The organism is Pseudoalteromonas gelatinilytica, from assembly GCF_001641615.1.
GTDB lineage: Bacteria > Pseudomonadota > Gammaproteobacteria > Enterobacterales > Alteromonadaceae > Pseudoalteromonas > Pseudoalteromonas gelatinilytica.
On the sequence record NZ_LRRU01000011.1, the window covers coordinates 1 to 57671 of the forward strand.

The 57671-nt window shown below is 38.8% G+C and carries 49 protein-coding genes (1 of these 49 running past the window's edge); 5 read left to right on the forward strand and 44 right to left on the reverse strand.

Annotated features, from left to right (window positions below; genetic code table 11):
• The first annotated feature begins 45 nt into the window (after positions 1-45).
• Positions 46-1217, forward strand: a protein-coding gene (locus tag NH153_RS05020) for an IS3 family transposase (RefSeq protein WP_105180735.1) whose coding sequence is annotated in 2 segments (ribosomal slippage) — positions 46-319 and positions 319-1217 — 1173 coding nt in all. Because the reading frame shifts where the segments join, the coding sequence is not laid out codon by codon here.
• Between the two features lie 271 nt (positions 1218-1488).
• Here NH153_RS05020 and mutT read toward each other — a convergent pair.
• The 3 genes from mutT to NH153_RS05040 all read right to left on the reverse strand — a co-directional run bounded on the left by mutT (position 1489) and on the right by NH153_RS05040 (position 6022).
• Positions 1489-1890: an 8-oxo-dGTP diphosphatase MutT gene (gene mutT, locus NH153_RS05025; RefSeq protein ID WP_063701650.1), complete on the reverse strand. Its 402-nt coding sequence runs from the start codon at positions 1888-1890 to the stop codon at positions 1489-1491.
• A 62-nt stretch (positions 1891-1952) separates the two neighbouring features.
• Positions 1953-4661, reverse strand: coding sequence for a preprotein translocase subunit SecA (gene secA, locus NH153_RS05030; protein WP_063701652.1), 2709 nt, complete (start codon positions 4659-4661; stop codon positions 1953-1955).
• A gap of 887 nt (positions 4662-5548) precedes the next feature.
• Entirely contained in the window at positions 5549-6022 is a 474-nt protein-coding gene (locus NH153_RS05040; protein ID WP_063701656.1) for a DUF721 domain-containing protein, read from the reverse strand.
• 320 nt (positions 6023-6342) lie between these two features.
• Between NH153_RS05040 and NH153_RS05045 the strand changes: the two genes are divergently transcribed.
• The 4 genes from NH153_RS05045 (at position 6343) to NH153_RS05060 (ending at position 10650) form a co-directional block, all read left to right on the forward strand.
• Positions 6343-7230, forward strand: coding sequence for an NTP transferase domain-containing protein (locus NH153_RS05045; RefSeq protein WP_063701658.1), 888 nt, complete (start codon positions 6343-6345; stop codon positions 7228-7230).
• Positions 7231-7271: 41 nt separating this feature from the next.
• On the forward strand, positions 7272-8351 hold the full coding sequence (locus NH153_RS05050; protein ID WP_063701660.1) for a phosphotransferase enzyme family protein: 1080 nt from the start codon (positions 7272-7274) through the stop codon (positions 8349-8351).
• Between the two features lie 458 nt (positions 8352-8809).
• On the forward strand, positions 8810-10213 hold the full coding sequence (locus NH153_RS05055) for an MBL fold metallo-hydrolase RNA specificity domain-containing protein (protein ID WP_063701662.1): 1404 nt from the start codon (positions 8810-8812) through the stop codon (positions 10211-10213).
• 89 nt (positions 10214-10302) lie between these two features.
• Positions 10303-10650 carry a four helix bundle protein gene (locus NH153_RS05060; protein ID WP_063701664.1) on the forward strand — a complete coding sequence of 116 codons (348 nt, stop codon included), beginning with the start codon at positions 10303-10305 and terminating at the stop codon, positions 10648-10650.
• A gap of 83 nt (positions 10651-10733) precedes the next feature.
• Here NH153_RS05060 and NH153_RS05065 read toward each other — a convergent pair whose 3' ends face one another.
• The 41 genes from NH153_RS05065 to NH153_RS05265 all read right to left on the reverse strand — a co-directional run.
• Entirely contained in the window at positions 10734-12890 is a 2157-nt protein-coding gene (locus tag NH153_RS05065; RefSeq protein ID WP_063701666.1) for a YjbH domain-containing protein, read from the reverse strand.
• Between the two features lie 244 nt (positions 12891-13134).
• Complete coding sequence (galU, locus tag NH153_RS05070; protein ID WP_063530175.1) at positions 13135-14043, reverse strand: UTP--glucose-1-phosphate uridylyltransferase GalU; 909 nt, start codon at positions 14041-14043, stop codon at positions 13135-13137.
• Between the two features lie 283 nt (positions 14044-14326).
• Positions 14327-15283 carry a DHHA1 domain-containing protein gene (locus NH153_RS05075; protein ID WP_063701669.1) on the reverse strand — a complete coding sequence of 319 codons (957 nt, stop codon included), beginning with the start codon at positions 15281-15283 and terminating at the stop codon, positions 14327-14329.
• Positions 15284-15438: 155 nt separating this feature from the next.
• Positions 15439-16038, reverse strand: a complete 600-nt coding sequence (gene cysC / locus NH153_RS05080) for an adenylyl-sulfate kinase (protein ID WP_063701671.1) — start codon at positions 16036-16038, stop codon at positions 15439-15441.
• A 34-nt stretch (positions 16039-16072) separates the two neighbouring features.
• Complete coding sequence (locus tag NH153_RS05085) at positions 16073-16420, reverse strand: four helix bundle protein (protein WP_054563586.1); 348 nt, start codon at positions 16418-16420, stop codon at positions 16073-16075.
• A 666-nt stretch (positions 16421-17086) separates the two neighbouring features.
• Positions 17087-18814, reverse strand: coding sequence for an SLC13 family permease (locus NH153_RS05090; protein ID WP_063701673.1), 1728 nt, complete (start codon positions 18812-18814; stop codon positions 17087-17089).
• A gap of 81 nt (positions 18815-18895) precedes the next feature.
• Entirely contained in the window at positions 18896-20194 is a 1299-nt protein-coding gene (locus tag NH153_RS05095) for an oligosaccharide flippase family protein (RefSeq protein WP_063701675.1), read from the reverse strand.
• Positions 20195-20245: 51 nt separating this feature from the next.
• Positions 20246-21640, reverse strand: coding sequence for an undecaprenyl-phosphate glucose phosphotransferase (locus tag NH153_RS05100; protein WP_063701677.1), 1395 nt, complete (start codon positions 21638-21640; stop codon positions 20246-20248).
• 14 nt (positions 21641-21654) lie between these two features.
• Positions 21655-22581, reverse strand: a complete 927-nt coding sequence (locus tag NH153_RS05105; protein ID WP_063701679.1) for a KpsF/GutQ family sugar-phosphate isomerase — start codon at positions 22579-22581, stop codon at positions 21655-21657.
• Positions 22578-23333, reverse strand: coding sequence for a 3-deoxy-manno-octulosonate cytidylyltransferase (gene kdsB, locus NH153_RS05110; RefSeq protein ID WP_063701681.1), 756 nt, complete (start codon positions 23331-23333; stop codon positions 22578-22580). The genes NH153_RS05105 and kdsB overlap by 4 nt, the downstream gene beginning before the upstream one ends.
• 20 nt (positions 23334-23353) lie before the next feature.
• Complete coding sequence (gene kdsA, locus NH153_RS05115) at positions 23354-24151, reverse strand: 3-deoxy-8-phosphooctulonate synthase (protein ID WP_063701684.1); 798 nt, start codon at positions 24149-24151, stop codon at positions 23354-23356.
• A 37-nt stretch (positions 24152-24188) separates the two neighbouring features.
• Positions 24189-24731: a KdsC family phosphatase gene (locus NH153_RS05120; RefSeq protein WP_063701687.1), complete on the reverse strand. Its 543-nt coding sequence runs from the start codon at positions 24729-24731 to the stop codon at positions 24189-24191.
• Positions 24732-24761: 30 nt separating this feature from the next.
• Positions 24762-25799, reverse strand: coding sequence for a glycosyltransferase (locus tag NH153_RS05125; protein ID WP_063701689.1), 1038 nt, complete (start codon positions 25797-25799; stop codon positions 24762-24764).
• Positions 25786-26505 carry a sulfotransferase family 2 domain-containing protein gene (locus tag NH153_RS05130; protein WP_063701691.1) on the reverse strand — a complete coding sequence of 240 codons (720 nt, stop codon included), beginning with the start codon at positions 26503-26505 and terminating at the stop codon, positions 25786-25788. The genes NH153_RS05125 and NH153_RS05130 overlap by 14 nt, the downstream gene beginning before the upstream one ends.
• A gap of 1 nt (position 26506) precedes the next feature.
• Complete coding sequence (locus tag NH153_RS05135; protein WP_063701694.1) at positions 26507-27526, reverse strand: acyltransferase family protein; 1020 nt, start codon at positions 27524-27526, stop codon at positions 26507-26509.
• On the reverse strand, positions 27520-28527 hold the full coding sequence (locus NH153_RS05140) for a hypothetical protein (protein ID WP_063701696.1): 1008 nt from the start codon (positions 28525-28527) through the stop codon (positions 27520-27522). Before NH153_RS05140 ends, NH153_RS05135 begins: the two co-directional genes overlap by 7 nt.
• The gene (locus NH153_RS05145) at positions 28524-29723 is read right to left on the reverse strand and encodes a capsular polysaccharide export protein, LipB/KpsS family (RefSeq protein ID WP_063701699.1); all 1200 of its coding nucleotides are present in this window, start codon (positions 29721-29723) and stop codon (positions 28524-28526) included. Before NH153_RS05145 ends, NH153_RS05140 begins: the two co-directional genes overlap by 4 nt.
• A 2-nt stretch (positions 29724-29725) precedes the next feature.
• Positions 29726-31156 carry a sulfate adenylyltransferase subunit CysN gene (gene cysN / locus NH153_RS05150; protein WP_063701700.1) on the reverse strand — a complete coding sequence of 477 codons (1431 nt, stop codon included), beginning with the start codon at positions 31154-31156 and terminating at the stop codon, positions 29726-29728.
• 47 nt (positions 31157-31203) lie between these two features.
• Positions 31204-31548, reverse strand: a complete 345-nt coding sequence (locus tag NH153_RS05155; protein WP_063701704.1) for a four helix bundle protein — start codon at positions 31546-31548, stop codon at positions 31204-31206.
• A gap of 74 nt (positions 31549-31622) precedes the next feature.
• Positions 31623-32537: a sulfate adenylyltransferase subunit CysD gene (gene cysD, locus NH153_RS05160; RefSeq protein ID WP_058583902.1), complete on the reverse strand. Its 915-nt coding sequence runs from the start codon at positions 32535-32537 to the stop codon at positions 31623-31625.
• A 340-nt stretch (positions 32538-32877) separates the two neighbouring features.
• Positions 32878-35118 (reverse strand): polysaccharide biosynthesis tyrosine autokinase, encoded by a 2241-nt coding sequence (locus NH153_RS05165; RefSeq protein WP_063701707.1) that lies wholly within the window; start codon positions 35116-35118, stop codon positions 32878-32880.
• Between the two features lie 14 nt (positions 35119-35132).
• Positions 35133-35567: a low molecular weight protein-tyrosine-phosphatase gene (locus tag NH153_RS05170; RefSeq protein WP_063701710.1), complete on the reverse strand. Its 435-nt coding sequence runs from the start codon at positions 35565-35567 to the stop codon at positions 35133-35135.
• A gap of 12 nt (positions 35568-35579) precedes the next feature.
• Positions 35580-36698, reverse strand: coding sequence for a polysaccharide export protein (locus NH153_RS05175; RefSeq protein ID WP_063701712.1), 1119 nt, complete (start codon positions 36696-36698; stop codon positions 35580-35582).
• A gap of 1478 nt (positions 36699-38176) precedes the next feature.
• Entirely contained in the window at positions 38177-38662 is a 486-nt protein-coding gene (gene rfaH, locus NH153_RS05180) for a transcription/translation regulatory transformer protein RfaH (RefSeq protein ID WP_063701714.1), read from the reverse strand.
• Between the two features lie 125 nt (positions 38663-38787).
• A complete protein-coding gene (locus tag NH153_RS05185) occupies positions 38788-39954 on the reverse strand; it encodes a nucleotide sugar dehydrogenase (protein WP_063701717.1) in 1167 nt (388 codons plus the stop codon).
• Between the two features lie 27 nt (positions 39955-39981).
• Positions 39982-41910 (reverse strand): polysaccharide biosynthesis protein, encoded by a 1929-nt coding sequence (locus NH153_RS05190; RefSeq protein WP_063701719.1) that lies wholly within the window; start codon positions 41908-41910, stop codon positions 39982-39984.
• Between the two features lie 148 nt (positions 41911-42058).
• Positions 42059-42607 (reverse strand): sugar transferase, encoded by a 549-nt coding sequence (locus NH153_RS05195; protein ID WP_063701721.1) that lies wholly within the window; start codon positions 42605-42607, stop codon positions 42059-42061.
• Entirely contained in the window at positions 42607-43494 is an 888-nt protein-coding gene (locus NH153_RS05200; RefSeq protein ID WP_063701724.1) for an NAD-dependent epimerase/dehydratase family protein, read from the reverse strand. Before NH153_RS05200 ends, NH153_RS05195 begins: the two co-directional genes overlap by 1 nt.
• 8 nt (positions 43495-43502) lie before the next feature.
• Positions 43503-44507, reverse strand: coding sequence for an acyltransferase family protein (locus tag NH153_RS05205; protein WP_063701726.1), 1005 nt, complete (start codon positions 44505-44507; stop codon positions 43503-43505).
• 7 nt (positions 44508-44514) lie between these two features.
• A complete protein-coding gene (locus tag NH153_RS05210) occupies positions 44515-45621 on the reverse strand; it encodes a glycosyltransferase (protein WP_063701728.1) in 1107 nt (368 codons plus the stop codon).
• Positions 45608-46948: an oligosaccharide repeat unit polymerase gene (locus tag NH153_RS05215; RefSeq protein WP_063701730.1), complete on the reverse strand. Its 1341-nt coding sequence runs from the start codon at positions 46946-46948 to the stop codon at positions 45608-45610. The genes NH153_RS05210 and NH153_RS05215 overlap by 14 nt, the downstream gene beginning before the upstream one ends.
• Positions 46941-47528 (reverse strand): acyltransferase, encoded by a 588-nt coding sequence (locus NH153_RS05220; RefSeq protein WP_063701732.1) that lies wholly within the window; start codon positions 47526-47528, stop codon positions 46941-46943. The genes NH153_RS05215 and NH153_RS05220 overlap by 8 nt, the downstream gene beginning before the upstream one ends.
• Positions 47521-48765 (reverse strand): MATE family efflux transporter, encoded by a 1245-nt coding sequence (locus NH153_RS05225; protein WP_063701734.1) that lies wholly within the window; start codon positions 48763-48765, stop codon positions 47521-47523. Before NH153_RS05225 ends, NH153_RS05220 begins: the two co-directional genes overlap by 8 nt.
• Entirely contained in the window at positions 48759-49736 is a 978-nt protein-coding gene (locus NH153_RS05230; protein ID WP_063701736.1) for a WaaS/CpsH family glycosyltransferase, read from the reverse strand. Before NH153_RS05230 ends, NH153_RS05225 begins: the two co-directional genes overlap by 7 nt.
• Positions 49717-50550: an NAD-dependent epimerase/dehydratase family protein gene (locus NH153_RS05235; protein ID WP_063701738.1), complete on the reverse strand. Its 834-nt coding sequence runs from the start codon at positions 50548-50550 to the stop codon at positions 49717-49719. The genes NH153_RS05230 and NH153_RS05235 overlap by 20 nt, the downstream gene beginning before the upstream one ends.
• Positions 50547-51611 carry a dTDP-glucose 4,6-dehydratase gene (gene rfbB, locus NH153_RS05240; protein ID WP_063701740.1) on the reverse strand — a complete coding sequence of 355 codons (1065 nt, stop codon included), beginning with the start codon at positions 51609-51611 and terminating at the stop codon, positions 50547-50549. The genes NH153_RS05235 and rfbB overlap by 4 nt, the downstream gene beginning before the upstream one ends.
• An 11-nt stretch (positions 51612-51622) precedes the next feature.
• Positions 51623-52168, reverse strand: coding sequence for a dTDP-4-dehydrorhamnose 3,5-epimerase (gene rfbC / locus NH153_RS05245; RefSeq protein ID WP_063701743.1), 546 nt, complete (start codon positions 52166-52168; stop codon positions 51623-51625).
• Entirely contained in the window at positions 52165-53046 is an 882-nt protein-coding gene (gene rfbA / locus NH153_RS05250) for a glucose-1-phosphate thymidylyltransferase RfbA (protein WP_063701745.1), read from the reverse strand. Before rfbA ends, rfbC begins: the two co-directional genes overlap by 4 nt.
• Positions 53047-53130: 84 nt before the next feature.
• Positions 53131-54093 (reverse strand): Wzz/FepE/Etk N-terminal domain-containing protein, encoded by a 963-nt coding sequence (locus tag NH153_RS05255; protein ID WP_063701748.1) that lies wholly within the window; start codon positions 54091-54093, stop codon positions 53131-53133.
• 58 nt (positions 54094-54151) lie between these two features.
• Complete coding sequence (locus NH153_RS05260) at positions 54152-56821, reverse strand: SLBB domain-containing protein (RefSeq protein ID WP_156503618.1); 2670 nt, start codon at positions 56819-56821, stop codon at positions 54152-54154.
• 126 nt (positions 56822-56947) lie between these two features.
• Positions 56948-57671: the 3' portion of a DUF481 domain-containing protein gene (locus NH153_RS05265; protein ID WP_063701752.1), read on the reverse strand. The gene runs 56 nt beyond the window's last position; only the last 724 of its 780 coding nucleotides appear in the window; its start codon lies beyond the right edge, outside the window; it ends in the stop codon at positions 56948-56950.

The window sequence follows — 57671 nt, forward strand, 5'->3', positions numbered from 1 at the left end:
TGATCTGACTCCATAAAAGTAGACACCTTTTTGGAGCCAGTAACCATGAAAGTAAAACCATATCGCAAACATTCGCTCGAATTTAAAATAAAAGTCGTTCAAGAGTCGTTAGACACCACAGATACAGTTAAGATGGTCGCGAATAAATACGGAATTCATCCTGACATGCTATCAAGTTGGAGAAGTCATATGACCTCGAAGAAGAAAACAGCAAAGCCATTAAAGAACCAAGGCCCAGACAAGTCATACACAGATTTAGAACGCCAAATTCGCAAGCTTGAGAAGCAACTCGAAGATGCTCAGTTGGAGAATGACGTTTTAAAAAAGGCGAAGGTCTACTTCGACAGCCTAAAAGAATAAGGTTCGAATATATCCACAAGGTCACAGATGCCAAACGCACAGTGAAGAAGTTGTGCAGTTGGTTATCTGTGTCGCCAGCTGGGTATTATAAATGGTTAAAGCAATTACCTAGCACACGCCATAAAGAGAACAGTTCGTTACTTAAGTTTCTAAAGCATATTAGCGACCAGGAGCACTGTATCCCTGGCTATAGAAAACTATGGGAGGCAGCGGTAGCACATGGTTTTGATTGCAGTAAAGGGCGTGTGCAGAGACTATTACAAAGCGTTGGCTATCGTTCAAAATCAGGTAAGAGACGCTATACAAGCCGCGCGAAGAAAGAAGGTACAATCAAAGCGAGTAACTTACTACGACGTCAGTTTAATGTGAAGACAGCAAATACTGTGTGGGTATCAGACATCACACAAGTACGCTGTAAAGATGGTTGGCAGTATTTATGCGTCATCCTTGATTTGTATTCTCGTAAGGTTGTTGGCTGGGTAACAAGCCGGATAAACAACGCCGAGTTAGTTATTAAAACACTGAAAAAGGCATGGTCAGCACGCAAACCTGATGGTTCGAACTTGCTCTTTCATTCAGATCAAGGAGCTCAGTATGTCGCAAAGGAAACAGTGAAGTGGTTAACTAATAGAGGTGTCACAGTGAGTATGTCTAGAAAAGGGAACTGCTGGGATAACGCATGCTCAGAAAGCTTCTTCGCGCAGTATAAAAAGGAGTGGATAAAGAACTTAAATGAACTGAGTCGTAGTGAAATGACAACACAAACGTATTTTTATATTGAAAAATACTACAACTCAGTAAGAAGGCATGGCACCCTAGGGTATAAAAGTCCCATGCAGTACGAACAATTTAATTAAACCCCGTGTCTACTTTATCGGGGTCAGATCAGACTTCTGAAATCTAACTACTAAAAACTAACCTCTATTATATAACCACCGCGCGAAATAAATTTCACGCCTACATCAAACGTAGGCGTCACGCTTGCTTGGCGCGTCTTACATTCATCACCAAGTCTGCAAATTAATAAAGAACCCGCAAACAATGCCGCTCGGCTAGAAACTGACAGCTGAAAGCTGATGGCTTAATAAACTTCACACCTACAAGCTTCCCCTCGCTAACTTTGGTTATTTACCCTTGATACTTTTTCTTTATCTTTTCGATAATCTCAACATTGGCGGCTGGGAAGCTGTAATCATCAAGCTCGCTAAGTGCAACCCATTTACCTTGTTGGCCTTCTGCACCATGAGCCGTGCCAGTGAAATCATCAACAATGTGCACATCTAAGCGTACGTATTTATCGCCGTAGTCATGTTCAATAACCATCAGCTCTTCACTACCATTTACGGTTAGGTTTACTTCTTCTAATAGCTCACGCTGTAACGCTGCAAACACGCTTTCGCCCTGTTCTACTTTACCACCTGGGAATTCCCATAAGCCGCCTTGATGTTTGTCGTCTGGGCGCTTACAAATAAATAATTGCTGATCTTTATAAATAACACCGACTGCAACATGCACTACTTTTTTAGTCATTTGTTGTTTCCTTATTCATAAAAAAAGCGACGCAAGCGTCGCTTTTTATCACCGTGTTTTGGTTATTTTAATTTACCGCAACACTGCTTAAATTTATTACCTGAACCACAAGGGCACGGCTCGTTACGGCCAACTTTTGGCTCTGCACGTTGAGTTACTACAGCACCTTGAGGTAATTCGCCACCAATGTGCTCAGCTTCTTCGTGTTGGTATTCGCGCGGTGCATTTTCGCTACGGCGATGTTGCTCTTCAACTTTCTCAACATCTTCTTCAGCGCGAACTTGTACTTTACTTAAAATACCCACAACGTCGATTTTTAAGTTCTCAAGCATTTCAGAGAATAGTTCGAATGATTCACGCTTGTACTCTTGCTTAGGATTCTTCTGTGCGTAACCACGTAAGTGGATACCTTGACGAAGGTGGTCCATCGCAGCTAAATGATCTTTCCAATGTTGGTCTAGGCTTTGTAGCATAATCGCTTTTTCGAATTGACGTAGTACAGACTCGCCTACCATCTCTTCTTTTTGCTTGTATGCTTGCTCAACCGCTTCTTCGATACGCTCACGAAGTTTCTCTTCGTATAGTTTGTTATCGTCAGCTAACCATTGTGAAATTGGCAGCTCGATTAAGAAATCTTGTTTTAAGCGCTCTTCAAGGCCTGGGATATCCCACATTTCAGCTAAGCTTTGCGGTGCAATGTATTGATCAATTGTACCGTTTAGTACATCGCTGCGAATGGCAGTGATAGTTTCTGAAATATCGCCTTCTTCAAGAAGCTCGTTACGTTGTGAGTAAACAACACGACGTTGGTCGTTTGCTACATCATCGTACTCAAGTAATTGTTTACGAACGTCGAAGTTACGTGCTTCAACTTTACGTTGTGCGTTTTCGATTGCGCGGTTAACCCAAGGGTGCTCAATTGCTTCGCCGCGTTGCATACCTAGTTTACGCATCATGTTAGTCATGCGCTCACCAGCGAAGATACGCATTAGCGCGTCGTCCATTGATAGGTAGAAACGGCTTGAACCAGCATCACCTTGACGACCAGAACGACCACGTAGCTGGTTATCGATACGACGAGATTCGTGACGCTCAGTACCAATGATGTGTAAACCACCCGCTTCGATTACTGCATCGTGGCGTTTTTGCCACTCATCTTTAATCGCTTTGATTTGTTCATCAGTTGGGTTTTCTAGCTTTTCAACTTCGCTGTGCCAGTTACCACCTAACACGATATCGGTACCACGACCGGCCATGTTAGTCGCAATGGTTACTGTGCCTGGTAAACCTGCATCGGCAACGATGTCAGCTTCTTGTGCGTGGAACTTAGCATTTAGTACGTTGTGCTTAATTTTTTCTTTACGTAAGAACTGCGATAAGTACTCAGAACTTTCGATAGAAATAGTACCCACAAGTACTGGTTGGCCGCGTTCTTGACAATCTTTGATATCAGCAAGAATGGCTTCGTACTTTTCTTCTTGTGTTAAGTAGACAAGGTCAGCACGATCATCACGGATCATCGGCTTGTTAGTTGGCATTACTACTGTATCTAGACCATAGATAGACTGGAACTCAAACGCTTCTGTGTCTGCTGTACCTGTCATACCCGCTAGTGTTTCGTATAAACGGAAGTAGTTTTGGAATGTGATTGATGCCAATGTTTGGTTTTCGTTTTGAATGCGTACACCTTCTTTCGCTTCAACAGCTTGGTGTAAGCCTTCTGACCAACGACGACCTTCCATTGTACGGCCAGTGTGCTCATCAACGATGATAACTTCGTTTTCTTTAACAACGTAATCAACGTCTTTTTGATATAGCTTGTGAGCACGAAGTGCCGCATACACATGGCTTAATAATGTGATGCTTGAAGCTGAGTAAAGTGAATCACCTTCTTGAATTAAGCCTCGCTCAATCAATAGTTCTTCTACTTTAATTTGACCACGTTCAGTTAAGTGAACTTGCTTAGATTTTTCATCGATAGTGAAGTCGCCGTCACCTTCAACGCCTTCTTCATCTTCTTTTTCTTGTAGCTCAAGTTCTGGCACGATTTTATTGATTTCGATGTAAAGCTCAGAGCTGTCTTCAGCTGGACCTGAGATAATTAGCGGCGTACGCGCTTCATCGATTAGGATTGAATCCACCTCATCCACTACTGAGTAGTAAAGTGGGCGTTGTACACGTTCTTCAATGCTAAATGCCATGTTATCGCGAAGATAATCAAAGCCAAATTCGTTATTGGTACCGTAAGTAATGTCAGCAGCGTAAGCGATTTTCTTTTGCTGCGGCATCATACCAGGTACGTTACAGCCAACTGTTAGGCCTAAGAATTCAAATAATGGGCGGTTAGTTTCGGCGTCACGTTTTGCAAGATAGTCATTCACGGTAATTACGTGAACACCCTTACCTGTTAAACCGCGAAGGTATGCAGGTAATGTTGCAGTTAGTGTTTTACCTTCACCAGTACGCATTTCTGCAATGCGACCTTGATGTAAAACCATACCACCTAGTAGCTGTACGTCGAAGTGACGCATGCCGTTTACACGCTTAGATGCTTCACGTACCACAGCAAATGCTTCTGGTAAAATGTCATCTAGGCTTTGTCCGTTATCGTAACGCTCTCTAAATTCTGCTGTTTTTGCTTTTAGATCTTCATCAGAAAGCGCTTCTAATTGCGTTTCAAGCGCATTGATCAGTGCGACCGTCTTTCTTAGGTTTTTAATAGTGCGGTCATTGCGACTACCAAAAATCTTGGTAAATAAATTAGATATCATGATAAAACCGTTACAATATATTCTTTGTTAGCTAGTCATTAGCTAACCCACTTTCTTCAATTGATAATTAATATGCGCTTATGCTCATGATGTAGGGCATATTAATTAACAATTTATCAGTACGCTGTTCAAAACACCGCTTATTTCGTGCGCTATCATACCAGAGTCTGCGCAACATCAAACCTTCTGTGTGTGAAGATATGGATTTTCAGCAAGAAAATTTAAAAATCAGCCGTAAACTTTAGTTTAACCCCGAAAAAATCACGAAAATTAAACTACTGAGTAGATATGGCGACAATAAGAATAAAATCAAGATCAGGGGAGAAAAAAGGCGATTCGAGGGACGAGATGCGAGGGACGAGATGCGAGATGCGAGATGTGAGGAACGAGGTGCGAGATGTGAGGAACGAGGTGCGAGGAACGAGGTGCGAGGAACGAGGTGCGAGGAACGAGGTGCGAGGTGCGAGGAACGAGGTGCGAGGAACGAGGTGCGAGGGACGAGATACAAGGGACGAGTTATCGTAGGCGTCACGCTTGCTTGGCGCGTCTTGCACTCAGCACCAAGCCAGAAAATAATTAAAGAACCTACAAACAGCACCGTTCAGCTCAAAACTGATAGCTGAAAGCTGACAGCTCTTTAAGTTTCACGCCTACACCAAAACGTAGGAACGGCTTTAGCCGTGAAAAAATAAAGATGTTCGGCGTTAAAACGCCTCCTACAGAGTTTTATTGCTGAGGGAAATTCAACACCATACACCCCCACAGTTCGGCTGACGTCTGACGGCTGAAAGCTGACGGCTCCTTAAATTTCGGCACTAAAGTACCTCCTACGGGGTAGGCTCACAAACCACACCGTTCGGCAAAAAGCTGAAAGCTGACGGCTTTATTTATTTTTTCCGCCCATGTTGCGCTAAACGCTCTAACTTAGCTTTTAAAGATGGAGGGGCATCTGCGGCGATGGCGCTGAGGTAATCGGCTGTTTGTTCGCTCATTTGACGTTTAGAAACAGGCTTTTCTTCTGGCTTATTTGTTGCTGATAAGCGCTGGGTTGCCTGTGGGTTTGCGGTAATTTTAATTTGCCCAAGTTCGACCATGCCAGCGGCACGAAAATGCGAAAGCATATCCATTTTTAAGTAATTTAAACGCAGTGCAATCGGTGCCGAAACAGCTTCAATCATTAAGGTACCATCACGGTAATTACTTACCCGGCATTTTTTTGAAAGTGTTTCACCTAAAAAGTCATCAAGAATGGTTTGTTGAGAAGACAAGCCTTGAGTTTTACCAGCATAAGATGCCAAGCGACCACTCAAGCCCGCCATAATATCGCCAAGTGCTTTTGGCGCGTATCTATCTTTTGCCATTAATCGTCTACCTAAAAGGGTTAATCACCACACAGGGAATATACCATCTAGGTAAATATGAAGCTATTAGGTTCGTGGAAGAGTTGCGAGATGCGAGATGCGAGGTACGAGTGCGAGATGCGAGGTGCGAGGTGCGAGTTATCGTAGGCGTCACGCTTGCTTGGCGCGTCTAACATTCAACACCAAACCGGAAAATCATTAAAGAGCCCACAAACAACACCGCTCAACTCAAAACTTATGACTTATAGCTTTAAGCTTCTCTTCCTCCCCCGTGAGTGTTTCTGGTACACTTTTCCTTTGTTTTTCATTTGATTTGCGCGATGACTCAACACTCTCTTACTTTAATCGTATTGGCTGGCGGGCTGGGTAGCCGCTTTGGCGGAAACAAACAAATTGCCGAAATCCCGGGGCTAGGCTGTACCATCATGGAACTGAGTATTCATGATGCGGTTAAAGCAGGTGTGAGCCAAGCGGTGATCATCATTAATAAAAAAATTCGTGCTGAATTTGAAGCGACGATTTTACCGCGCCTACCTGAATCGCTCGAAGTAATCTTAGTTGAGCAACAAATTAACGCGCTGCCACATGGTTATGAGCACTTTGCCGCTGAACGCCAAAAGCCATGGGGCACAGGTCATGCGTTACTTTGCGCAAAACCTTATGTGAATAACCCTGCTATTGTCATTACAGCCGATGATTATTACGGTGAGTCTTCTTTTGCCATTATTAGCGAACACTTCAAACAGCATAGCAATTGGGCGATGGTAGGTTACCCGATTAAAGATACACTCTCCGAAGAAGGTGGTGTAAACCGCGGTGTATGCTCTGTTGATAGCCACCAGCATTTAACTGATGTGGTCGAGTATCTAGATATCAAACTCGAAAATAATGTTTTAAAAGGCAACAATCCACATGGTGAAAGATTACAAATTGCCAATGATGCCCTAGGCTCAATGAGCTTTTGGGGAATAACACCCTGTTTATTTAATGACTTAGAAACAGGCTTTATTGAGTTTTTAGAAAATACTGACAACGGTGTCACGAAAGAGTATTATTTACCAAATGAGATACAACTCGCGATTCAAGATAACCGCCAAGCTGTAACCGTTTATACTGCACAAGAGCCATGGTATGGCGTGACCTACAAAGCTGAACTGGATGCAATAGCACACACTTTATGTCAGTTACGTCGTAAGCTAAACGATTAGACCCTCGCCTCTTCTTGCAAAAAATAAGTAATGGAAAATTAATGAAGTCGAACCCTGTTGCAACTTATCTTTCTGAGCACTTTGGCTTAAGCACAGATAACGTAACGCTAAAGCCTATTGGCAATGGCCACATCAACACAACCATGTTACTTAAATCAGAAGAAAACGCCTTGGTTGTGCAAAAGTTAAATACCGACGTGTTCCCTAATCCTGAGCATCTAGTTGAAAATGCACGGCTCATTGAGCAGCACCTGAGTGAAAAACACGACAATGGTGAATACAGCCTCGAAATTATTCGTCATGTTCCAACTATCGAAAATGACTTTTTAGTTGAATGCGATCAAGGTGTTTGGCGTGCACTCGAATTTATTGGCGGCAGTTATAGTGAAGATGTTGTAGCAACTATCTCGCAAGCACAAACTGCGGCCAATGCATTTGGCCAATTCGCGCTGGCATTACAAGATTTTCAGGCTGATCAGCTGCATCATGTGATCCCTGATTTTCATAACCTAGCAATGCGTTTTGATGCTTTCAAAAAAGTTCTCGTAAAAGACTCTGTAAACCGTATGGCACTTTGCCAAGACGACATCGATTTTTGTTTAGCTCAGCAATCACTTGTTGAAGAACTAAAACAACTTGAAGGAAACATTCCTTTAAGACCTTGTCATAACGACACAAAAATCAACAACATGCTTTTTTGTAAACAATCAGATGATGCAAAAGCCGTCATCGACCTCGATACCTGTATGCCTGGCTATTGGTTATTTGATTTTGGCGATATGGTGCGTACCTTCTGCTCTCCTGAGCAAGAAGATTCAACCAACCTAAGTAACGTACGTGTTCGTGAAGAGATCTTCGCCGCCATCGTTAAAGGTTATGTTGAACCACTACAGGATGTGATCACCGATGCCGAAAAAGAAAGTTTCTGGCTAGGCACCAAGGTCATGACTTTCATGATTGGCCTGCGCTTTTTAACAGACTTTATTGATGGCGATAATTACTTTGCCACCAAACATGCAAACCACAACCTAGAACGCGCCCGCAACCAGTTTGCTTTGTATCGCGACATTCTTGAAAAAGAACATACGTTAAAAGCGATTTTAGAGATAAATAAAGGTTAGAGTTGCGAGTTGCGAGTTGCGAGTTGCGAGTTGCGAGTTGCGAGTTGCGAGTTGCGAGTTGCGAGTTGCGAGTTGCGAGTTATCGTAGGCGCGATTTTACATCGCGCAATAAAAAGATAACGCGCGAAATAAATTTCACGCCTACACCACCGTAGGCGTCACGCTTGCTTGGCGCGTCTGACATACAGCACCCAGCCCACCTATAAACGCATAACCAAAATTGATCTTCAAACTGACAGCTCCTTAAATTTTCGGCACTAAAGTACCTCCTACATGCATTACCGACAAACGCCACCATTCAGCTTCAAACTGACTGCTAAAAACTGAAAGCTTCTTAAATTTCGCGCCTACATCAAAACGTAGAAACGGCTTTAGCCGTGAATAGTTGAACGCTCACCCATTGCTCTATAAGTCAATAACTTCTATTCTAGAACCTCGCTTAAAATCAGGAGATTATTATGCATATAAAACACCACGGAGCGGTGAAAGGCGTAACAGGGTCTTGCCACCAGCTATTTATTGATGATGCAAATTCTGTACTTGTTGATTGCGGTCTATTTCAAGGGGAAGACAGCAAACAAGACCTAGCAATTGAGTTTGATATATCAACCGTAAAAGCGCTAATTGTCACACATTGTCATATCGACCATGTTGGTCGCATACCCTACTTACTGGCAGCTGGTTTTAAAGGGCCTATTTTTACCTCTATTGCTACCGCCAAGTTGTTACCCATGGTGATTGAAGATGCCTTAAAAGTGGGTGTAACTCGCGATGAAGCAATGATCCGCACTTGCTTAAAGTTACTAAAACAACAAATTATCTCTCTCGATTTCAATACATGGTACTCCATTCCCGTAGGAGTGGGCTTTAGCCCCGAAAAAGTAGCCTCAAGTAATCAAAACCCCTTATATAAAATCCGCCTGCAACGTGCCGGGCACATTTTAGGGTCTGCCTATGTTGAAATTGAGCTAGGTAAAAAACCAAACACGCATAGAGTGGTATTTTCTGGTGATTTGGGTGCACCTTATACGCCATTATTACCAACGCCAAAACCACCTTACCGCGCCGATACATTAGTTATTGAGTCAACCTATGGTGATAAAAACCATCAAGGTCGTAAAGAGCGCGTAGCCGTTCTTAAAAAGGTTATAGAACGTGCCGTCAGCGATAATGGCGTGGTACTCATACCCGCCTTTAGCATTGGCCGAACTCAGGAGCTACTCTATGAGTTTGAACAGCTTATTCACTCTGCAAGCAAACGTTCTATGTGGCATAAACTGCAAATTATTGTAGATTCGCCAATGGCAGCTAATTTCACGAATGAATATTTACACTTTAAAGCGCTATGGGATAACGAAGCAAAAAAACGCGTAAAACAAGGTCGCCACCCGCTCGACTTTAAGCAGCTACACACCATTGATAGCCACCAAGAACACCTTGCCCTGATTAACTTTTTAACCTCCAAACAGCAACCAGCAATAATCATTGCCGCCAGCGGTATGTGTAATGGCGGCAGAATTGTTAATTACCTAGAACGGTTTTTGCCAGACAAAACAACCGATGTCATTTTTGTTGGCTACCAAGGGCAAGGAACATTAGGCCGAGATATTCAAAAATACGGCCCACGCGGCGGCTATGTATTTATCGATAATCAAAAAGTCATGATTAAAGCGCAAATTCATACCATTAGCGGCTACAGCGCCCATGCAGATCAAAAAGGACTTATCAGATTTGTCACCGGTATGCGCAAAAAGCCAAGTTTAATCAAAATCGTCCACGGCGATGAGCAAGCCAAACAGACACTAGCAGAAAAGCTTAAAGCAGAGTTAGGCGAAAGAGTAGAAATAGTGGTTAATGGTTAGTGGTTAGTGGTTAGTGGTTAGTGGTTAGTGGTTAGTGGTTAGTGGTTAGTGGTTAGTGGTTAGTGGTTAGTCAATACAAGGAGTTAGTTATGAACTTTGAAAATCTAGATGTATGGAAACGGTCTGCACGATTAAGTGCTGAAATTTACAAATCAACAAATGAATTAAAAGACTTCGGCTTTAGAGATCAGTTAACCCGCTCAGGCTTATCAGTGCCTAGCAACATTGCTGAAGGAGTTAGTCGTGAAAGTTACAAAGAGAAAAGTCGGTTTATAGATATCGCGAGATCTTCGCTTGCAGAAACAAGAACACAAATTTATATAGGCCTGGAGATAGGCTACTTAGAACGTGAAAAAGCATTGTATTGGATATCAGAAACCAAAGAGTTAGGGGCCATGTTAACGGGTCTAAAACAACAGTTTGATAATAGAAGTTAGTGGCTCTAACCACTAACCTCTAATATCTGACTTCTTATGTTTGACTCGAATCTCGTCTCTCGCCTCGCTACTGCGAGTCGCTACTATTTATAACTCTCATACGCTTCTTTCATTCGCGCTAGGTTGCTATAAATATAGCTCGAAGTTAAACGACCGCGTTTAAACATTGTATTGTCTAAAGAGACTTGTGTAGAAGGAGCGTAACCTTGGTTGAACACCAGTCTATTTACTTCACCAATTTGTGTTGATAGGCCAATACGCCAAATATCACGGCCTTTTAACTGGCCAAACGGTGTGACTTTCATATCTTTACGTGGTGTAAGTGGGATACTCAAGCCAACCCCCGCTTTTTGCGCTTCGGTATCCTCATAGAATACTGCTATGTAGCTATCACCAAACCAAAAACGACTTTCAAGCTTCACGCCACTGTCACCATAAAAATACTTGCCAGCCGTAGCATGAAAAGTAATATCTTGCTCTACCCAGTTGTATTGGTATGTCAGTGTTTCGTACTCACGCGAGGCACGATAATCTGCATAATCAAAATAAGCAATTTTAGCACTTACTTTGTGGCGACCTTCTGGGCTTAACCAAGCTGTTTCGTTAATAATGGCTTTGTAATCAAAATAGTCTTTAAAGAAACCAATTTGCGTTTGGTTATAAAAGCCATACGGCAGTGCAAAGGTTTGATGCAGCATTGCATTTACAATACCTTCATCAAGGCTGTAATTATCAAATACACCATTATCTTCAAAGTCGCTGCTTTCATCTAAAATGGTTTGGCCTGTGACCTTTATACCACCCCCTTGCCAAAGCGGCACGTCAAGCTCGGCACGCAAGCCTACAGAGTAGTCAAATACGCCAAACTCTGTGGCATAAGTATTAGATAAAGCAGGGCTTAAAGTTAAGCGCGGTTTAAAGTAGGGGCTTGCCTCTGCTTTACCTGCCCATACTACACCTTCAGGAATACTCGCTTTGCCTTGCTGTACATTTAAATCAGGGCTTACACCTTTTTCGATAAATAAGCGATAGTTTTCAACCTTGCCCTGAATCGCAATTAAAGGGATGTCTGTTTTAGAAAGCTGTACATTAAAGTGAGTGCTTTCGTTAGTTACACTTTCAGCAATACGGCCAAGTACAACACCAATTGCATCAATGTCGTTGCGGTTAAATACCGAGTTTTCAAAGTTTACGAATACGGTATTCAGGTTATAACCAACCACTATATTTTCAAAGCCATCGTTAATCAGTGCTTGTTTTAATTCGATCACTTGGCTATTTAAAGTTGAGTTGGCTAGTTTTTGCGTATTGGCTGTTGGTGATTGTTTTACACTTGCTACTGTAAGGGCCTTTGCTTGTTCAGCTAATTCTGGCGCCATTGCAGTTTGTATAAAACCGATACCATGGTCATCAATTTTAGCTATTGGTTGAGTTGAAACTGGTGCTACATAAGGGGCTGCTTCAACTTTTTTATAATTTTGTTTATCTTCACTCGAAAGCGGCATACTAAAGTTAACGCCCCAATAGGTGTCTTCATCTGAGTAATCAGCATCACTATAAAAACGGCTGGTAAAGGTTAACTCGCCAATATCATAAAGCCACTTTTTAGGAATGGTTACTTTAACGGCGCTATTAAATGATGATGCATCATATTCAGCTAATAGACTTAACCAACTTAGCGCTTGCCATTCAACACCAGCAAAAGCACCATTCATCTGCTCATTAACTCGTTTTCTCTGCTTTGCTCTTTCGCTAGTACTTATACCTGCAGAAAACCTAAAGTCCCAAAGCTCTTTTGAGGCTACAGCATAATAGGTTTCATAATGGTTAGCTACACCACCAATATCCTTGCCGCCAATAGCTAAGGTAAACCAATCTTTTGGAATATAAGGAATTTGATACTTAGCATTAAAAGATAAATCACGAATTTGCCAACTGGAATTTGGGCCAAAAAACTTATCATGCATAGTCTCTGAAGCAATGAGACCGCTGACTTCTAAACCTTCAAATAAACCTGCGCTCACTATAAAGTTATGACCATCCTTATACTTTACACCATAGTAATCTAGCTGATTATTGTATCCAAACCCTACAATCCCTTTATCTTGAACCTCAGCATTAGGGGTATTAATTAGGCCAGTATAACCAACGAAAGATTGATGAGAATTAATTTGTTCAGCAAAAACAAGTGGTGAACTTAGAGCTATTGCACTACCTAAAAAGACATTTAGTTTAGACATAAACTATTCCGAGTTAAAATTATAAAAATCCTTAAATTAGATTAAATATAACATTAGAAGTGAAAAACGAGAAGTTAATAGCGAAGGTGCTAGGTGCTAGGTGCTAGGTGCTAGGTGCTAGGTGCTAGGTGCTAGGTGCTAGGTGAACAAGGTTTTATTGGGGGTGGGATAAAGCAAGTGGTTAAAAGCAATTAACTAACTTCTAACCACTAAAGCCTGATATCTAACTTCTAATATCTTATTTTTAAACCGCTTTTAAATGTCGCTCTGCTGGCGCTACCATTTCGGTTACAAAATCAGTAAATTCTTCACCTAGGTTTTCGTCACGCATGCTGTATTCAACAATCGCTTTTAAGTAACCTAGCTTGTCGCCACAGTCGTGGGCACGGCCACTCATGTGGAAAGCTTCAACTATTTCATGCTTCATCAGCTCATCGATAGCGTCGGTAAGTTGAATTTCACCACCTGCACCCGCAGGTGTTTTCGCAAGTAATGGCCAAATCGCTTTAGATAGAACATAGCGGCCAACAACAGCTAAGTTAGATGGTGCTTCTTCAGCTTTTGGCTTTTCGACCATGGTTTTAATTGGTGCACTTTCGCCCGCTTTAATTTTCACGCCACCAATATCAGCAATACCATATTTATGTACGTTCTCTTGCGGTACTGGCTCAAGCATTATTTGGCTTGCTTTAACTTCATTAAAGCGCTTGATCATAGCAGCAATGTTTTCAGTTTTTTGATCAGCAGTGTAGCTATCTAAAATTACGTCTGGCAGTACAACAACAAAATCGTCATCGCCAACAATTGGTTTTGCACACATAACAGCATGGCCTAATCCTTTAGCCTCACCTTGGCGTACGTGCATAATGGTTACATCTGGTGGGCAAATAGATCGTACTTCTTCAAGCAAAGTACGTTTTACACGTTTTTCGAGGGTTGCTTCAAGCTCAAAGCTGGTATCAAAGTGATTTTCAATGGCATTTTTAGAGCTGTGAGTAACGAGTACAACTTCCTTAATACCCGCAGCAACACATTCGTTTACTATATATTGGATAAGTGGTTTATCAACAAGAGGCAGCATTTCTTTAGGAATTGCCTTTGTCATCGGTAACATACGTGTACCAAGGCCTGCAACAGGAATGACAGCTTTCATAATGTTTAGTCCCTTAATTGTAGTGATAAGAATAAATAATTACAAAGTATGAGTTATTAACTCATTTTGCGCAATAGTAAAAAAAGATTTATAAACACGTTAGCAGTAATAATATTGACGGAGGATGAACAGGAAACGATAGGTTCTAGGATTTAGGAGCTAGGAGCTAGGAGCTAGGAGCTAGGAGCTAGGAGCTAGGAGCTAGGAGCTAGGAGCTAGGAGCTAGGAGCTAGGAGCTAGGAGCTAAAAGATGCTAGTGGCTGGGGGTGCCACTAGCAAGGGGTTAGTTATAAAAATTAACTAGAGTAGTAATAAACTGTTCAACTTGTTGTTGATCTAGTTCGTTTATACCTGCAGCTGCTGCGCGGCCGCCGCCGGTGGCAAATTGACTGCATACATCAACAGCGCCTTGTTTATTATTGAGTGGTGCTCTTACACTTACGGTAAAACTTCCTTTGTTATTATAGGTAAGCACTGCATGGGCTTTATTAGGTGCTTGGTTAGCAAGGTCGTTACCTAATACGCCACTTACACGGCGCGCCCATGGGGCGTCATCAAGTAAAATAACCTTTGCTGTATCGCAATTATGTAAAACCTTAGCGTCAGCCGCTTTTTGCATATCAGCTTTGTAGGCTTTTTCTAATACGTAATAAACCGACTCACTGTCGTTAATGGCATCAAGAGGTGACTTATATTTTAGTAATTCGTTAAATAAGTCTTCTGGAGCAAAATGTAAATCAGCTACCTCGCTACCATAGCCGTTATAGTTAATATACGTGCCAAATGCTTTTAGTTGTGACTTTTCGAGCTCTGTTAAGCCTAGTTTATCGGCTTCGCTATCGGCTTTTGCAAATAAATTATCGCCATAAGCAGCTGTAATAGCCCACAAGTGATATTGTTTTTCGATAAGGTCACTCACTATTAAGCTAGTACACATGTTTGCATCTAAATCGATATGAGCAAATAAGTTTGCATGATTTGGAATATCACCCGCTTTATGATGATCTACATACATAACACGTGCTCCTACGCATAGGGCGTCGTGCAACTCTGCCATGTTTTTTTCCATCGAAATATCAAGTACACGTATATTATCACCAGCTTGTGGAGTAATTTTTTTCAATAGCTGAATATCACGTTTAACACCGGTTACTTTCACGCTTTCAACAGGGTTAGCGAGCTGCAACTGTAACAGTGCAATGATGCCATCGGCATCACCATTAAAAATATCGTAGTTCATAAAATCTCAAAAATAATAGAAGTTAGAGATTAGAGGTCAGATTAAAGATGTTATACGTCAGAGGTTAGATATCAGATTTTAGACGTCAGATATCAGAAAAAAGATATCAGAGGTCAGAAGAGAGAAATCAGATTTTAGACGCTAGGTTTCTGGCTCTAGATTTCTATAACCCCTGCTTCGCGTAAATAACCAATAATTTGTTCAACACTTTGCTCAATGCTTTGCTCTGCTGTTTTTACATGGATCTCTGGTTGCTCGGGCACATCGAACGCCGAGCTAATACCTGTAAAATTAGGGATCTCACCGGCACGGGCTTTTTTGTATAAACCTTTAGGGTCGCGGCTTTCGCAAACCTCTAATGGCGTATCGATAAATACTTCTACAAATTCACCCTGGTTCATGATGCTGCGAGCACGAGCACGGTCTTCTTTAAATGGTGAAATAAACGCCGTTGATACGATTAAACCGGCATCAACAAACAGCTTAGCTACTTCACTAATACGGCGAATGTTTTCAATACGGTCTTCGTCACTAAAAGTAAGCCCCTTGTTTAAGCCCATACGTACATTGTCGCCATCAAGCAGATAAGTATGACAACCTAATTCAAATAACTTAGCCTCAACCGCGTTCGCAATAGTAGACTTACCTGAGCCACTTAATCCCGTATACCAAAGTAATACCGGCTTATGCCCTTTGTGTTGTTCTTTTTCAGCACGCGAAACAGTTTGATCGTGCCATACAATGTTCTCGGTCATGGTACCTCTTGGGTTTGGGTTCAGATTTCAGATTTCAGATTTCAGAGTCAAAACGATTCTTTAAACTTGTCAGCATAGCAGCTAACTCTTTTGACTCTGCAATCCAGCTTAAAGCAACTTCACGCTCTATATAACCAACCTCTGAACCAATGTAAATTTGAGTTCTAGCTTCAGCTAAAGAAGCTCTAGCAATATCAATAAAGCGACTCTTTTCTTTAAAGCTGTCTCTACAGACTCCCTCTGCAATATTACTTGGCACTGAAAGGCCCGAACGAGTAAGTTGACTCCTGAAAGCATAATCATTTAATTGAGAAGTGGTTTTATAAATTTCTGCACTTAATTTAACAGCTCTTTTCCAAACATCTAACTTTTCAAAATTCATCGCAGCTCAGCTCCTTCTGATATCTGACTTCTAATATCTTACCTCTATAAAGTTCGATTTAAAACGTAAAACACAGTGCATTTACTTTAGAGTACTGAGAGGTAAGTGACAGGAACGCTAGGCAGAACTTTATATTTATATATTTCACATGCTAATCGTGATGACTTCTTCCACACATCCATTTGTTCAAATTTCATAATTAGTCCCTTCCCTATTGGTGAAATCCATTCACCACAAAACCTTATCGCAAAATAAACCTAGCGCCTAGTTCCCAACGTCTGAAGGCTTATTATCACCTAGCTCCTTCTGATATCTGACTTCTAATATCTTACCTCTATAAAGTTCGATTTAAAACGTAAAACACAGTGCATTTACTTTAGAATACTGAGAGGTATGTGATAAGGGACGGTAGGCAGAACTTTATATTTATATATTTCACATGCTAATCGTGATGACTTTTTCCACACATCCATTTGTTCAAATTTCATAATTAGTCCCTTGCCATTAAGTGAAATCCATTCACAACTAAACCTTATCGCAAAATAAACCTAGCGCCTAGAGCCTGAAGACATATTTCTACCTAACGCCCAGCTCCTAGCAACCTAGCGCCTATCGCCTATTACCTAGCATCCTAGCACCTAGCCCCTAGTACCTAGCGCCTTATACCTAAAACGGAAAAAACACGGGTATCAGGGTCAGTACCACTAGGCTGTAGGTGATTGAGATCGGTAGGCCAAATTTTATGAAATCGGTAAGCTTGTAGTTGCCGGCATTGTAAACCATTAGGTTGGTCTGGTAGCCGTAAGGGCTAATAAAACTGCCACTTGCGGCAAAAGCGACAGCCAAAACAAATGGCATGTAACTTACGCCTAAGCCTTGAGCTATGGTAAATGCAATGGGGAATGTAAGCGCTGCTGCTGCGTTGTTAGTAATTAACTCTGTAAATAACAGAGTAAGTAAAAATACACCAATAAAGGCGATATAAACGCTTTGCCCTGCAAGTAAGCCTTCGACTTGTTCGGCTATTAATGTAGATACACCTGAATTATCAAGCGCTGTAGCAAGGGTTAAAGCGCTCATTACAATAAGCCAAAGCTCTAACGGAAAACGTCGCTTAATTTCGTTTAGTGATAAACAACGGCACCCCACCAGCACAGCTAAGTAAAAAATAAAGCTTTTTAATAAGCTAATATCAAAAATTAACGAGCCCGCAATCGTTGCCACAAAACCCCAAGTAACAATGCGCTCTTTTATACCTTTAAGCATGTTATCGGCTTTAACACCGCTCAATATAAAAAAGTTTTTCGTTAGGTTAGTACGTTTAGCAAAGTCAGGGCCGACAGCAAGAATCAAAAAATCGCCACTTTGTATGGTAATATCGCCCAGCTTACCCGATAGCTTTTCACCTTCGCGGCGAACTGCAACAACCGCGGCATCGAACCTTGCGCGAAAGCCTGCAGTTTTTAGTGTTTTACCTACCACTGCAGCACCTGGCTTAATGACGACTTCGGTTAAGTTATCGCGTAGTAAACCATCTTGCTCTGCAAATAAGCTTAAACCTTCAAATTGCTGCAGCACCAGTACTTTAGTGACATCACCCGAAAAAATAAGTTTATCGCCTTCACGGATCATCTGCGTCGGCGCTACTGGCGAAATTAAGCGATTATCGCGTACTACTTCAACCAAAAATAGTGACTCTAAGCTACGTAAGCCATTTTGCTCTACGGTTTTACCTATTAGTGGTGAGCCAATATTCACCTTAGCTTCAACAAAGTAATCGCTAGAGGTTTCATCTTTACATACTTTACCTTTTAAGCGATTAATCGTAAGTGCCATTACCAAGACACAGGCTGCTACTGCTACTAGGCCGATAGGTAAAAAGTCAAAAAACTTAAAGCCCTCTGCACCACGTTCAATTAGCATAGAGTTAACGATTAAGTTAGTTGAAGTACCAATTAAGGTCAAAGTGCCACCTAAAATAGCCGCATAAGAAAGGGGGAGTAACAGTTTGGTAGGAGCAATCAGTTTATTATTTTTAACTGGGCTAATTAAAGTCGCAACCACTGCGGTATTATTTAAAAAACCAGAAGCCAAAATCGTTGCGAATAAGGTTCTAACATAAGACTTAACCACAGAGCCATTAAATAAAACATTGGCGAGCTTGCGTAAAAAACTAGTACGTTCAAAAGCAAATGCACACACCACTAAAAGCAGTAATGTGACTAATCCAGGGTTAACTGCATTATTCAAAAGCTGCTCAGTAGAAACCAAGTTTGTAGCAAAGCACGCTAAACAAGCAGCAGCAAATACACGCTCAGGAAATTTTTGAAATTTAATTAAGCCTACAATGGTTGTAACAAATATAACCACTATCAACCATTGCTGTAAAACCACTTATTTATCCTTAAATTGCTTATGACTTTTGATTTCAAAACAATATCCAATATTTTAGTTTTTAAATCTAATATCTTTTAATCATATCTTCTGCCAAAACATTAAGGTATTGAACCCTAATCGTTTTTTAACAAAATAAACAGCGAGTAAGTTTTGTAAACTAATAAAAAACGCAGTGGCTGCCGCTGCACCAACAGCACCAAACAACTTAGTGAAGATAGGCACACTTATTAAAACACCAAAGCCACTGATTAAAGTTACTAAACGCATATCGCGCTCGTGGCCACTCATCATTAATAAGTAACCAACAGACCCAGTCACTACATTAACCGCTTGCCCTAAAACTAAAATCTGTAAAATTAGCGCTCCTTGCCTAAACTCTTCACCAAAAAGCCCCATTAAAAATTCAGGAAATAGCAGCATAAATAGCACTATGGGTAATGCGCTTAGTACGAGTAATCGCACAGAGAATAGCGCCGTTTTGCGAATGCCATGCTCATCACCTTTAGCGTGAAAGGCAGAGAATTTGGGGGCAACAACCAAATTTACTGCCATTAAAATAAACGAGGTTAAAAGTGCAATACGCTGTGCAACGCTAAAAAAAGCAACCTGCTCTGCAACCAAAAATACACCTATAATAATTGGTGCACTCCATTGTACTGCTTGGCTCATTATTATAATCACCCAATTAGGCCTTGCGCTATGCCAAAGCTTTTTAGGGTCTGGCGTTTCACCATTATTATTTAAGTTTTTTATACTTAGCCAGTAAAAAAAACTAGAGGTTACCCCTAATGATAAGCTGAAATAAAGCGCTGCTGTACTTGCAGAATCAGTCGATAACATAATAACTGCCGCACCACAAAGCATAAAATGGGCAATGTTTTGGCATGGGATACTAGCAATAAGTTTATGTCGAGCCTGTAAGCTCATTGCCACTAAAAATACGATACTCAAACCGATAATCGCGGGGGCTATAAACTGCAAGCTTGCTGCAAGCCCTGGTTTATTAAAAACACTTTCAGCTAGCCAAGGAGCAAGTGTGTAAGTAATAACAGCAAATACAATCGAAACTGGCAGAACATATTTAAGTGCAAAATTTAATATTGCTTTTACTGTATAGCCATTACCTGCATCTGCTGATGTAAAACGCAATACTGTATTGTCAAAACCCAGTCTAGCTACTGCAGACAATAACATAACCAAAGCAAGCGCAAGAAAAAAGTAACCTGACTGCTCAGCACCCAATTGCCTTGCAATAATTAAATTAAACAAAAATGCCATACCTGCACCTAAAACCCGAATGGCAAGGGCTATAGCGGCGTTTATTGCAGTATGGCGATGCTCGGTGTCACTAAGCAGTGTTTTGACTTTAGAAAGCATGAGAGGCTCGATTTGATTGAGGTGTAATAAGTGCAAAATGCCTACTAAAAATTAGTAGGCATTTTTATTCACAAAGCCTTTAAATATAGTTAGAAAAACTATTTTTAAATCAAAAAATAAAGACCAGTTCCGAATGTATTCTAGGTCAAACTCTATGCGTTTTTCCATTTTATCTAATGTATCGGTTTCGCCGCGCCAGCCGTTAATTTGTGCCCATCCAGTGATGCCTGGTTTAACCTTATGACGCAGCATATAGCCATCTACCAGTTTACGGTATTCTTCGTTGTGGGCAACGGCGTGAGGTCTTGGCCCTACAATCGACATTTGCCCTTGTAACACATTAATAAACTGCGGTAATTCATCTAAACTCGTTTTACGAATAAATTGGCCTATGGGCGTAAAGCGCGAATCATTTTTAGTGGCTTGGGTTACTTTAGCACCGTCTTCCATTACATTCATCGAGCGGAACTTCCATACTTTTATCGGCTTACCATCAATACCATAACGGTTTTGCTTAAAGAATACTGGACCTTTAGAGGTAAACTTAACCGCAAGGGCTAAGCCAAGTAAAACAGGGGATATCATTATTAAAATAAGCGTAGAGAGTACAATATCTTCAATACGCTTAATAATGGCATTACTACCATCAAGTGGTGAGTCATAAATACTGATTGTTGGTATACCCATTATGACATCACTACGCGAGTGCAATAACTGGTAGGTGAAAACATCAGGCACAATGTAAACACTTGCAGTGCTATCAGCTAGTTCTTTAACCAGCCACTTACGGCGTTCATATGCTTGCGGTGGTAATACAATGTAAACACGATCTATCCCACCTTCTTTACAATCAGCGACCAGCTTATCCAAGTTACCTAGCACTTGAGCGGCAACCAACTGCTGCTTGGGAGTAGAGTCATCATAATAACCACCAAAAACCAAGCCAAAACTTGAATTAGCAACAATATTATTAGCTAGCTGTTGCCCCAAAGTCCCAGCACCAGCAATAACAACTGAGCGGGTATTGATTCCTTGAGAACGTAGTCCTCTTAGAATCAAGCGCAGTACAACACGATATACAGAAAGCGAGACTAAAACAGATATAAACCAGTAAAACTGCAAACCTTCAGGGTTTAAGTACTGCGGGGCTAAAAAATTGACACTTAAAAATAAAATTGCGGCGCTAACAAACCAATGTGAAATAGTCTTTTTAAGCTCTTTATAAATTGAGAGGCCACGCCAAGAAATATACAGTTTATCAAGCTCACTAGTGAAGTGAAATAAAAACACCGCTAATAATGATGCTGTCGTATGTTGCAATAGCCATGGTAATCCTTGAAGGGACACAGCCCCCCATAAACAACCTACAATTATTGATATATCCATTATTCTTTGAACAAATGCAATAATGGTTGAATTGTTTTGTAAAATGCCTTTATTGTCCAAGATAATACTCTTTTTTATTTTTTCAGAACGCCTAACGTCTGCGCTTCATCAATCACTAGGCAATTTATTTTTTTAGCTTCCATTAATTGATATGCGCACTCCATAGAAGCTGTTTGACTAATTTTTACTGGCATACAAGACGCTATATGTTTAGCTGATAAATCAAATATATCTTTACCATATTTTTCAATAGCTCGTCGTAAATCTCCATCAGTGATTATTGATTCAATCTCAGATTCGTTTTTCACCAAAGCTAAGCCTAATTGCCCTGCTGAAATGATGTTAATAACATCAGTTAGATTAGTATCTGGATAGACTATTGGCAAATCATCAACAATCATTTCATCGGCGACTTTACTTAATAATTTTCTACCTAAGCTACCGCCAGGATGAAATCTTGCAAAATTTTCAGGCTGAAACCCTCTTAGCTCCATTAAAGCGATTGTTAAAGCATCACCCATCACCAAGGTTGCTGTGGTCGAAGAGGTTGGCGCTAATTGCAACGGGCAAGCTTCAGCAGGCACTGCAATATTTAAGTGGTAATGGGCATTTTTAGCTAAAGTAGATGCAGGATTACCTGTTATTGCGATTATTTTATTATGGTTATCTTTTAAAAACGGCAGCAACTTTAGCACTTCGTCAGTTTCGCCAGAGTTTGAAATAGCAATAAATACATCATCTGGCGTGATCATACCTAAGTCGCCATGAAATGCTTCACCAGGGTGCATAAAAAAGCTTGGCGTACCAGTGCTTGCAAATGATGCCGCTATTTTTTTACCTATAATACCCGACTTACCCATACCGCAAATAATTGTGCGGCCTTGTGTATTTAATATAAGCTTGATAGCAGCATCGAACTGTTCATCTAACTGTTCACTAATAGCATGCAATGCATCAATCTCATTACTAATCACTCTTTTCGCTATTTCTAAGGTATTCATAAATTTTCCATTTTCTGTTTTACTGCTAAATAATCTTCTTTGGTGTCGATCCCATGAGGAATATCACCAATGTAATCCATTACACCTATAGAAAGACCATTGCTCAAGGCTCTTAATTGCTCTAGCTTTTCAAGCTTTTCTAAATGCGACTCAGGTAATTCACATATTGTTTTTAACGCCGATACTTTATACACATACACACCAACATGCCGTTTTGCTGCAGCAAGATCATCAGGTGCATCACGGTTTATTGGAGCTGGCGCACGAGTAAAGTATAAAGCTTCATTATGTTCACTCACTATAGCCTTAACAACATTTAAATTATTAAAATCACTTAGCCTTGTTATAGCTGTAGCAGCAGTGGTAACACTAAACTTGTTATTTTGCTGAGTGAAATTAATTAACTCACGAATTAAGTTCTCTGGTATAAGTGGTTCATCACCTTGAACATTCATTACAAGTGTTGATTCAGGCCACGCCATTTTAAGTGCTACTTCATGAACCCGATCTGTACCACTTACATGTTTATCACTAGTCATTACAACAGGAAGAGACAGTGCTTTTGCTGCCTCTTCTATTCGAGTGTCATCAGTTGCAATTAAAATGTCATCTATAGCTACACCAGCCTCACGAACCCTCTGTACAACATGCCAAAAAACTGGTTTGCCGCATATTTCTAATAACGGTTTAGCAGGTAACCGCGAAGAGCCGTAGCGCGCTGGTATTACTACTTTAAATTTCACTTCATCCATCACAAATAGCTACAAAAAAATTAAACTAACTTACTTTCTAAAAATGGACGCTTGTGTGTCACTGCATCAATTTCTAGCAAGGTTTCTAGCATTTCATGCATGTGCTCGAGTGGGATCATGTTTGGACCATCACTAAGGGCAACGCTCGGATCTGGGTGAGTTTCAGTGAATAAACCATCAATACCTACCGCAACGGCAGCTCTTGCTAACACAGGAACCATTTCTCTTTGCCCGCCCGATGTAGTACCTTGGCCACCCGGTTGCTGCACAGAATGAGTTGCATCAAATACCACTTTACAACCAGTGCTACGCATTACAGGTAAACCGCGCATGTCACTAATTAAGGTGTTGTAACCAAAAGAGGTACCACGGTCACATAACCAAATGTCTTTATTGCCCACTTCATGGCATTTATTAACAACTTGCTGCATATCCCAAGGGGCTTGAAACTGGCCTTTTTTAATATTAACAGGCTTACCTGCACGCGCCACTTTTTGAATAAAGTTTGTTTGACGCACTAAAAATGCAGGTGTCTGTAATACATCAACAACACTCGCAACCTCATCAATAGGTGTATCTTCATGTACATCAGTTAATACGCGAAGACCTAAATCTGATTTAACCTTAGCTAAAATACGTAAGCCTTCTTCAACGCCTGGGCCTCGGTAGCTCGAAGTAGAACTACGGTTAGCTTTATCAAAACTCGCTTTAAAGATGTATTCAACACCTAACTCTTCGGTTACTTTCTTCATTTTTTCAGCGATCTCAAAAACCAGCTTTTCTGATTCAATAACGCATGGGCCTGCAATTAAAAACATGGGTAATCCTTGTACTATATAATTCTAAAAAAATTCTTTACTGTTCCATACTGGCAACATCATCAGCGATAATTTTGCTTAGTAATACGTCATAAATTTGTTCTAATGTTTCAAAACGAGAGAGTAAAAGTTTATCGGCAACCTCTCTTACTACACCGTGCCCACCACTTGCCTCTGTTACATGCGTTGCATATTTATAAACAAGGTCATGGGCATCTTTTGGTGCAAAGCTAATACCGCACATTTCCATTACTGGTATATCTAGAACATCATCGCCTACAAACGCAACTTGCTGCCAATTTATATTCAGCTCATTGCAAATTGCTTGAACCCTAGGCAATTTGTTTTTACAGCCTGTGATAATGTAATCAAAACCTAGCTTTTCACAGCGTTCTGTTAAAGCTGTACTTGCCTTACCTGATACCACACCAGTTTTGATACCGTGACTACGTAACAACTCTATTGCTAAACCATCTTTTACATTAAATTTTTTAAAACTTTCGCCTGTTGAATCGATATAAATGCTGCCATCAGTCATGACTCCATCCACATCAAACAAAACAATTTGTATATCTTTCATGGTAAAACTCACCTTAAAATAAAAGTAGGCTTAGCCTGTTATATAACCATAAACAGTGGAAATCGAATTTGATAAATTTTCTGCCGTGTGCGTATTTCTGATCATAGATGTATTAAAATTAGCTCTATCAACAGCAGTCTTATCACCGTTTAAGAATAACAAAAGTTCATTAGAAGCTATGTCCTCATCAGCTAAAGTATTTAAGCCTTCCGCTGTAAATGGACCTATCTCACGAAGTAATACAGGTAAGTTCATTTCAGCCGCCTCCAAAACAGAAACAGGGAAACCATCCCAAGCAGCAGTATGGAAATACACATCCAAATGCTCTAATTCATCAAGAACAGACTGCCGCTTCACCCATCCAGTAACTCTAACACCTGCCTGAGACAAGAGTTCATTACCTTTTTCGTCACCACCACCTATCCAAATAAACTCGGCCTTTCCAGTTAACTTTTTTGCAACCTTAGCAAAGAAATCATAACCTTTTTGTGCCGTTATCCGACCTACCATACCGATCTTCAGCGGACGTTCTGACTTGTTAGCTAGTTTATGTCTATCTAGCTTTTCACAAATATTAACTAAAGGATAAGTAAGCAAGTTTTTATTAAATGCTTGTGCGATGTTAGCTTCATCTACACCACAGCCTGCAATTACTTTACATCTTTTACTAAGAACTTTTTCAATAAGATAATAAGCTTTCTTTAAAATCGGGTGGTCGTCACGTAAAAATGCAAAGCCATGAGGCGTATAAACAACTTTCTGAGTATCAATCTTTGGATGAATTCTTAAGAATAAGCCTGCATAAGTACTATGAATATGTATTACATCAGGCTTAAGGTCATCTATTCTATGCAAGCATTTTTTCAAGCAAGTAAAATCTCGTTTCAACAACGTGGAAGAGGCAAATAAATTTGACTCTTCTTCACCTGTTTCATCACCTTCTCTCACTACTGCAATTAAGTGATGTGCAAAGCTAGGGCTATTTTTAACATAAGTATTAATTGCCGTAGTGACACCACCACCAAAAGACTCTGTAATATGAACTATTGTTTTCTTATTCAAAGTCATAATTCAACAGTTCCAAGTCTTCTTTATATAGCTCTTTAATAAGTTCGATAGAGGAATTCGTATAATTTTTCCTGTAGTCACCACTATTACTCGCATTGACTTTAGAGTTCAAAACAGGTTCCAGATCTAAACGGTTACAAATCTCTCTCAAGCTATCTTCCATTTTTTCAACACTTCCAAGGTAATCAAGTTCATTGATACCATCTACTAAAATGAATTTTGATTGGGGTATAAAATGAGTCCAAGCTAACACCTTACTGGCAATAGCTTTATTTTCTAAAGATAGTATGAAACTATTAAAATCCTTGTGTGGCCTTATATATTTCTCTGCAAATTCAACATCATATATACCAAAACCACCATTTTTTAAGTAAGAGTAGGCTGAATAAAATCTTGAGTAAGGGTTACGTGAGAATGCAAATTTAAAGAACTCTTTATAACGTTCAGTATCAGCTTCCTTATATTGTTTTAGAAAGTTATGACCTTTTGGCTGCTCTCTAAATAAAGAATTAGCTATGCCATTACCTGCATTTTTTGGTATATGAACAAATATGACTTTATTATTAATTTCAAGTGTTGAATATGGATCAACAAACTCCCTTGAAAGCTTATCTCTTATAGATAATGGAACAGTATTAGTATAAACACTCCTTGCCATTGACTCTAAGGGCCCACCTTTAACAACACCTCTCAAATAACCAAACATATTAGCCTCTAATTCTAGAACGTAAATTCTCTAACGGTTTCTCAACACAATAATAAAATATCAATGAAAAAATAATTGTAAAAAAAGCTGTTAGTATTAAAAGTAAAAGGGATGGCCTTACAGACTCCCCCCATAAAACATAACTAATAAATAAGCCAACAATCCAATGAAATAAATATATTGGATATGATATTCCACCTAGTAAAACATCAACCTTCTTTAAAGAACCTGTGACCTTTAAATCATTTAACTTTACAAACAAAAAAATCATAAGAATTAAATTCAAATACAAAACAAAACCATGAGGATCGAAAAACAAATATAAAAAAGTTCCAGCATCAACAATCAAAATAAGAACTGGTGCTATAAACACATAAATTGAGACTGCTATAACTAACTTGTATGAAACTTTATTAGCCAAAAGGCTAAATTTATCATAATAATGATAAATAACTGCACCAATTGAAAAAGGCAATGATGCTGCAAACAAGGTGAAATATCTAAATTTAAACCCTAAAGAAAATACTAGACTATATAATAGAATAAGTAACGACATACCAAGCCATACACTCGAAAGGTGTTTATTTTTACTTATCCCTATACCTATTAAAAAGTAAAAAAACAGCTCATTGCCCAGCGCCCATGCTGGAGGTACCAATCTAGAAGTAAAATCATGATTCATACCAATTAATACAAAGTTTAAGAACCACTCATTGGCGGATGATGGTAATACTAATGCAACATTAAATGAACTACTGACATCTTCACCCACATACAAAATTACAGCCACACTCAAAACTAAGGCAATCAGATATAGCGGATAAATTCTGACTATTCTATTGAGAAAAAACCTAAGAGTCATTTCAATCGAACCACTGTACTTCTTATTAACGACCATAGTCATTAAATAACCACTTATGATAAAAAAGCCAAATACAGCATAGTGACCAAACCAGTATGGGTAAAACATATGGGTTACAACGACCATCAATGCGAGAAAAAACCTAAAAGTACCTAACATAATTTACCTAACTTTGGTTTTGAAACATATTTGTGTAAATAAAAATACAAAGGAAATATAGAGGCAATATGCCTTAAATAAGAACCTAGGTCAGGCTCAAATAATGGATAAACCATCATATTAACTAAAACCGCTGCACCTAATGAAGAACCTCTCCTGTACGCGCAAATAGAAATATAAAAAATATAAAAAACGTAAGCTTGCAGAAAAAACTCTTTCAATGTAAAAGAATAAATCAAGGACAGATTCAACCTTAACATTGCATTGAAATAGTTTAGGATAATATTAAACCAACTATCATTATCAAAAGGGTTAGCAAAAACCGTTCTCCTGATATTGTCATCGTTTAAATATCCATAATCGCGCCTTGATAACAGCCCTGAAATAAAGTCAAATATTTTCTCATCAAAGAACAAAAAAAACAAAAGAACAGAAATAAAACCAAAAATAACAACAAGCCATTTTAAAACAACACTTTTCAGAGAGAAGAGATAAAGCGAAATAGCAAGTGGTATGTAATAAATCCGAAAAATCGCTGCGTATACAAAAACAATTAGTGACGCTTTTTTAATTTTCCCCTTATTTAAGGAACCAACACAAAAAATCATAAACAAAGTTATGAACATTTCTTTACTTGGCTTCCCTAAATTCATGAAAAGGGCAGGAGAGAAACAGAAAAGTAAAATAAGAAAGTCTCCGTTTTTAACAGCAAGCTTTTCTTTAAATGTAAATAGTATAACAATATAGCCAACAATAATTGCTAAGGTAGTTGGTGCAATACCTAGGTACTGAAAGAAGTTATAAATTTTCAGTGAAACTAGAAAGTTGTAATCAACCTCCCCTCCACTCCCCTCAAGCAGGTTATTCATCATTGCAGCGTGCTCACCTTGGTTTATTAACATATTACTAGAACCTGTTAATATAACTAAAGTATACAAAGCCAGAACAAAAAGTAGTTGATAGTGTTTATTAAATTGATAACTTAGGCTTTTTGAGTTCATGTAAGTCGCTTTATTATATTATTCGCTATGTCGTTAGTCATTTGATATGGTTTATGGTAATCACAAGTAATTAAATAACTATCTAGATATATGGCGAGTAGTTCATCTGTAGCCTTTTCATAAAAGCTATTACCTAAAAAAACAACATCTTTGCCATTTATACGACTCTCTAAGCCGACCGTAGAATTTATTGTAACAACTTTAGAGCATAAATTAATTAACTGCGGAACAAGCATGTTAGAAATAAATATTTGCTTTGGATATTGCTGTTTCAAGCTAATTAAATGCCGCCTTACTAGCGAAGGGTTTCCTTCGGCAGGGTGCTCTCTCACGACAAGTAGCGTATTTTCAGCAAGTGCAAGCTCTAACGCCTCGTCAATTGCTGCAATAATAGAGCCTTTATTATAATTAACTAAAACTTGCTGATCAGTAGAGACTTGAAGTGGAAAAAAAATAAAATCTGAATCAGGTAACTTGTCATACTCAATATGAATATTTGCCTGTGTATTTTTATCCAAGGCGAATTTAATGCGCCTGTCACCATATGTATTAGTCAAACGCTGTAAATATGAATCTACTACAAAGGCTAACTTTTTAAGTTTTAATTTAAAATTAGAACTCGCTGCCTGAGGAATTTTCTTCTGTTCCTCTTTGAGTTTTGCAAATTTAGCGAATACAGCATTTATATCTAAATATTTAGGTCTATAATTTAGCAACAAGCTAGGATCGCGGTAGATTGAAGATAAACAATCAGTTCCTTCAGGGTCGAAAAACGTATACCCTGGAAAATTTGAGTAATTTATATACAACCTTTTGATATTATTTTTAATTGCAAAATTAGTGGCTGCAATATGATGCACATGCCTCCCACTAGGGATCATTAAATAAACCGTCTCATCTTTATGTTTATCAAAGTACTCTGCTAATTTGTGACTGGTCGCTTGATAAGCCTTTTTAGCCTCCGTGTGAGTCAATCGATTTGATAATACATTAAATGATTTAGTGATATCCGGCACTTCAACATTAGAACAAGCCGTACCCCATTTGGGTAGCAAATGAACCCCTTTATGCTTTTTTAAGTTAAGGTAGGTAATAAAGTTCAGATGAAACACATCTATTTCACCCTCAAAGAAGCTATAAAAATCTTTTAGGAACGTTGTATCTTCTAAAGTTGAAGCAAGCCAGAGAATCTTCATTCTTATACCTCTTTACAACACCATTCTGGGAAATTATCACGAATATAACGATTCAAGGCAATTTCAGCGTCTGTATAAATACGAGGTTCAGTGTTTAAGGTTTGAGTTTCGGCGGTTGTATTTGTAATCATACCAGCACCGACAGTGACATTGGTTAAGCGGTCAATGATGATGAATGAGCCCGTACCTACCACTTGTTTATATTGGTCAATTACCACTGGCGCTGATGTTTCGATACTACTATTTGCAATTTCATTTAATTGCAATTCGCTAGCATCAATTTGCTCTAGGGTGTTTACATCAATACGGTGGTTAATATTGCTAATTTTACCGAAAGTGTTTTTAGTACCAATTTTAAGCTCATACTCTTTACCTGGTTGCATAGCGGCATCGGCCATCCACACAATCGTTGCAGCAAAGTTTGAGGTAGTCGTCGGTAGTTGCTTTTGGTCTGTGCTTGACTTAACAATCACATCACCACGCGAAATATCAATTTCGTCTTTTAAAGTAAGTGTTATTGCTTGACCAGCAAAGGCTGTTGGTAAATCACCATCGGCAGTAACAATACGCTCAACTGACGATGTTTTACCTGATGGAAACGCCGTAATTTGGTCACCCACATTAATAATGCCGCTGGCAATAGTGCCGCAAAAGCCGCGGAAATCTAAATTAGGGCGGTTCACATACTGTACAGGCAGGCGGAAGGTATCTAGATTTTTATCGTCACTAATGGTTACTGTATCAAGTAACTGCATTAATGTGGCACCTGGGTACCAATCTAAGTTGTTACCTTTATCAACAACGTTATCGCCTTTTAGCGCCGAGATTGGTACAAAGCGCACATCAGGAATATCTAATTGCTCAGCAAAGGCTTTATAGTCCGCTTTAATTTGGCGGTAAACATCTTGGCTATAATCAACTAAATCCATTTTATTAATAGCGACAATAACATGCTTAAGGCCAAGTAGTGATGCAATATAGCTGTGGCGCTTAGTTTGGGTTTGTACACCTTTACGGGCATCAATCATTACAATAGCAAGGTCGCAGTTTGATGCACCGGTTGCCATATTACGTGTGTATTGCTCGTGTCCTGGGCAATCAGCAATAATAAACTTGCGCTTTTCGGTTGCAAAATAACGGTAAGCTACGTCAATGGTAATGCCTTGCTCACGTTCTGACTGAAGGCCATCTACCAGTAAGGCTAAATCGAACTCTTCATCTGTGGTATTGAATTTTTTTGAATCGTTTTTGATTGCCGCCATGTGATCTTCAAAAATTAATTTTGAATCATGTAATAAACGGCCAATTAATGTTGATTTACCATCATCAACATTACCACAAGTTAAAAAGCGCAGTAGATCTTTGTTTTCGTGTTGTTTTAAATAACCTTCGATATCTGTTTCAAGAAGGTTTGGGGTAATTTGTTCAGTCATTTTCCATCCTTACTTAAGCTATAAGCTATAAGCCATAAGCTTGAAGTCTAAATACTTTCTATAGAGTTTTTCAGGCCACAAAGCATTGCCTGTAACTCTTTTGTTTCTGCAACCCATATAGACCCTATATCGTTAGATAAATATCCTATCTCTATTCCGATATAAATTTGAGTCCGAGCTTCTGAAAGCGATGAGCGAGCAATATCTAAAAATCGACGTTTTTCTTTATTACTATCTCTGCTCATCCCTTCCGCGATGTTACTAGGTACTGATAAGCCAGCTCTAGTTAGCTGATCTCGAAAGCCGTAATCCCGTAAATCAGTTGTTCCTTTATAAATATTCGAAGACAACCTTGCCGAACGCTTCCAAACTTCTAAATTTTCAAAATTCATAACAATTCCTTGTTGTATCTATTTAGTAAAGTCTTTAATCCACTTAAGACTTACAGCTTAGAGCATACGGCTTTTTAAAAGTAACCTTCCATTTTCTTTTTCTCCATTGAGCCTGATGAATCGTGATCGATTACACGGCCTTGGCGCTCTGATGTTTTGGTTAGTAACATTTCTTGAATGATTTCTGGTAGCGTTGTGGCGTTAGATTCAACTGCACCTGTTAATGGGTAGCAGCCTAGGGTTCTAAAGCGTACCATTTTCTTCATTGGTACTTCGCCTTCTTCAAGTGGCATACGTTCGTCATCAACCATAATTAATGTACCGTCACGCTCAACTACCGGGCGCTCTGCTGCTAGGTAAAGCGGTACTATGTCGATGTTTTCTAGGTAGATGTATTGCCAAATATCTAGCTCAGTCCAGTTACTCAGTGGGAATACACGAATGCTTTCGCCTTTGTTTACTTTGCCGTTAAATGTATTCCATAACTCAGGGCGCTGGTTTTTAGGGTCCCAACGGTGGTTTTTATCGCGGAATGAATAAACACGCTCTTTAGCTCGTGATTTTTCTTCATCGCGGCGTGCACCACCAAATGCCGCGTCAAACTGGTACTTATCTAATGCTTGTTTTAAGCCCTGAGTTTTCATAATGTCGGTATGCTTTGCACTACCGTGAGTAAATGGGCCAACGCCAGCATCTACGCCCTCTTGGTTAATATGTACTAATAGATCAAAACCCAGCTTTTCGGCCATTTTGTCGCGAAACTCGATCATTTCTTTAAATTTCCATGTTGTATCAACATGCATTAAAGGAAATGGTGGTTTAGCAGGGTAAAACGCTTTCATTGTTAAGTGCAGCATTACCGCAGAGTCTTTGCCGACAGAGTAAAGCATTACTGGGTTATCAAATTCGGCAGCAACTTCACGAATAATGTGAATAGATTCAGCTTCTAGTTGCTTTAGGTGAGTCATGCGGGCTTGGGAGATTTCCATTTTTACTCCATGAAAGTATGCTAGGTTTCGAAAGAAAGAAGCCGTAGGAGAAGTCAAAAGTTAGATATCAGAGGTTAGACAAGAGATATCAAGTGAAAGATATCAGAGGTTAGATATCAAGTTTCAGATATCAGTTTTAGATATCAGATGTCTGTTTTCGGATATCGGTGCTTTGATTTCAGAAGTTAACTTCAATCACCGAGATTATTTAAAATTTTTATTCAATTCTAGGTTCTAGGTTCTAGGTTCTAGGTTCTAGGTTCTAGGTTCTAGGTTCTAGGTTCTTCAACGCGCTTGTCGTGGTGACAATTAAGTCAACTAGAACCTAGAACGTCTTTAATTACTTATCAGATTTATATTCGTAATTGTAGTAACCGTAGTAACCGTATGCATTGCTTGCTTTACGTACTACCCCATTAAATACTACACCTTTTACGTCTATACCGTTTTGCTCAAAGCGGTTACGAGTAAGCTCAATTTCACGTAAATGGTTTTGGCCAAAGCGCGTAACTAATAATGTACTACCAGCATGAGCGCTTACAATTGCTGGGTCGGTTACCGCTAAAATAGGTGGCGTATCAACAATAATAATGTCGTACTTACCACTTACCTCATCAACCATCTTACTAAAGTTGCTATGCATTAATAGCTCAGATGGGTTTGGCGGTATTTGACCACGAGTAATTACATCTAGCCCTTCAACTTGTGACTTTTTAGTCACATGTTCAAGATTTAAACGGCCCGATAATAAATCACTTAAGCCGTCGTCCCACTTCATACCGAACTGAGTTTGTAAGTAACCTTTACGCATATCGGCATCGATTATCAGCACCTTTTTACCGCTTTGTGCGAGCACAGTTGCTAGGTTTACTGAGATAAACGATTTACCCACACCAGGACTTGGGCCAGATATAGCAATAATGTTATTTTTGGCCTCCATCATTGCAAAATGTAAACTGGTGCGCAGGCTACGTAGTGCTTCTACCGACAAATCTGCTGGGTTATCTACCGCAAGGATTGACTTAGGCTTATCTTTAACTTTGCGCGCACGGTTAAAGCCCGTTAGCTTATCTTGAAAATCTGAATACGGGACCGATGCATATACAGGCAAACCAATACTCTCTATTTCACTTGGGTCTTCAACGCCACGGTGCATTGCTTTTTGAATTAGCACAATGGCAACTGCTAAAAAGCCACCAAGTAAAGTAGCGACAACAGCAATTATGGCTTTTTTAGGTTTAACAGGCTCGGTGGTATCTACCGCTGCTACATCTACCACACGTACATTACCCACAGTACCGGCACGTACAATATCAAGCTCTTGCGTTTTACCAAGTAGTAAGGTGTAAATTTGGTTGCTTACTTCTACATCTCGTTTTAAACGCAATAGTTCTTGCTGTGTTTCTGGCAAGTTACCAACTTCGCCAACCAGTTTTTGCTTTTGTTTTTCTACCGCTTCAATTTGCTCAAGCACACCTTGGTAAGTTGGGTGGCTTTCTTTAAATTTACGGCTTAGCTCTAAACGCTTAAGCTCTAACTCTTGTAATTTAGTTTCAAGCTCGACTACTTGCTCAAGTACGCCTTGGGTTTCTAAGCTGATGTTGATTGATTGACGTTTTATTTGATAATCGTTAAAACGCTCTTCAGCATATTCAAGTTGCTTTTTAACTTCTGGTAGCTGAACCTCTAAAAACTCAAGTGACTTTTGTGCTTCGGCACTATTACGCTCTACATTACGGCGTACATAAATTTGCGCTACTTTATCAAGTACCTTTTCAGCATGAGCTGAGCTTTTGTTATCATACGACATTGCAATAATGCCAGAATCTTTACCTTTTTCGCTGGCGCTAATCTCTTGCTGAAGCTCAACAATAGCTCTATATCGATTCTTTTTAATAAGAACAAATTCCGTACCTGGGCGTGCATTTAAATCGCGTAAAGTTAACTCATAAAAGCCAGCACTTTCATCTTTACCAACCACACCATTTAATACCGAATCGCCATTTGGATTAAAAAGCTCAAAGGTGTTACCTTCACCAACGACTAATTCAAACTCTTCACCTTCAAATGCTTTAGGTACATTGAATCTGAAAATGTTAATACTCTCGCCGCCCCACGCATAGCTACTTAGCCCTAAAAGTGGTTCAGCTATGTCACCTTTAGATTCAGCCGCAAAACTGCGATAAACTTTACCGCCAATAACAGGGAATAATTTAGGCTCTGCAATTATATCAAGCTTAAGTGTGTCGACTGCTTCACCAATCACAGAACGTGACTTTAACAGCTCGATTTCGGTTACAGCGGCACTGCTACTTTCGAACATACCTGCCATATCATCAAGGCCAGGTACAGACGGGCTACTCTCTTCAACTTGTACAAGTGCTGTTGCTTTATAAATTGGCGTACTTAATACCGCAACCGCCACACCAATAAAAGCAAATACAGCTGTTACTAAAACGATGAACCATTTACGGTCGAGTAATGCGCCTAGTAATGCGAGTAAGTCTATTTCTTGCGATTGCGATTCTTGACTTCTATTTTGATTTTTACTTGCTGCTAATGCAGTGGGCTGAGCATTCATCTACTACCCTTTCCTTATAAATACTTTTGCCAAGCGCTACATGCGCTATCGATTAATGCGTAAACGTGCTCAAAAGCCTCTTGGCTTTGACGGTATGGGTCGGGTATTTCTTTATCACCAACCCATTTACCTAGCAAAAATGTTTTACCACGCGCTTGCGGGTAGCGAGCACACAAGTCGTTTAAATGACGTTGTTCCATCACTAAAATAACGCTGTGCTGTGCAACAAGGGCAGAGGTGATTTGCCTGCCCTGATGCTCACTCATATCAATACCATGATGCGTTGCGATTTGCTGCGCTTGTGCATCTGCGTGCTTGCCTTCAAGGGCCGTTAAGCCTGCGGAAGTCACACTTACATTTTTATCTTTTAGTTTACTTTTTAGTACATATTCCGCGGTTGGGCTTCGGCAGATGTTACCAGCGCAAACAACTAAAACAGAATCAAACATCTAAATTAACCCTTAGTTTGAAGTTGCAACATCATTTATTCGGTCAACAGTGCTTACCGATGGTAATAATAAGCTGATTACACGGTTCCAACGCGCTAGTGGTGCTGCAGTTACGTATACAATATCGTGCGGCTGTAATTCAAACTGCTCGGCAAGCACTAACGCTGCAACATTCTTCGCATGTAGTTGGTATACATCAGCAATAATACCATCGGTTTCTAAGTTGCGTTTACGTAACACAAATACACCATTCGCATCTGCTGTGTTTTCGTTTAAACCACCTGCGTCGCTTAAAGCTTGCGCTAAATTTAAACCATAACGATTAACGCCCACTGTACCAGCGCGTTTTACATCGCCTAACACAAACACTTTTTGCATGTCGTCTCGGCTCACATGCACAATATCACCATGCTTTAATAAGCGGTTTTGTGAAATATCTCCATGGGCATAAAAATCATCAAGTTTGATAACTTCTGTTTTATCGCCACGCGTAAATGTAACTGTTCGCCAATCAGCAGAATCTGTTAACCCGCCGGCTTGGTTAAGCGCATCAATTAAAGTTAGAGGCACTTCAGTTACAGGGAGCACACCTGGTTTGTTGACCTCACCTGTCACATACGCTTTTTGGCTTCTAAAGCCAACAATTTTCACATCAACTTGAGGCTCTTCGATTACGCGACTTAAGCGCTTAACAAGTTCTTTATGAACTTCTTGTACAGTTTTACCAACTGCTTGTATTTTTGGAGCGTATGCGTAGGTAATTGTGCCGTCGGCTTGCACTCGGAAGCCGTCGAATTCTGCGGTACGTTGCACTGCAGCAGGAATGGTTAATTCAGGGTGATCCCAAACACCAATTGATAGAACATCTCCAACGCCTAATTTGTATTGGTAATCAGAGGTGTCGATGCCATCAAGACTTGATGGTAACGCTGGTTTCGTTTTACTTTGCTTTTGTTGATTGATTAGAGAAGAGTCGATGATTTGAATATTTACTTTATCGAGCTCCTTCTCAAGGTTATCTATTTGTTCGCCCGATTCGATTCCTTCAAAATGGCTACCGGGGATGATTGTACAGCCAGTCATTGCTAGTAACGCAAATGACGTTACAATTGTTTTACAGCTAAGCGCCATTGTTATTTCCCAAATAATTTTTCTTAAAACGTCCAGTTAAAATAAAACCACAACTGTTTATTTTTACGCTGCCTAATTAAAGCATGGCATTACAAGGTTCGCAAGACTGAGTGTTTAGTAAACGCTCACTTGTGACAGGTTTTTGCAAAATAGTTAATGAATACTTCTAGGTTCTAGGTTCTAGGTTCTAGGTTCTAGGTTCTAGGTTCTAGGTTCTAGGTTCTAGGTTCTAGGTTCTAGGTTCTAGGTTCTAGGTTCTAGGTTCTAGGTTCTAGGTTCTAGGTTCTAGGTTCTAGGTTCTAGGTTCTAGGTTCTAGGTTCTAGGTTCTAGGTTCTAGGTTCTAGGTTCTAGGTTCTAGGTTCTAGGTTCTAGGTTCTAGGTTCTAGGTTCTAGGTTCTAGGTTCTAGGTTCTAGGTTCTAGGTTCTAGGTTCTTCAAGATTGTAAATCGTTGCTTGTGCGTGTTTGCAAGTGGTATCGCGTTATAAATACAAAAACCTACTTCGTAGGAGGCGTTTTAACGCCGAATATTTTCAACCATTCACGGCTAAAGCCGTTCCTACGGGGTTGGGCGTCTAGGCCATCACCGTGCATTCCATTTTGTAGGCGTGAAATTTATTTCGCGCGAAGTATTAACAACAGTGCCGAGGTTGAGACGCGCCAAGCAAGCGTGACGCCTACGCCTTACCCTTCGGAATTCACCATTTGTAGGCGTGAAAATTTATTTCACGCGAAGTATTAACAACAGTGCCGTGTTTGAGACGCGCCAAGCAAGCGTGATGCCTACCTCTTGCCCTTCGGCATTCACCATTTGTAGGCGTGAAATTTATTTCGCGCGAGGTATTAACAACAGCGCCGCGGTTGAGACGCGCCAAGCAAGCGTGACGCCTACCTATTGCCCTTCGGCATTCACCATTTGTAGGCGTGAAATTTATTTCGCGCGAGGTATTAACAACAGTGTCGTATTTAAGACGCGCCAAGCAAGCGTGACGCCTACCTCTTGCCTTTCGGCATTCACCATTTGTAGGCGTGAAATTTATTTCGCGCGAGGTATTAACAACAGTGTCGTATTTAAGACGCGCCAAGCAAGCGTGACGCCTACCTCTTGCCCTTCGGCATTCACCATTTGTAGGCGTGAAATTTATTTCGCGCGAAGTATTAACAACAGTACCGCGGTTGAGACGCGCCAAGCAAGCGTGACGCCTACGTCTTGTCTAGCCCTCCGGGCACGCTTCCGTTCCAGTTCGTCGCAGAGCTCCTCTCGCTCCATCTTGAAAGCAAAATTATTTGCTTGTCTAGCCCTTCGGGCACGCTTCCGCCCCTAGGTTGCAGTTCCTACGTACTGATTTTATTATTATTTTTTGTTTTTCACGTGTTAAAGCTCAATGCCTACAGCGCGGGAGGTGTTTTAACACCGAGCATTTTAACCCTATTCACGGCTAAAGCCATTCCTACAACAATGTCGTGCTGAATCACGACTTATAAACTAATTTCTTTATTCTCTACACTTACGGCGACTTGTTTATTCAACAAGTTAACTAATAAAATGCTGCGCATATCGCCGTCTGGTTCTTGATAAATTGCTTGAACATTTTTAAATGACTCTGTGTTTAGATAAACAACGTCACCGGCTTTTGGTAACGTTGATGTTACTTCACATATATCACTCATAGATTTAAGCTGTGCAATTAACTGCTCAGGAACAATTTGAAATCTATGACCATAAGCAACAAAGCCACTTACACCACGGGTATTTTTTACCGCAGAAAAGTTACAGTTTTGAGAGTCTAGCTTTATGAATAAATAACTAGGAAATAGAGGAGATGTACGAATTGATCGGCGACCCTTTACGATTCGCTCAATTTTATGTTCGGGAAAGAACACTTCAAAACCCTGATTTTGAAGGTTAGCTTGAGCTCTTAGCTCTTGTTTTGATTTACAAAAAAGTAAGTACCAACTTTCCATAGTCACACCTAAAATACTCATTTTCCTTAAAACCAATCCAAAAGGATTGGTTTTTATGAGCTAGCGATTATACGCAGAGAATATAGGTGTGTCTATTACAAAATTGTTATTACCCCAAGTGAGAACTAGTCACTACCAAACAGGTCTCTGGTGTATACTTTTTCTGCAACATCATCGAGCTCAATTACCATTCTGTTGGCAATAATTACATCGGCAGATGACTTTAACTCAGCTAAGTCATGGGTTACTTTTGAATTAAAAAAAGTTGCTTCATGTAATTCAGGTTCATAAACAATTACTTCAATGCCCTTAGCCTTAATTCGTTTCATGATGCCTTGAATTGCTGATGCTCTAAAGTTGTCAGAACCAGCCTTCATGATTAAACGATGAATACCAACCACTTTTGGCTTCCTTGCGAGGATCGACTCTGCAATAAAGTCTTTACGAGTTGAATTTGCATCTACAATTGCGCGGATCATGTTATTTGGCACGTTTTGATAGTTAGCCAATAGTTGCTTTGTGTCTTTAGGTAAACAATAGCCACCATAGCCAAAAGAAGGGTTGTTATAATGACCACCAATACGTGGGTCTAAACTTACCCCTTCAATAATTTGTTTAGAATTTAAACCATGACTTTCTGCGTAGCTATCAAGCTCGTTAAAGTAAGCAACGCGCATAGCAAGGTAAGTATTTGAAAATAACTTGATTGCTTCTGCTTCGGTTGAATCTGTGAATAAAACTTCAATACCTTCTTTAATAGCCCCTTGCGCTAGTAAATTTGCAAATACTTCGGCACGCTCAGAACGTTCACCCACAATAATACGCGATGGGTGTAAGTTATCGTATAACGCTTTACCCTCTCTTAAAAACTCTGGAGAGAAAATAATGTTTTCTGTATTAAACTTTTGCTTAATGCTTTCGGTAAAGCCCACAGGTACAGTTGACTTAATAACCATTACTGCTGCTGGGTTTATTGCTTGTACATCAGCAATAACAGCTTCAACTGACTTGGTATTAAAGTAGTTGGTTTCTGGGTCATAATCGGTAGGCGTAGCGATGATGATGAAATCTGCATTTTGATAAGCTAATTGCTTATCTGTAGTGGCAGTAAAATTAAGTTGCTTATTAGCAAGAAAATCCTCAATTTCTGTATCTGATATTGGCGACTTCCCGGCATTTAGTTGCGCTACTTTTTCTTCAACAATATCTAGAGCTACTACATTGTTATGTTGGGCCAACAACATGGCATTAGATAAACCAACATAACCCGTACCCGCGATTGTAATATTCATATATACCTAATTAAACTGCTTTATTTTTTACTTTGCATTCTTCAATACAGTTACATTTTCGTTATTTTTAACACTCTCGAGCCAATGGAGGTCACAAATACCATCTGTGGGATTGAAGGCTGTTGGTGCTTCTAACAACAACTTACGAATAGAGTGGTGATCGTTTAAATCACATGACGATTTAAGCTCAAGTAAAACTTGTTCAAGTTCATCCCATGGCATCTTAACTTCGTGTGCACTCATGATTCTTTGGTGATCTGTACCAACAACGTTATCACCAATTAATAGCTCTTCATAAAGCTTTTCGCCAGGGCGTAGACCTGTACATTGAATTTCAATATCACCTTCTGGGTGTTTATTCGACTTAACTTCTAAGCCAGAGAGGTGGACCATCTTAGTCGCTAAATCCATTATTTTAACCGGCTCGCCCATATCAAGAACGAAAACATCTCCACCTTTACCCATTGCGCCTGCTTGAATAACAAGCTGTGCAGCTTCAGGAATAGTCATAAAATAACGAGTTATATCTTTATGAGTTAAGGTAATTGGTCCACCTTGCTTAATCTGTTGCCTGAATAATGGTACAACAGAGCCCGAAGAACCAAGTACATTGCCAAAACGCACCATAGTAAAGCGCGTAGTTTTTTGCGTATCAGATAATGCTTGTAGCACTAACTCAGCCATGCGCTTTGTTGTCCCCATGACATTCGTAGGGCGAACCGCTTTATCAGTTGAAATTAGTACAAAGGTTTCAACCTTGTTTTCTATCGCAGCACGGGCAATGTTACTGGTACCAAATATATTATTTTTAACACCTTCTATAACATTGTGCTCAACCAAAGGAACATGCTTGTAAGCCGCAGCATGATAGATAGTTTGCACTTTAAATGACGAAAGTGTCATTGAGATGAGTTTAAAGTTTTGAATAGAACCGAGAATTGGCACTATTTCGATATTTAAGGAGTTTTGAAAAACGTAGTCTTTTAACTCTTTTTCAATCGCATATAATCCATATTCAGAAAGTTCAAATAAGACTAGCTTGGTCGGCGAGTTTTTTACAATTTGTCGACAAAGCTCTGAGCCAATAGACCCCCCGGCTCCAGATACTAAAACAACCTTATCTTGAATATTAGCAGACATTAATTCGGAGTTTGGCTCTACTGGGTCACGCCCTAAAAGGTCTTCAACACCAACTTCTTTGACTTGCTCTAAGCTTGTATTACCAGCAACAATATCTGCCATACCAGGTATTGTCATAACCTGTAATTTAAAAGACTCAATTTTATTTAGAATTTCTTTTCTACGACTTCCTCCTGCACTTGGAAGAGCTAATAAAATTTTACTTGCAGATTTACTATTTGCAACTGAGGGAATGTCATCAGGATGGAAAACATTAATACCTTGGATAAAGGTATTTTGCTTTTTAAGATCATCATCAATGAATGCAACTGGGGCATACTCAGGTCCATTGGCTAGAGCTGTAGCTAATTGACGACCTGCAGAGCCAGCGCCATAGATAATTACATTCTCTTTTCTGCGCATTATCAGTTTACCGACAATTGCACGGACAGTTAGCCGACTACCACCGATAAACAATAAACATATACAAGCGTAAATAACAGGAACAGTTCTAGGTACCTGAACGCCTAAAAAGAATGAGCTAGCAACAAAGTAAATTGTTGATAAAATCACACCAGCAAGAATTGCCCATAGAGCTTGTGAGTTTATGTACCTAAGCACAGCGCGGTAAAGGCCTAACTTTATGAAACTTAAAAGGCTTAATGGAGTTATGGCAAAAACCAACCACCAATTTTTTACTTCGTGGAATTCATCAAAGTTATCTAAACGCAAGATAAAGGCCAGCCAAAAAGCAGTAAATATAAATACTGTGTCAATAGCCACAGACAAAATACGTTTTTGGCTTCTTGGTAATTTCACAAGGTAATTAAGTAACAATCGAGGGCCCTTCCTGAGCTAAGTGTTCACATCTGTGCCGATTTTACTACAGCAACAACATTCATAACAATGAAAATAATTTAACCTTAAACGACTGCGAACTCTTTATTAGTTTGTAATAATGAGTGTAAATTTGTTACCAAGTCATTTACTTTACTCTATCACCACTACCACTGCCTGTAACCGTCATAATTATCAGCTTGAAGTATAGCTTTATATTTAGAGAATCGATCATTTGTTTATCTACCTCGGCCAATTTTGCCGGCGTTGACATGTCTATTTCGTTTACTTGTGCTAAACCAGTAATTCCTGGTCGCACATCAAATACGTTTAATTTACTTCTTTCTAAGGTTAGCTCTTCTTGGTTAAATAGCCCAGGTCTTGGACCTACTAAGCTCATTTCTCCTTTTAGCACATTCCATAATTGCGGAATTTCATCTAATTTCGTCTTACGTAAGAACGACCCAAATGGAGTTATTGAAGCAGAGCTTGCCAGATGACTTGCCACCGATGCAGTATCAACCTTCATTGTTCTAAACTTTACCAAGATGAATGGCTTTTGATTACGTCCAACCCGCTCTTGTCTAAAGACTGGAGAGCCTGTATCAAATAAACCAATAATGAAAAGTATAATCAAAAAAGGAAAAGCAAATACCAATCCGAACAAAGCAATGAAAAAATCTAAAATACGTAACATTAACGTCTACCCATATTTATTTCTGTTAAAAGTTTGTCTGCTTTCGAAGAGTCGACCACAAAGTTATCAAGCAGGACATTTTCACGTTCTTTTTGCCCAAAAACTCTTAACCCTAAACGCAGCAATACCTCAGGAAAGTAAAAGTGCCTAATATTTACTTTTTGATTACCTGCAAGATAATTCAGCACTTGTTGAAGTGATAAAGCTTTTTCATCAGCTAATAGGTAAGTCTCACCATTTGCTTTGTCGGTCATTAAGCAAAGTTTGGAGAAACGAAGTAATTTATCTACTGATAAGTACGAACGCTGATTGTTAATTACTTTGAAAGGAAAAGCATGAACTTTAGAGACCAGTTTAGCCAAAGTTCTTATGTTCCCAGGTGCATCATGGCTCAAAACAAGTGTAGGGCGAATTATAATGTAATCAATGCCTGAATCGGAACAAAAAGTTTTTACTAAGTCTTCTGCGATGATTCTCGTTTGAAGTTGTGGTTCCCCTTCAATTAATGAAGAGTTTTCATTAACATCTAAATTAGCAAATTTACCGTGCACATATGCCGTACTAAAGTAAATAAACTTTTTTATATTATTGTTTTTACACGCTACTAATAAGTCTTTTAGAGCGCTAATATTGGTTTGCTCAAGTTCTTGAATAGCCGGTGCATGTTTATGAGCAAACGATGCCAAATGAACAACTTGAGTGCATCCTTTTAGCGCACTATCCCACTGTGCAAATTCAGATAAGTCACCAGTTACAACAGATTTGACTGCGGCTTGAGTAGTAATTTCGCCCTCTCTTAGTGTTATCGAGATAGAGAAATCTTTTACTAAATAATCAACAAGCTTTTTACCAATAAAGCCATTTCCACCTGTAATTAAGACTCCCATATTAACTCCTAAAAGAATCTATTCTTAAGTCTTAAACTCGGTGCTTCAACTAGTTTCCACGAAACTGTAGAAACAACAAATATCGTCGTAAATAGCACTAAGTAAGATGAAAGCGTATTAAACTCAAAACCATTTGCTATAAATAATTGAATGATCGGGAAATGAAAGATGTATACACCGTATGAAATATCGCCTAACTTTTTAAATGAAAGTACATTAGGCAATGAAATAAATACCAATGTAATGAAAACAGCAATTACAAATGGCTGTAAGTAATAGAGATTGAGCCACATCAAAATAACCGATGCAATTAACCAGGCTGAAAATTGCCTTTTCAATATATCAAAGTATTTAAAGCAAAATATACCTGAAACAAAATACATCATTTGCCCTGGCAGTTGTGATGCCAGTGTTTCAGCCATTGGAATAGTATCTTTATGCAGTAAAATAAAATCTTTATAAATGAATGATAATATATAGATTACCAACATATATAAGTAACTGTATTTACGCTCTAACAGCATGTAAATAATAGGAACCATGCAATAAAACATAACTTCTATTTTTAGAGTCCATAATGAGCCATTAATAAAGGGCTCTGGGTTCGTTGAAAATACACCATCAATAGTAGGTGCTAAGAAATTCAGAAAAACCGCATTAGCTATAAAGTACTTAATTTCAGATGCATAGTTCCCAACCGAACTCCCGTCCCCGACCAAAAAATATAAACAGCTAGAAAACAAAATTAACAAAATATATGCAGGGTAAAGTCGAAGAAAACGTCCCCAAAAATAATTAATGAGCGTCTTTCTTCTGTCGTAGCTCATATAAATCAAAAAGCCACTAACAATGAAGAATGTAGACACAGCACTACCAGATAACCAATGTAGTGATTCACTAACTGACTCAGTCAGGGGGGTTTTAGCTAAAAAAGCTAAGTGTAAAAACACTACTGCCGTGGCAAGTACCAATCTTAAAAAATCTAGATTATTGCTTTTATAAACATACTTCATTTATGTACTACCTCAAAAGCGCCATGTAAGTTTCAAACCATGACTCTGAATCAGGAAATAACTGCGCTCTCGTGTGTGAAGCTAGACGCGTATCGTTATACGTTTCAAGATCAAATAACTTACTTATTTGATTTACGCAATCATGCACATCATCTTCTTTGTAAATCACACCCGCTTGATCTAAAACTGAATGAGCATAATCAAGGTCTGGGGCAATAACTGGAAGATCGTAAAACATAGCCTCTATTAAAGGGTTACCGAATGTTTCAGATTTTGAAGGAAAAATAGCCGCAAATGCAAAGTCTTGATAATATTGTTTAAGATCTGCTTGAGGTAACTCCCCTAGGTTATTGATCGGTAGTTGTTGTTCTTTTAAAGCAGCTATAAACTCTGCAGCTTCAGCAATTGATTCATCAACCGTAATATTAATAACAACAGGTAATGCCTTTTCTTTTATTTCAGTAGCAAGTTTCAATAAAAAAGCATGATTTTTATGTGCATAAAAGCGACTAACATAAAGTAGTTCTTTTACTTGAGGTAACTCTTGCTTAGCTTGAAAATTTGCAATGCTCTCTCTTTTGAAGTTATCGCTAATTGGGTTAAAAATAATTTCAGAATCAATTGTTACTTTTTCATTGAGCAATTTTTGCATGTAGCTACTTTGAACAACAACTGTGTCTACAGCTCTAACTGTTTTACCAAAAAGGTAACGCTTAATTTTCTCGGCAATTTTTGCAACTCCAGCTAAATTACCATACAAACGATCATCAACTATGTATGGATGATGAAGTAAGACTACTTTTTTCTGATTACTTTTAATACCAAATAAAAAGTTACCGAAAGCAAGAATGGCTTTAGGCTCATATTGTTTTACTAATGAGTTCATCAGTGAAAAGTTGACTTTAAACACATTCAATAAAGCCTTAATACTGCCAGGTACGACATCAACAACTACAAATTTGCAATTTTCTGTCTCTGAATATGTTAGAAACTCAGGCAAGTTTGGCACAATAAATACGAACTTCTCGCCGCTTTGCAATGCATTACGGATAAAATTATTAGCAATATTTTTGGGGCCCGCAGCAATCTGATTTGAAAAGTTAACGAGATACATTCTTCTTGCCCTCAAATAAGTAAATAAACAAAGTGAATAACATTAATAAAACGAATATGGTTAATGTGTTAAAAATAAAAGCGTTTGAAATACCAAACCCTGTCAACATCATGAAGGCATAAAAAGAAACCCACAAAGGAGCAAACTTTGAACTGATCATTACTTGATAGAAATATTTTAAAATCATACCTGTCAAAATTGCATACAAAATAACTCCAACAGGACCAAAGTGTACATAACCTGCAGTCACACGACTTAGAGGCCAACCTACAGGGATCATGTACTTAAATGGTGAATTAATCGCAACATTATTCCCCTGCGCGAAATTATAGATATAAACACCTTCATCTAGTGGTGGTTTAGCCTCATAAAATGAGCTTGGAATAAACCCTGTAAAGAAGTCCATAAACGTACTACCGAACCAAAGCTTATTAATAGAGTCAAAATATGGAAAGATAAATAGCGAAATATCAATATCACTGAACCGCTTAAATAACTCGCCCATATATGGCAGGGCGTCAGGTATTAAAGAGCCTGGATCTGACATATAGTAATCTAATGCTCCATCAACCCTTAAAATAGGTGCAAGTGAAGCAAAGAAAACTAAAAAGAATAATAAGAGTAAGTTTTTAACAGAAAATACATTTACATTTTTAATTTTATAGTTCCACATTAGAACTAAGAAAACTAAAAGTAGTAGTGGATTTTTTCTTTCGCCGTAAGATGCCAGCATGGCAAAGAAAAACACTGATATTAAAAATAGAAAAAGGTAATTTTTAAGCTTAATTTTTTTCAATGACAAGTAAGTTATGTAGTAGCCTATAGAGAGCATCGCAGATATAAAAAAGATGTTCCTATACATTGCAGTACCTTGAACTACCAAGGTTTTATTATCCATATTACTTATCAGAAAGAAGAAACCGCCTACTTTATGAAGGAACAAAGCAAACATTAGTATAGTGAGGGCAATAAAGAAGTAGCTAGCATATTTAAATTTTACTACTTTCATGCCTACACCAATACTTGATACGCCAAAAAGTTTGCCCTTAGGTTCAAAAAAAGCCATGGTAAAAATACAAACAATTGCAAATATAAGCTTGTACATAACATGCTGAAAAAAGGCAAAACTAAAGTCATCCAAGTGATAGATAACTTTTGGATGAAGCTCTTGCGGATTATGGGCTATAAAATATAGATACGGCACTTCGGCCATGGAAAACAAAATGAAAAAGGGAATTACATGAAAAAAGTCTTTCTTCCCCTTTTTCAAATAAAGAAGTAACAGCAATAGGACAATAAAATAAAAGGTTATAAATGCATCAATCATTGTATTGTTTTATTCTTTTTGCAGGCACACCACCAAAGATACATTGCTTTTCTGTAATTGACTTAGATACAACCGCAGCACTCGCAACGATTGTTTTCTCAGCGATACTTTCAGCGGTTTCTAATAAAATTGCACGTGTACCTAACCAGCAATTTGCTGCAATTTCCTTTTCTATACCAACAGGCTTGCTTTTAGGATCGTAGCCGTGGCTGTGGCTGTAAATAACAACTCCTTCTGATAACAAGGTGTTATTTCTAATCGTTAATCCACCAGTGTGATCTAAATGGCAATTTCGGCATATATGTACTTTATCTTCGATAATGCATTCACCGGTGTTGTTCTCTGATACAAGCAATGTTCCTTTTCCAATGAAAACCCCATTGCCTATGGTTACAAGTTTGGGTGACTCAATTCTAGCACCAAACTCGATACGAACATTCTTACCTACTTTTTTACATACTGCCTTATAAAATAGAGTATTTAAAATATCGAAAAAGACTTTTAGAAAACGCAAAGGAATTCGTACACAGAAAAGTAGTAAGCCACTGTCTTGGTAAAGTTTCATAATACGATTAATCATTAGATAAGCCTATTTGCGAAAAGATATATAAATAAACAACACATGACGTTAGATAATAAACACTAAACGAAATTGCTAAGCTCTCTGCACTTGCAGCTACAGCCAAAATATATATGCCCATTACTACCGCAGAAGTCAGAGCAACGTAAAAAAGTTGATATGTTTTATTCATAACTACCATTACTCGGTTGAATGCTAAAGCAATAGAATAGAATAAACAGATTAAAGTTACTTCTAAAAATAGATTCGCAGTATATTGCTCACCATATAAAAGTAAGAAATATTCGTAAAGAAAATAACCTATAACAATGAAGAGGAGGCAAGATAAAAACATATAACGCAAAGCGTAGACAAGAAGTTGTTTTACATTGCTACCCGATTCATGGAGCTTCGTTAAGTTTCGTAAAACAATATTACAGATGATATTTAAAAGGATTGAACAAATCATAAACATCTGAAATGAAACATCGAATTCAGCAAGTGCTACAAAGCCATCTTCACTGTTAGCTGTTATATACCTTACAAACCAAAAGATAAAAGCATTAATTGCAGAACCTAAAATTACTGGCTTTATCGTATTGAATACATCTTTAGTTTTCTGAAAAAGCACATCGTATTTAATATTTTTTAAAATATGCATGTGATTTATCAAGACATTACATGCTTTGATTGCTAAATCTGTAAGCTGATAAATAAGCATATAAAATAAAGCTATTTCTACAGTAATATCTTCATATGTATTGAAAATAAAAGCGGCCGATAAAACAATGCTAATTACTGTTGAGAAGAAAATGACTTTATAGATGCCTTTCCCTATGTACACCGAGGTCGCATAGCCATTCAACAGAGTTAGTGAGATCAATATTACTACTGTCAAAACTATTTGAAGTGTCAAAAAATCAAAAGAAGATAAACTTCCTAAAAATGAACTGCTTGACCATAATAATAAGCATAAGGTTGAGATAATTAATGCTGTAAATGCATAGAACACACCATACGCAAGCACTGATACTCCACTAAAGTTCTCTTTAGAGCTTTCTTTAACAGCGAAAGGGTTTACTGCTGAGCTAAATGTAGTCTCAAATAAGTTAATTGTACTTCGCAAAAACACAAACGTTCCATAAACATCTTTTGATGTGTAACGAGCAATTAAAATATTAAGAATTAATATAAAGCCTTTCGCTATTAAAGTACTAAGCATTAATAAAAATGCACTAGAAAAGAGTTTTTTTAGCATTGAATTAAACGCTCAACCCAGTTTTCTATAGAGTAACTTTCATAAACTTCATTACTAACTGGAACATATGGTGAAGTTAGAAATTGTGTTAGTTCTTGCTCGTTCTTCTCGCCAATCACAAACACATTTTCAGCTTTATAAAAAGGTTCTTCCATTACTAATTTATTATTAGTAATTAGCTTTTTGTTTATTCCTAAGGTCTCAATGGTTCTCATTGTTAAGCCTGTTTGATCAGGGTGGCCATAATCAATAATGACCTCAGAATCACACATTACACGAGAAACATCTTGAGCGCTCAGCTTATCGAACGAAACCTCTTCTATTGGTACATTGCGAAATGACTTGTTAATAACTTTGAGCACTTTAAAGACGGGTTTGCTAGGGTAATAAAAAAATGTGAAAGCAGGTTTATTAAGGTTCTTTTCAACCAAATAAGCCATCCCTAATACATCACTAAAGCGATTAGAGTGTAATGTTCCAACAAAAGCAGCTGAGTATTTATTATCAGTGACTGAATTTGCCTTTCGGCTATATTCTTTGCTATAGAAAAGCGGTAAATACTCAAGGTGTTCGATATTTAGACAATCAACCCTATCAAATGATTTTATTGCATCAAAATACTTAAACTTCCCTTTAGCACCTTTTACATTAGACAGTGAGTCCCATGAGTAGTACACAAACTTTGCTTTGCTAAAAGTCTGCTTCATTTTATCAAGCAAAAACTCTGAAAGGCCTTCACCTTTAATGACAACAATCAACTCATAGTCGCCTTGCCAGTCAATCTCATTTATAAAGTACTTTTCTGTTAACTTACTTGTGAGGCTTGGCATTAACCTTGACTTTACTCGATCAAAGTTACTCTTTACATAAATGTGGTTAATCCAGTCTACAGAATGACCTTTTGACTCCATCACATTTATAATTTTTGTGTAATAGCCAAACGTATCTGGACTAAAGAGTAAAACTTTCATGCTCGTTGTAAAGTTCCGTAAATGAGTTAATCATTGATTCGAGATCGTCTTCAATTGTAGCCGGGCTAAAGTCAATCACACTTTGCAGCTTGCTAATATCAACTTCAGAAAAGGCTTCATTAACGTTACTTTCAAACCAATTTACTTTACAGCCTGTTTTATCAGTCAAAACTTTTGCAATTGTATCTGCACGAGTGTTTCTTCCTGAAGCAATGTTAAATATTTCATTACTTTGAATGTCAGCTTTGGCTAACTTGTAGATTGCACTAGCTACGTCCACTACTGAAACATAGTCTTTTTGATAGTCCTCGCGGATATACATATTTACTTCATTTTTAGCGATAGAATCTCTAACTATTGAAGGTAAAAATAGAGGGCTGTTTACCGCTAATCCATAAACGTTACTTGGTCGAACTATGATTGCTTTATCTGCTAGGTTTAATACTAAATTCTCAGCCGTAAGCTTTGTTAAGTTAAATAGCGCTCTGTTATCTTTAGCGCAAACAGTGAGATCGGCACTTTCACAACTTGCTTGCTGATTCATGTAAACACGTGTAGATGAAATATAAATAAACCTATCAAACTGGCTACTTTCTAGCATTTTTACTAGGTAACTTACGTTTGAATCGAGTACTTTCATTGGATTATTAGCGCAGTCTCCATGGCCTGCAGCATAAATCACCGTGCCTAATGCTTTAGTGAAAACTCCCTCATCTAGCTTTTCTGGTACATATACTTGCTCACCAGCCTCTCTAAGCTGCTTTACAATCTCACTACCGATGAAGCCTTTACCACCAATAACTGTGTAAATCATGCGCTGCCAAGCCTCTCACGTTGATAGTTACCAGACTGGACATTTTCACACCATTGTGAGTTTTCTAAATACCATTTAATTGTTTTTAAAATACCCGACTCAAATGTTTCAAGTGGTTGCCAACCTAACTCTTTGTTTATTTTTGAGGCATCGATTGCATACCTTAAATCATGGCCGGGCCTGTCTTGTACAAATGTAATTAACTCTTTAAAGTCATCTAAGCCAGCAGGCTTTTCTATAATTAGATCATTCAGATGGTTACAAATTGTTGTAACTACCTCAATATTTTGTTTTTCATTGAAGCCACCAATATTGTATGTTTCGCCTAGCTTGCCCTCAGATACAACTTTATAAAGTGCTCTTGCATGGTCTTCAACAAACAACCAATCTCTTACTTGCTTACCATCGCCATATACGGGTAGTTTTTTTCCCTCTAATGCATTCAGAATAATTAGCGGGATTAATTTTTCCGGAAAATGATATGGACCATAATTATTTGAGCAGTTTGTTAGCACTACTGGTAGTTGGAAAGTTCTGTTCCATGCTCGAACAAGATGATCGGATGCAGCTTTAGATGCAGAGTAAGGTGAACTAGGCTCATAAGGCGTTTTTTCTGTGAAAAGACCCGTTTCACCTAAATCGCCGTATACCTCATCTGTTGAAATGTGGTGAAAGCGGAATACTGCTTTCTTTTCATCACTTAGAGAAGCATAGTAAGTTCTGGCAGCCTCGAGTAGCTCGTAGGTTCCAACAACATTTGTCTGAATAAATTCACCAGGTCCATCAATAGAGCGATCCACATGGCTTTCCGCGGCTAAATGCATGATAAAGTCAGGTTGAAATTTGGCAAACGTAGCGCTCACTATCTCTCGATCACAAATATCACCTTTAACAAAATGATATCTTTCATTTTGTTCTACAGATGATAATGACTCTAAATTACCTGCATACGTTAGCTTATCGAAGTTAACTACTGTATGTTCAGTTTCATTTATTAAGAAGCGAACTAATGCTGAACCAATAAAACCAGCTCCGCCGGTTACAAAAATTGTTTTACTCATAAATTACTCGATTAGAAGGTAGGAGCATCTGCTAGCATTAAACCAGCTTCATCTTTAGGTGATAATAATGGCTGCATACCCTTTACAAGAGGCCATTGAATAGCAAGAGTAGGATCATCCCAAGAAATGCTTTGTTCAAATTCAGGTGCATAATAATTTGTACACTTATAAACAAATTCAGCAGATTGAGTTGTTACATAAAAGCCATGTGCAAACCCTTCTGGTACCCAAAGTTGTCTTTTATTGTCACTATTTAATAAGACACCAACATGCTTTCCAAAAGTCGGGCTATCTTTTCGAATATCAACAGCAATATCATAAACTTCTCCGGCAATCACGCGCACTAATTTCCCTTGCGTTTGCTGCGTTTGATAATGCAGACCTCTTAAAATACCTTGGCCAGATTTACTGTGATTGTCTTGCACAAAAGTTACATCTGCAACATGCTCTCGGAACCAGTCTTCACGAAACGTTTCTAAGAAAAAACCTCGCTCATCACCAAATACTTTAGGTTCTAAAATTTTTACATCAGGGATATCTGTATCAATTATATTCATGAGAAAACCCTTCTTGAAAGTAGGCTCAACAAATACTCACCGTAACCACTTTTGACTAATGGAGCAGCTAATTGCTGTAACTGTTGCTCATTGATATATCCCATTCGAAAAGCGACTTCTTCAGGACAATTTACTTTTAATCCCTGTCTTTTTTCTATGGTTTCGATAAATTGCGCTGCTTGTAACAGGCTGTCATGGGTGCCGGTGTCTAACCAAGCCGTTCCGCGTCCCATAATTTCAACATTTAAAGAGTTAGTCTCCAAATATTGCTCGATAACATCGGTTATTTCTAGCTCACCTCTAGGTGAAGGTTCAACATTCTTTGCATACTCAACAACTTTATTATCAAAGAAATATAAACCTGGGACAGCATAGTTTGATTTTGGCGCTTCTGGCTTTTCTTCTATAGAAATCGCTTTTCCACTCTCATCAAACTCAACAACACCATATGAACATGGGTTTGCTACATGATAGCCAAAAACCGTTGCTCCAGATTCCCGAGAGGCAGCTAGCTGCAATGACTTAACAAGGTCGTGACCATAAAAAAGGTTATCACCTAAGATCAATGCAACATTACTATTTCCAATAAACTCTTCACCCAACAAAAAAGCCTGAGCGAGACCATCTGGCGACGGTTGAGTTTTGTACTCAATATTAATGCCCCAATCTTTGCCATCATCTAGTAGTTCTTTAAAACGGTCTAATTCTGCGGGTGTTGTTATGACTAGAATATCTTTTATGCCAGCATTCATTAAGGTAGCGATCGGGTAATAAACCATCGGTTTATCATAGACGGGCATAAGTTGTTTACTTACGACTTTCGTTAATGGGTAAAGGCGAGTACCGCTACCACCCGCTAAAATAATACCTTTAGTCATATAACTTCCATAATATTAATACCTGAATTTCAGGCTTAACTTAAAAAAATAATATAGAGTGATTTTCAAAATAGTACTTAATTATCAAGTACTTTCTTGCTCTCTAAAATAGTTCTTTCCTAAAACAATCAGAATACCAATTAAGATCCCAAATAAGGCCCCTACAACACATATAAGCGCTCTTTTTGGACTTACTCTTTCTTCAGGAACCAATGCTGGATCGATCGTTTTGAAAACATACTCATCTCGAACTTCAGCGAACATAATTGTTTTAGCTTGTTCCTCGATAAGCTTAAAAAGTACTGTTTTAATATCTGCAACTTTTGTATTTTCAATTTGTTGCTTTAAAAACTCAGTACTTTTAATTGCCTCGGCTACGTCTCGCTCTTTCATCTCTTTGTTAATATCTTCAATGAGCCAAATTACCCATTGTTGGGCTATGTGGGGCGAGATATGTTCCACTGAAATTGTAATCATGCCAGTGTCTTTTGAAGAGTTTACATAGACGATCTCTTTAAACTCTTTATAAGCTTCTTGTAGTGATGGCTTTGGCTTAAATGGAGGGTTAACATCTCTGACCCAAGTCTTTGTTTTAGCATCATAGATATCTCCATCGTAGGATATAGTATTGGCTTCGTATGACCAGCTTTTAGCAGCCATTAAATCTAGCAAAATATTATGTCGCTCAATGAACTCGCTTGTAAATTTCCTAGATTTTAATACTTCAATTGCTAATGCTGACTTATCAGAAGAACCTGCTCCTAAATCAATTCCAGCCATACTTGCTAGACCACCAAATTGGCCAGCTAATGCAGCTAAACCACCTTCTCCTTGACCACTATCAGCAGGAGAAAGCAATGCCTCTGATTTATAAATATTTGGAAGGCTAAGCGCTAAAGCAACAGATAAACATGTAAATATGACGGCTACTATTGCAATTGTTAACTTGCCTTTCCAAATAGTTAAGAAAAAGCCTTTAAGATCTACGCCATCATCTTCAGCATACATACTTTGTTGAATATTCTGTGAATCCACACTTCTTTCCATTGGTAAGTTATCTCATTTATTTAAAGTTACTAAAATTAAATGCTCGGTAACTATTAAATTAAATACTGCTAATAGCGGCTACTGCTACACCCAACTGATATACGATTTGTGTTGCTGTACTCCACAAGGTTAAGTTATCCATGTAATCTGAATTCATAGGTACAACAATGGTATCACCCGCTTCAAGTGTGTTTGTGTCATTTACAGCAAACCAACTACCAGTAGATGGAATTTTCACAGAGCCGTTTGCTTTGATGATATAAATACGCTCATCAGCTGCGCGCTCTTTTAAGCCGCCACTAAGGTCAATGTAATCGTCAACTGTGATACCTTGTTTGAATAAATGCGAGGTTGCATAATTAACTTCACCTATAACACTAATTGAATCACGCTTACTTGGTACATATAGGGCATCACCATCTTGTAAAACGAGCTTTTGTTTATCTTCTACAATTAATGGTAAATCAATGACTAGCCGACCTACAGCCTCAACACTTGCGAGATCATTTAAAAGCTTATTCATTTCATCATAAGACAAAGTACTGCTACTTACTGAGTTTTCGAAACTTTTTGATGCAATATCACGGCGCAAATCTTCAGAAAGTTTTGCAAGTTGCTGTTGCTCTTGTTTGCGAATTGCTTCACGAGTGAAGATAGCGGCATTAGGCGCGGCAAACTCAGAAAAACCACCCGCACGTTCAAGTAAATTGCTTAATGTTTCGCCACGACGAATTGTGTAAACGCCAGGGAATTTAACTTCCCCTCTTAATTGAACTTTCACGTTCTCTTGCCAGTTAGGGATAGAAAAAATATTGATACTATCTTTACTGCGTAATGCGATATTTTCACCATTACTACCTAACATGGCTGCTTGCAGGTTAAATTTAATATGTTTAACCTTTGACGCATCACCATCCATTATGCGAGTGATCTCAGCTTGCTCTGTGTAAGCAGATTCAAGTAAACCACCTGCGGCGGCTATTAAATCATTTACTTCGCCATTAACTGTAAGAGGATAAACACCAGGGTAAGTTACATGGCCATTAATTTCTACAAGTTGCATCGCCACAGAAACTGAAGCTTGTTGTTTAAGTTTCGAAATAATTGGCTTTAATAAGCTGTAACGACTAAATACTGCATAATCTTCTGGTGACAATTCCTTGGTACCAGCCCCCAATCTCCCCTTAGAAATATCTTCAATTGATTTTGCATTGTCGAGTTTTAATTTAGGACTATCAACAGAACCTGTAACCCCAATATATTTTTCAAATTCTCGTTGTTGGTATTGATGCCATTGTTTAACTTTATATTGCTGTTGTTGCTGCTCTTCAGTTAGCGCCATATTCGCAAGCGCAGTTTCTTCAGCTTGTTTTTGCTGGTAGCGACTAAATACAAAAAGCTTATCGTTTGCTTTAAGTTCTAGATCATGCTCAGCAGCTTTAACAATCGCTTGTGCTATATCAAATTGAAAAACTTGAATATCGCCTGCCACGTTAACTTCACGAACAAGTAACCCGTAACCTAAATCAGCCTGAGGCAGCAAGTCACCACGCACCGATGTTAGAACGTCAGAGATGTGTTTGCCTTGATGCCATTGATAATGACCCGGACGTGCAACAGCACCAATTAAACTAATACTGTTTTGATATTGAAAACTTACAGGATTAAAACGAATACGGTCGCCATCACGAGGAATATAGTTAATTTGATTGCCACTAAAATCAACAGATAATACTTCTTTCATATTATTGTTATTGAAGCGTTCAACAATTGCTTTTTTAGCGTAAGCTTGCGGTTTTAAACCACCCGCCATTTTTAATAACTGTGCGGCTGTTTCACCTTTTTTTAGCTCAAAAATTGCAGGGCGTTTGACCAAGCCTTCAACAGCGACTTGCGAACCCACTGATGGGATAAACACAACATCACCTGGCTTTAAGATGATGTCGTTACTGCTATCACCGTTAATAAGCAAATCATAAAGGTCAAAATTTGCAACAACCTTACCCGCACGTTTAACTTGAATATTACGTAGTGAAGCAATATCAGATACCCCACCACTAACAAATAGTGCATGCGATACTGTTGTCAGTGATGAAACAGAATAACTACCCGGTTTGTACGCTTCACCAAGCACTAGCACACGAATGCTGCGCAGTTTGCCAACTGAGACAAATGCTTTGATACCAATAACTTCTTGTTCAACTTTTGCTTTTATTAGCTCTTTGACTTCTGCAAATGTAAGACCGGCTACCTGTACAGGGCTTAAGTTTGGAATGCTAATACGCCCTTCACGGTCAACAACAACTTCATAGTTCTCACTTTCTTTACCGTAAAAGTTGATATTGAGCGTATCTCCACGACCAATTAAGTAGGTATCAGGGACGGCAGCATTTTCACTTGGCATAAATGATGTTGGCTCACCAGCAAACAAGTCATAACCAAAAGGCTTTACCTCATCAACTTTCGGAGCAAAGCGCTCTTCATCTGTTAACTGTTCTTTTTCTTGTTCTAGACGAGGTTGGATTGTTGATTCTTGTTCAATTTGGTCGGTTGAAGATTTCTTACCCGTAATCGTCGATAAATCTACACCATACTGCCTTGCTAGCGCCTCTTGCTGCGCTCTGGGGAGCTTTTTAAATTGTTCGATTTGTGCGGCTGTAGGAGTAAAAGCCAATACTGATGCGGAAGTTAACAGCAAAAAAGTAATGAAAAGTCTTTTAAATAACATCACAAGTAGGGATATCCATAGTTCTACAGTCAAAAAGATTGTCTATTCTACCTGAAATTTAAATAAATAAAAAAGGGACTTTCGTCCCTTTTTGTCATTAAATCGTCAACAAACAGATTTATTTAGTTAAAAACTGTAAACCAGCGTTAGTGACGTTTCTGTATCTGTGTTTTCTTTATCATCCGCAACATCTGAGTTGTGGGTGATGTTGTAAGCCACTTTCATTTGTAGTGAGCCGTTGATTTTAGCAAGGATTGCAGACTCTGAACGTGTTTTAGTATTGGTATCACCGTATTCAACGGATACTAACTGAGTAAAACGTGCACTGTCTGAAATTTGCCAGTTGTAATCAACTTTACCTAACGCGATTACTTCACCTTCGCGCTCACCGGCAAGTGAATTACCGTTGTCATCAACTTCAGTACTGTCATCTGGGTATTGGAAGTACTTATAACCAGGACCGATTTCTGCGTTTAACCACATATCAGAACGGTCGATTACACGTAAACCATAACCCGCTGAGATAACTGATTCGTTACGGTATGCACCAAAGTAATCAGATACGTGCGAACCGTAGATGAATAAGTGTGAGTGCTTTTCGTTTAACTTATAGTTACCTTGTGCAGAGATTGAGTACTTTTCGTTAGTACGTTGAGTTTCTTTAACGCCTTGGTCGTTTTCGATCTCATCTTCTTTATAAAGACCGTCTAACTTGTACTCGTTATTCCAGTTTTCTAGGTTATGTAAAACCTTAACACCACCTTTTAGTGTTGTTGTTTCAGTGTTACCGCTCGTTACGATAGCACCTAATTCACTGGTTACATCCCAAGTTTTGGTTTCATCTGCTGCG

Bases quoted from the DNA above. Each gene is read 5' to 3' on its own strand.
- NH153_RS05145 (WP_063701699.1), bottom strand. From the start codon at position 29,723: ATGAAGATTCTCTGGCTTGCTTCAACTTTAGAAGATACAACGTTCCTA.
- NH153_RS05205 (WP_063701726.1), bottom strand. From the start codon at position 44,507: ATGAAGTATGTTTATAAAAGCAATAATCTAGATTTTTTAAGATTGGTA.
- galU (WP_063530175.1), bottom strand. From the start codon at position 14,043: ATGAAAGCTGTCATTCCTGTTGCAGGCCTTGGTACACGTATGTTACCG.
- secA (WP_063701652.1), bottom strand. From the start codon at position 4,661: ATGATATCTAATTTATTTACCAAGATTTTTGGTAGTCGCAATGACCGC.
- NH153_RS05140 (WP_063701696.1), bottom strand. From the start codon at position 28,527: ATGAACTCAAAAAGCCTAAGTTATCAATTTAATAAACACTATCAACTA.
- NH153_RS05085 (WP_054563586.1), bottom strand. From the start codon at position 16,420: ATGAATTTTGAAAAGTTAGATGTTTGGAAAAGAGCTGTTAAATTAAGT.
- NH153_RS05065 (WP_063701666.1), bottom strand. From the start codon at position 12,890: ATGTCTAAACTAAATGTCTTTTTAGGTAGTGCAATAGCTCTAAGTTCA.
- cysN (WP_063701700.1), bottom strand. From the start codon at position 31,156: ATGACTGAACAAATTACCCCAAACCTTCTTGAAACAGATATCGAAGGT.
- NH153_RS05175 (WP_063701712.1), bottom strand. From the start codon at position 36,698: ATGGCGCTTAGCTGTAAAACAATTGTAACGTCATTTGCGTTACTAGCA.
- NH153_RS05040 (WP_063701656.1), bottom strand. From the start codon at position 6,022: ATGGCAAAAGATAGATACGCGCCAAAAGCACTTGGCGATATTATGGCG.
- NH153_RS05185 (WP_063701717.1), bottom strand. From the start codon at position 39,954: ATGAATATTACAATCGCGGGTACGGGTTATGTTGGTTTATCTAATGCC.
- NH153_RS05125 (WP_063701689.1), bottom strand. From the start codon at position 25,799: ATGACTTTGAATAAGAAAACAATAGTTCATATTACAGAGTCTTTTGGT.
- NH153_RS05235 (WP_063701738.1), bottom strand. From the start codon at position 50,550: ATGATTTACACAGTTATTGGTGGTAAAGGCTTCATCGGTAGTGAGATT.
- NH153_RS05130 (WP_063701691.1), bottom strand. From the start codon at position 26,505: ATGTTTGGTTATTTGAGAGGTGTTGTTAAAGGTGGGCCCTTAGAGTCA.
- rfbB (WP_063701740.1), bottom strand. From the start codon at position 51,611: ATGAGTAAAACAATTTTTGTAACCGGCGGAGCTGGTTTTATTGGTTCA.
- NH153_RS05255 (WP_063701748.1), bottom strand. From the start codon at position 54,093: ATGGAAAGAAGTGTGGATTCACAGAATATTCAACAAAGTATGTATGCT.
- cysD (WP_058583902.1), bottom strand. From the start codon at position 32,537: ATGGAAATCTCCCAAGCCCGCATGACTCACCTAAAGCAACTAGAAGCT.
- NH153_RS05195 (WP_063701721.1), bottom strand. From the start codon at position 42,607: ATGTTACGTATTTTAGATTTTTTCATTGCTTTGTTCGGATTGGTATTT.
- NH153_RS05055 (WP_063701662.1), top strand. From the start codon at position 8,810: ATGCATATAAAACACCACGGAGCGGTGAAAGGCGTAACAGGGTCTTGC.
- NH153_RS05215 (WP_063701730.1), bottom strand. From the start codon at position 46,948: ATGATTGATGCATTTATAACCTTTTATTTTATTGTCCTATTGCTGTTA.
- mutT (WP_063701650.1), bottom strand. From the start codon at position 1,890: ATGACTAAAAAAGTAGTGCATGTTGCAGTCGGTGTTATTTATAAAGAT.
- NH153_RS05260 (WP_156503618.1), bottom strand. From the start codon at position 56,821: ATGTTATTTAAAAGACTTTTCATTACTTTTTTGCTGTTAACTTCCGCA.
- rfaH (WP_063701714.1), bottom strand. From the start codon at position 38,662: ATGGAAAGTTGGTACTTACTTTTTTGTAAATCAAAACAAGAGCTAAGA.
- NH153_RS05170 (WP_063701710.1), bottom strand. From the start codon at position 35,567: ATGTTTGATTCTGTTTTAGTTGTTTGCGCTGGTAACATCTGCCGAAGC.
- NH153_RS05135 (WP_063701694.1), bottom strand. From the start codon at position 27,526: ATGTTAGGTACTTTTAGGTTTTTTCTCGCATTGATGGTCGTTGTAACC.
- NH153_RS05045 (WP_063701658.1), top strand. From the start codon at position 6,343: ATGACTCAACACTCTCTTACTTTAATCGTATTGGCTGGCGGGCTGGGT.
- NH153_RS05165 (WP_063701707.1), bottom strand. From the start codon at position 35,118: ATGAATGCTCAGCCCACTGCATTAGCAGCAAGTAAAAATCAAAATAGA.
- NH153_RS05155 (WP_063701704.1), bottom strand. From the start codon at position 31,548: ATGAATTTTGAAAATTTAGAAGTTTGGAAGCGTTCGGCAAGGTTGTCT.
- NH153_RS05200 (WP_063701724.1), bottom strand. From the start codon at position 43,494: ATGGGAGTCTTAATTACAGGTGGAAATGGCTTTATTGGTAAAAAGCTT.
- rfbC (WP_063701743.1), bottom strand. From the start codon at position 52,168: ATGAATATAATTGATACAGATATCCCTGATGTAAAAATTTTAGAACCT.
- NH153_RS05210 (WP_063701728.1), bottom strand. From the start codon at position 45,621: ATGTATCTCGTTAACTTTTCAAATCAGATTGCTGCGGGCCCCAAAAAT.
- NH153_RS05120 (WP_063701687.1), bottom strand. From the start codon at position 24,731: ATGAAAGATATACAAATTGTTTTGTTTGATGTGGATGGAGTCATGACT.
- kdsA (WP_063701684.1), bottom strand. From the start codon at position 24,151: ATGTTTTTAATTGCAGGCCCATGCGTTATTGAATCAGAAAAGCTGGTT.
- rfbA (WP_063701745.1), bottom strand. From the start codon at position 53,046: ATGACTAAAGGTATTATTTTAGCGGGTGGTAGCGGTACTCGCCTTTAC.
- NH153_RS05105 (WP_063701679.1), bottom strand. From the start codon at position 22,581: ATGAATACCTTAGAAATAGCGAAAAGAGTGATTAGTAATGAGATTGAT.
- NH153_RS05220 (WP_063701732.1), bottom strand. From the start codon at position 47,528: ATGATTAATCGTATTATGAAACTTTACCAAGACAGTGGCTTACTACTT.
- NH153_RS05050 (WP_063701660.1), top strand. From the start codon at position 7,272: ATGAAGTCGAACCCTGTTGCAACTTATCTTTCTGAGCACTTTGGCTTA.
- cysC (WP_063701671.1), bottom strand. From the start codon at position 16,038: ATGACCGAGAACATTGTATGGCACGATCAAACTGTTTCGCGTGCTGAA.
- NH153_RS05075 (WP_063701669.1), bottom strand. From the start codon at position 15,283: ATGAACTACGATATTTTTAATGGTGATGCCGATGGCATCATTGCACTG.
- NH153_RS05230 (WP_063701736.1), bottom strand. From the start codon at position 49,736: ATGAAAGTTTTACTCTTTAGTCCAGATACGTTTGGCTATTACACAAAA.
- NH153_RS05095 (WP_063701675.1), bottom strand. From the start codon at position 20,194: ATGCTTTCTAAAGTCAAAACACTGCTTAGTGACACCGAGCATCGCCAT.
- NH153_RS05225 (WP_063701734.1), bottom strand. From the start codon at position 48,765: ATGCTAAAAAAACTCTTTTCTAGTGCATTTTTATTAATGCTTAGTACT.
- NH153_RS05060 (WP_063701664.1), top strand. From the start codon at position 10,303: ATGAACTTTGAAAATCTAGATGTATGGAAACGGTCTGCACGATTAAGT.
- kdsB (WP_063701681.1), bottom strand. From the start codon at position 23,333: ATGGATGAAGTGAAATTTAAAGTAGTAATACCAGCGCGCTACGGCTCT.